Below are 57,671 nucleotides of genomic sequence, written 5' to 3'. Positions count from 1 at the left end.
TGATAAACAACGAATGATCGATGAGTCAGAACAAATCCTGAAAAGCCAGAATGTCACAATAGGTTCTTGTAGGAAGAAGGTCGGGACACTATCGGGAGGGCAACAGCAGTCGATAGCCATCGCGCGAGCCATTGGCTGTAAAGCCAGGGTCATTATTATGGATGAGCCAACGGCCAGTCTGGGAGTGAAACAGGCCGCACGCTTGATTGAGCTGATTAAGCGCCTTCGCGATTCGGGGGTTTCTATCATATATATCAGCCATATAATGCAGCATGTGTTCGCTGTTTCCGATCGCATCATGGTGCTTAAGACAGGGGAGAAAGTAGGCGAATTCAAAACAAGGGAAACCACTATAAATGAGGTTGTCAGGAGGATGATTGTTGGAAAGGAAGAGAATAGACTTATTCGGGAGGGAAACGGATACGAACTCGATCATCAATCATTGTAGGAGGATGGGGAGAGTTTATGATAAAGTTTGGACTGCATGTTTTTACATGGACGAGTCGGATGGATAATCAGGCTCTGGATTACCTGCCTAAACTGAAAGAAATGGGCTACGATGGTATAGAAATTCCTCTTGTTGCGGATCATCTTGAGTTTCTCGACCCCGTTTATGTGCAGGATAAACTCGCCGAAACTCAAATGGAGTGTGTTACAGGGACTGGATTTACAGCTGACATGAGTATAATTTCGGATAATCCGGGCATACGCGAAAAAGGTATGGCTCATATGAAACGGTGTATAGATTTAACCGCAGATGTAGGGGCACAGCTTATTACTGGAGCATTATACGCCCCAATTGGTCTCCGTCCCCAGGGGGGAAGAACCCCTACACAGTGGGAGCGAAGTGTTACCAATTTGCGTGAAATAGCACGCTATGCGGCCGAGAAAGGTGTTATATTGGGTTTGGAACCGCTTAATAGATATGAGGTATTCTTCTTGAACACTGCGGCGGATGCTGTCGCCCTGGCAAAAGCTATCGGAGAACCCAATGTAAAAGTCCACCTGGATACCTATCACATGAACATAGAGGAGAAAGATATTTACCGCACCGTGGTTGAGACAGGCGAATTCCTCGGCCATGTTCATTGTTCTGAAAATGACCGCGGGACACCTGGAACTGGCCACGTGGATTGGGATGGACTCATACGAGGTCTGTTGGAAGTGAATTACGACGGATGGATTGTTATCGAATCGTTTTTTGAACCCATCCCCGCGATTTCTGATCTCACACCCATCTGGAGGAAACTGGCACCGAGCGCTGATGTGCTTGCTAGAGAGGGGTTAGAGTTCATAAAGAAGAAACTTTCGCAGCTATAGTCTGAGGCCGATTAATTAGAGGGAGAAAGAAAAAAGGGAGGAGAGGATCTCCTTGTCTGCAGAAACTACTTTCTTGTTTTCAACCAATTTGACCCCATTCTCCAGACGCTTGGATCGGTTTGTGCCGGGCGGATATGTGGACCAAGTGGACCTGAGAGAAGCTATTGCAACGGCCGGGGAAATAGAGGGATTGGCCGGGTTAGAATTCCTTTATCCCGCTCAGTTCGAGAGTACGGATGAAGTCAAAGAATTAATGAATGCTGCCGGGTTAAGGACATCTTGTGTACAGGTAGATGTGTTCACAGACCGCTCTTGGAAATACGGTGCATTGGCTTCAGCAGATGATCGTATTAGGAAAAGGGCTATTGAAGTGTCCCAGAAGAGTATGGATATTGCTGCTGAACTCGGTGCCGGCCGGATTCTGCTCTGGTTAGGGCATGATGGATATGATTACGTATTCCAAACAGATTATAGGAGGGCGTGGGACAACCTGATAAACTCCCTGAAGGAGATTTCAGATTATCGTCCAGATATTCGAGTAAGCATTGAATACAAGTTAAGGGAACCGAGAACGCATAGCCACCTTGGAAACATGGGAACCTGTCTCGTTGCCATCAGTGAAGTAGGAAATCCCAATCTTGGGGTCATAATCGATACAGGACACTCGCTGATGGCTTATGAAAATCTGGCCGAGATGGCACTCCTGGCAATGAGGCGAAACGCACTGCATGGATTTCACCTGAACGACTGCTTCCGTTTCGCAGACGACGACCTCATTCTCGGAACGGTACATACTTGGGAATTCGTGGAGCTGTTTTACTGGATGCTTAGAACGTCATTTGACGACTGGTGGACGCTTGATACTTACCCCTACCGCGAAGACGGTGTCCAGGTCATTGAGCAGAGCCTGAAAATGTTCGGGACTCTAATGGGGTTAGCCCAAAGGCTGCTTGAAAAGGAAATTGACCTGCTTCAGTTCAAGAACGACGTGCCAGCCGTTATTGAACTGATACGTGATCTGGGATTGAAATCGTAGGTTGAAAATGCAATTGATCTCCGGTGAGTCAGTATTTGTCATCTTCGTCGGTTCGCTTATCGTCCCAGCCCACAATATTTGGGCGGATGCTGGTCTCAAGCTGGCTCAAAAGAAGTACCCGAATCTGGTCCAGGTCGCAGATCGTTATCCGGTATCCGAAGATCAGAACTTGGCTCGACAGACTGCCTTAGAAATACTTACCGCTCACCCGGATATTAAAGGATTCCTATGTTTCGGGAGCCAGGGTGCGCCAGGGGCAGCCCAGGCGGTTCGTGAGAAAGGTCTGCAAGATAAGGTAGCCGTTATTGGAACCACCTCTCCGAAGCAAGCTGCTCAATACCTCGAGGATGGTTCCATGGATTATAGTATCCTCTGGGATCCGGGTGAGGCCGGGTATGTTATGACTTACCTGGCTAAGATGGTTCTCGATGGGAAGGCCAACAAAATTGTTGATGGCGTAGAGATTCCGAAAATCGGGAAGGCCAAGGTCGTGGGGCATAATGTCCTGTTTGACAGACCCTTGATCGTGACCAAGGATAACGCTAAAGATTATGATTTTTAAGTAGACCCTCATGCCGCGCTGCGGCGCCGCAGAAAGTGAAAATATTCCTGGAAGCAATTGGGTTATTTTTAGGTTGGCCTTCAAGTTAGTTCATTTAGTGTGTGGTTTTCCATACCCTGGAGATACCCTGGAGTATGGAAAACCACACGATTTTAAAAAATACCCTCATGTTTCGCTAAGAAATGAGAGATGGTTTGAGGCAATGGCTGACTTTTTGCGCTTAACTGGTATCCATAAGAGCTTTGGCGGTGTTCAGGCCCTAAAAGGCATCGATTTTTCCATTGGAAAAAGCGAAATCCACTGCCTAGCTGGGGAAAACGGCTCAGGTAAATCCACACTCATAAAGATTATTTCCGGCAATCTACAACCCGATATGAATAGATTACTTAAACAAACCGAGTTTTATCTTGCATTGGTTATTATCATCTTAGGTATGGTAATAACCATCTTTAACCCTCGTTTCCTTGGCGCGGAGAATATCTTCGATTTGATGAAGAGTTTTTCGGTCGTTGGTATCATGGCGGTCGGGGTGCTCTTTGTGCTCATCCTGGGTGGTACTCCCGATGTTTCTTTTACTGCTATAGCCCAAGTCGTTGAGTATGTAGTCGTAATTATGACCCTCAAAATAGTCGGTCAGGAGCTGAACGTCATTGCCGCGGTCTTCCTTGGGGGAGCGAGCGTCTTCGGCGGTAGCGGAACCGTTATTGGGACTTTCCTAGGGATTATGCTTCTCGCTATTGTAAATAATGGCCTGACTCTTCTGGGGATCTCGTCTTATACGATATAGGTTCACAACAGAGCCCCTGTATTCCTTTCCCGAGGTGGATGGAATGCAGGGGCTACAATTAAAGGCCCGCGAGCCCGGGTGTTGCAGAAAAACTTGGTATTGAGCCGGGCAGCTTCCTGCCACAGGTGGGACAATATGCTTTTTTGTCATTCTCGGGCCCTACCTCAGCGAGAACAGCCCCTCCGATATCTAAGACAATTTTAGTGATTGCGGAGATAGCCTCCTCCATCAAGCCCTCTACTGAATCAACATTCAGCTCGCTATTCTTTCTCTTGGTATCAGCCTGTTCAACGAACTTCCTTAAAATACCTTCGATATTCTTTGCGTTTTGTTATACAATAGTATCGGTATACATAGTCTAAGATTCCTCCCTTCTAACTAAAGGTTTTCAAAGGAATCTTAGACTATTTTTTGTCCCTTTTCAAAGGTAACTCCTATACTCCCAGGAAGACCATGCCTCTTATGCCTTGCCCTTCTTCACTTGAACTTTATGCGCCCAACACATATAGCTGTAACATCGGGTACCCAGGCCAAATATCCACGGTAAGCTCTTCATCCCGGTTGTTATACGAATACGAGGCCCGTTGCATATATCTTCAAGACCTACATTTCGCACCCTTACCCCTGATGTTTCTTGTTTTTCCCCGGAATCATTTTTTATCTCTTCACTCACGCTGATACGGGCTCGGACGGACGACTACGTATATGTCCTGAGTAAAACCTGCAAGCCTTAGTATCCTTTCCAGCGGCTCTTCGTTCGGGATCTCTTGAATTACCCGGTACTCCCGATCTCCCTCCTTGGCACATAATACCTGATACGGAGCCAGGAGCTCCAGTATCCGGTTCCCGGTGGGTGCCGTAGTCTTCACTCCCCCAGCTACCACTATGTGACTACCCTCAGTTTCTAAGGCCTTCCGTACCCTTCGTTGCAATATCCGGTGTATCAAGAGCGCCATGAGTAGAACATATGCCAGCGCCTCTATCCTGCTCTCCTTCTTCAGATAAATCGCATCAAGATATGTCGGGTCCTTCAGGAACTTGAACGACGTCTCTACCCCTATCTGCTCCTTATACTCCCGTAACACATCGGGAGGCTCCATCAGCAAATCATTCGTTATCAGCACAAAGCAGTTATTGCGTTCCCTTGCCCGCTTTACCGCAGACTCGCTGAGTGCCCCGATGACTGGCCGAATCCTATAGACCGTTTCCAGTTCCACAACTTCGTCTTTCTTGGGCCGTCCCTTTTTGGCACGCTTCTTCGGCCGGGTTTCTTCGATAACTTCAGCTGACATTGGGTAGAAGTCATTAGCATGCTTGGCCAGAAACTCTTCTAAAGCCACACTGGCATCTGGTTTACACGCAAACTCCTTCGCCTGTATCTCTTTGGCTGCTGTGGTTAGATCCTTATGGAGCTCTTCAATGCGTCTATCCAGGGCTTTGACCTTTCTCTTGTCTAATGCTGTTGAATAGACTACTACAAAGTTGTAAAGGCGCCCATAGAGCTCCCTCGTGAATGCTTGAACCTTGTATGACGCCGCCTTTCTGTAAGCCGCTCCATCCCTTGCGCTACACAGCTTTCCAACCTCAATCCATTCGTTCTTCTCCCACGCCAGTTCCTTAAGCTCGCCTTCGAGGGTAAAGGTCGCAGGGAATCGCGATACCACAAGAAGCCTCTGCTTGGCGATCTCCTCCAGGTTATCTTTTGTCACCACACTTGAGTCAGCCACGTAAATTACCTTGGTAAGGTCAACCTTGTCCAAGTGGGCGGCCATCGTCTTGATGAAGTCGTTGTTCCATGTCTTGTCGTCCACATTCCCACTTAGAGGCTCGCCGATTACAGGGATACCATCCTGGGTTACTCCAAGCCCCACCTTGAGCTGGAGAAGGTCTGGACGGTGATCTTTGCTATGTCCCCTGAGAAGGCGGATAAAGGGGCTAGAGTCCTCTTCTTCCTCATCGTGCTGGTATTCGCCATAGACCGAGATGGAGGTTGTGTCGGCGTGAATCCGGTTCAGCACGATGTCCTCTATTGCAAGAGCGGTTAGCATGATTGTTGAGGTAACCTTCTTGGGGTTAGCTTCAACAAGCATATCCAAAGCCCTGGCAAGACAATCATCATTTAGGTCTTCACAAGTTACGCCCTGGCCCAGGAGGTTCTCCGTATCCTGGAACTTGAAGAACCGTTCAACGTTGTAGAGTGGCGTTTTGCCGGCAAGGATGTTTATCACAAGAGCCTTAATACGTATAGATGGAGGCAGCTTACACTGAGTCTCGTCCCAGGCAAGGACAGAATCCAGAGTCTTACTGATCCCAAGGGCATCGAACAATGCCGAGATAAGAGGAGCGGGCCCAGCGTGAAATATCTTCAAGGATGGAACCATAGGAAACACCCCCGCCTCCATTGTACATAAAAGCAGGGGAAAGTACAAGTAAATATATACCAAATAACCCTATAAGTGTATAATTGTCACTAAAATGTTTCATCTTTACATGCGACCTCAAAAAATATCACCGCGCGCCCATGAGGGGTGCGAAATGTACGTCAAGAAAGAACGCGGTGATGTTTTTGTTCAATTATTTATCTACCAGAGGAGGGGTGGCCCTTCCTTCTTCCCGGGCCCCTTCTACTCCTTCTTACAACATTATACGGACGCTACTCTATTGAGCTAGTTCCACCTGAATATTCCCCTCTAGACTGGCGGTAGCAGCTATTTCGATGCGGCCGGCAGGTATAAGGTTTCCTTTCACCTTACCGGCAACGAGAATGTTCCTGGCCTGAATCTGAGCCAAGACCCGCCCGCTTTCGCCGATCATGACATCTCCCTCGGTTGAGATTTCCCCCTCTACCTGGCCGTCAATCCGCAGGGTGCCACGGGACACAATCTTGCCCCGGAAATGTGTTTCCGGAGCAATCAAAATGTCGATTCTGTCGGCCGGAGTCGTTTTTTCTTTGCCACGCATACCACTTAAACCCCTTCCTCTACCAAACTCTACGGTAGCACCTCAAGCGGATCAACCAGCTTTCCGTTTACTGAAACCATAAAATGCAGGTGGGGACCCGTACTCCTACCGGTGGAACCTACTCTGGCAATAGCGTCGCCTTTTTTGACCCTTTGGCCCTTCTTAACCAGAATGGAAGAAGCGTGGGAGTATTGGGTCCGGTAACCGTACCCATGATCGAGGATTACGGTACGGCCGTAACCGGCAAGCCAGCCAGTAAATATAATCCGGCCACTACCTGCCGCAACGATTGGGGTACTCATGTTGGCGGCAATATCCAGCCCATCATGAAACTCTTTTCCTCCGCCAAAAGGCGACTTACGATAGCCAAACCTGGAAGTGATGATACCCCGTACAGGCCACCTCGTGGGAAGGGCTGCCAGATATTGGCGGCGGGAAATAACGACCGTTTTCAACCTTTCCAGATTGGCCACCTGTTGTTCCAGCAATGAATTCAACCCGTCAAAGTCCGTGGCAACCTCTCGCAATACTTTTGACCATTCATCTACGCTAGAATCAAGGGCTCTGGCTGAACTCGGGGCCTCTTCCCCCTGGGGATTTCGCGGTGGACTATCCACCGCGCCGGGAATACCGCCGGGGATGTCACCGCCCCCTACCGAACCCGCTCCCTCATCTAGAAAGCTTGTGCCTTTTCTAGGTGGAAGGTCCACCAATTCTCGCACTTGCCTGTCCAGTTCCTCCAGAGCCTGTATTTTATCCAGAATAATCTCCGCTTCTTGTTTGAGCCGCATGATCTCCTGTTGTTGCCGCCGATTGCCAGCTTTGAGTTTTTCATAGTTTTTAGCCTTAGGGCGTAGTTGCAGGTTGGAAACGAACAAATGTGTACTTACAGCCAGTATGGCAATCGCAGTCCCCACCGCCATTTTCAAAACCCAGCCGGGAATTCTTAAATTGGTCACCCTACCGTAATAATTAGGGATAATGAGCAGTGTCAAGTGTACCTTATGCTTAGGTCTGCCTTTTTTCATTTAGTCATCGCCTAGACCCCTAAAATGCAGTTGCTGTGTTCAATTTCGAAGTTATTGCTAATAACTCTAAGCGTAAGTTCGAGTGTAAGTTCGAAGACTATCGCCACTTTTTCAGGACTTACGGTGCTTGCGGCGCGCCGTCCCCGGAGCGCAACACCGTAAGTCGTGGAACGTGCTGGTAAACTGGCGCAAATCAAGGAACCTACACTCAGTAACTAATGTAAAAGTGGGGCTGTCTGCAATTGGGAAGCGGCCTCTGCTCGTCTACCTGCAAAGCGCGTGTCTTCTCTGGCAGCGGTATTGCTTCTTGAATATCGTCGTTCTGCCCGTGCTGCCCGTTGGGTCCGGGCGCATCATCTAACAGTTCACTGTTGGAGTCCGCCGAGTTTTCGTAAAGGTTCCCATCGTCAGTCTCCCTGACATCGCCAGTTGGAGTGGTATTGCCCGGATACTCCTCCCCCTCTGCATAGCTTGCTTTCTCGCTTTCGCTCCCGCCCCTGTTAATCAGCGCACCTCCATCTTTAACGGACAGGTACTTGCAGTTTAGTCTGTCGTAATACAGCTGCCCGGAAGAATGAATCACCAGGGTTTCGGCCTCCACGTCGCCCTGTACCACGCCGGCAATCTCAAGGTTCTTGGCCTCGATTTTGCCGTAAAAACGGCCGGAAGGATTAATCAGCACGCTATTTCCCTTACGAATCATGCCGTTAACGACACCGTTGATTTCAATTAAACCGTGATTTTCGCACGAGGTTCCTGCATTGAAAATGTTGGTCAATAAATTCGCTACCCTCATCAAGGAATCACCCTAAGAATCTTGTTCGGCCTGAGCCTGAGCCTGAGCTTGAGCTTGAGCCCAGGCTTGAGCTTGAGCTTCTTCGCCGGTGCCCGGGGATTTCCACAACCGGTTGCCCCAAGCTAGATAGCCGCGGCAGTTGGCGGTGATGGGGTCGGCGGCCAGTTTTGCTTGTGACAGATGCGGCAGCAGGTAAGAACTAACGGCCTGCCCGCCGCCGCCGGTTAGAATCAGATTATCGAAATCGGGACACCTCCACTGGGAGTTAATCTCCACCAGAATATTTGTAGCCAGCTTCTCGAAGGCATTCGCGACAATATCGGTAATGTCAAGCGTTTGCCCCGAAACATTAATTTTGCGCTTAATGATAGCGCCGTCAAGGGCGTAACTCTCTTTTTCCAACCCATATTCCGTAGCCAGATTTGAGCCGACATCGCTATAGGCTGTGGCCAAACCTACCGACAGCGATTTGCTTTTTTCCGATATGTATTCGCCGTCTTCTATTGCGACCAGATCGGTCGTCCGGAAGCCAATGTCAATGATCCCGGTCAGGCCCTCCAGGGGAACCGCTGCCTCTTCTCCTTCCAGGTTGAGAAATTGAGACCAGTAAGTTCCCAGTGGCTGGGGCACTATTTCTACCTCGGAAACATAAACCCTGGTATCCTGGATTTCCCCTCCGCGAAGCGTCTTGATAGTCCTCTCGCCCCTAACCCGCGTTTGGAGATCCTTGGCCAAATGTATTCTCTCCACCGGAAGGCCTGTCACTACCTTAAATTCATTAGTGCGATTGTGACAGAACAAACTCAAGGCGCTGTAAAAGAGAATTTCAAAATCCTCTCCCGTGGCGCGCGTGTAGGAAAGGTCGCGGTAAACAAACTTCGAGTGTCTTATGGCGGCTTTGCCGACGAAATACAACTTTTGCCCCATTCCGATTTTTAGATCATCGAGCGTATGGCTAGTTCTTGTACTAAACGTGGGCTTGTTATGGCCTTCACCCACCACGCTGGGGAAAGAATAGCCGGACTCTCCATCAGTAGCTTTTACAAAGCCATAACCTACATCCAAACCGACTAATTTTGTCATACCTTAACCTCCCAATCCTAATAGGACTTACAAGCTTGTACAGTGGGACCGATGCGTTGTCTTCTCCTGACGCACACAGGATCCTGAAGTGACATGGATCTACACCACTCAGTATTGATTATAACAACTTCAAATTAACCTCTTTTAAACAGACTTAAACTTTCACTAACGTTTTTCTCAAATTTCCGTAATTTTGGAAGACCTGTATATCCCTGGTCCAGAAGGCCCTCCTTCGTGTGCTTTGTCACTAGCGAACCGGGGAAAGAGGAGATGTCTCTTTTAAGGAGAATATGATTATAAAAACACAATCATAAAAGCATAATCGGGCAGGGAATGCTCATGGCTGGAGAAAAGATTTTAGTGGTTGACGATGAAGCTGTGGTAAGGAAGGTGGTTGAGCATCACCTGGTGCGAGAGGGTTTTCAGGTGATCGCCGCCGGGGACGGTGGCAGCGTCTTTGAGCTGGTCCGTGCCCATGAGCCGGACTTGATTATCCTGGACATACTTTTGCCTGACCTTGACGGCATCGAGGTTTGCCGTGAAATACGTAAGGGAAATAACGTCCCGATTATATTTCTAACATCCAAGAGAGACTCTTCAGATATCGTGCTGGGCCTGGGCGTCGGTGGAGACGACTACATAGTCAAACCCTTCAACCCAAAAGAATTGATTGCCCGGGTAAAGGCGAACTTGCGCCGGGGTCTCCTGCAACACATAGTCTGTCAACCCCCAGGGCAAAAAGAAGTACTTGCTTATCCCGGCCTGGAAATAGATCTCTCCAGCCGCACGGTTTCAGTAGGCGGCTCGCCGGTCGCCCTTACTAATAAAGAGTTCGAGCTTCTCGCCCTGCTGGCGCAAAACCCCAACCGGGTATTTTCTTATCACCAGTTGCTAGAATCGGTATGGCAGTTTAAGTACAATGCTGACTACCGGACGGTAATGGTTCACGTTAACAGGCTCCGTAAGAAAATAGAGCTGGATCCCTCCAAACCCCGTTATATCATCACCGTAAGGGGGATAGGATACAAGTTTCACCATCAGTAAATCAATGGAGCCATTGTTTAGCGTCCTCAAGAAAGGCTAACATCTCTTCCTCAAGCCGCCCGTACTTTGCCTCGATTACCATCATGAGCTCTTCTGCCGCATCCAGCTCGCCGGCCGAGGCCGTGCTCTCCAATTCTTGGCATAAGCCTGCAAAACCGGTGATGCCCAACAAGTAACCGCTTGATTTCATCCCGTGGGCCTGCAGGCGCAAAGTTGCGGCATCCTTCTGTTTGAGAGCCTCCCGGAGTGAGGCCAGCTTTGCGGGCATATCCCGCAAAAAGGTTTCTATTAGATCAATAAGAAAATCCCCATCCCCTCCTATCATTTCCCCGAATTCGTTACGCCTGGTGGCATCAACAAATGTTGATATGAAGGAATCCACCACCCGGCTTTCCATCCTTTTAATGCACCGCGCGCCTTCTTCCATAGTCACACCGGAATCAGGCAACCAGTGTGCCAGCACCTTTTGCAGATCCTCCATCCTGATCGGTTTGCTGAGGAAATCATCCATCCCGGCGCTTAAACACTTTTCCCCTTCCCCTGACATGACGCCGGCTGTCGTCGCAATTATGGGGGTTCTTCGCCCCTTGGTAGCCTCCAGGCTACGGATTGCCCTGGCCGCTTCGTAACCGTCCATCACGGGCATCTGGCAATCCATGAAGACAAGGGTATAAGTAGCCCGGGAATAAGCCTCCACCCCCTCCCTGCCGTTGCAGGCGATTTCGGCGGACAGGCCCAGCTTCTTCAATTGGGAGACGATTAATTTCTGATTAATGACATTATCCTCCACCACCAGGACGGTGCCAGATTTGTCTTTCCCTTGTAGTCGCATTGAAGCCACGTCAGCGGTAATATACCTGTCAACAGGTTCAACTTCTGCACTGCCCCGCTGGAAGGGTATGGTAAACCAGAAAGTGGACCCCCGCCCTGCGGCGCTTTCAAAGCCGATTTGCCCGTGCATCAGTTCCACCAGACGCTTGCAGATGGCGAGGCCCAGGCCGGTGCCACCGTGCCTGCGGGTCGTCGCAAGATCGACCTGGTAGAAGGGTTGGAACAAAAACTGCTGAGCCTGTGAGGGTATGCCTATGCCGGTGTCCTGCACCTCAAAACGAACGGTCACATGATCCGGTTCCTCTCTTTCCAGGAAAGCCCGGAGCGTTACTTCACCCTGTTCAGTAAACTTGACGGCATTGCTCATTAAGTTCAAGAGCACCTGGCTCAGGCGCATCGGGTCGCCGCGGAGTAGGGCGGGTATTTCAGGTGCGAGATAAGATCGTAGAACAATCCCCTTGCTGCGCGCTTTGGGCGCCACGGCGGCCAGGACGTTTTTCCCCACCGCCGGGAGGCAGAAGTTTGCGGATTCTAATTTGAACTTGCCTTCTTCAATCTTGCTGAAGTCGAGGATATCATTAATAACCGTCAACAATAGTTCGGAGGACTCCCGGATGACGGATGCGTATTCCCGCTGTTCTTGATCGAGGGGTGTTTGAAGCAGGAGTTCGGTCATGCCGATGACGCCGTGCATGGGGGTACGTATTTCGTGGCTCATGATCGCCAAGAAGTCGCTTTTGGCGCGGTTGGCCGCATCAGCGGCATCTCTTGCCCTCGTGAGCTGCTCATTGATTTGTTTCAGTTCCCTGGTTCTTTCAGCCACTGTTTGTTCCAGCATCTGGTTCCACCTGGACAACCGGTCCCGGGATTGTTCCAGGTCCGCATACAAACGGGCGTTTTCGATAGAAATGGCCATCTGGGACGACAACAGCCTCAAGATTTCCACCCGCTCCGGTGTAAAGGCGCCTGTGGACAGGCTGTTTTCCAGGTAGAGGACGCCAACCGTTTTCCCCTTTCCAACAATCGGCAGGCAAAGAACCGAAGACGTGAGCCTGCTGGCCACATAAGGGTCATCCACAAACATACCCGTTTCGGCCGCGTTGTCGAGAACTACAGTTTCGCCGGTCCTGGCCACGTAATTGACCACCGAGCGCGGTAAAAGGTCGCACTCTTCCAGGGGGACGGACTGCGGGACTTCGATGTTTATTTCATTTGGGCCGGTTTCTACTCGAGCTTCTATGTACAAGTGTTCGCCTTTCGGGAGGAGCAGGGCCCCCCGGCTGGCGCCGGCGTCTTGCATAACCGTTTCCATCATCTTTTTCAACAAGTCTTCCAGAATGATTTCCCCGGACAGAAGCTGGGCGGCCCGGAAAATGGCTTCCATGTCCACCATTTGTGACAGGTCGGGGCTTATCAAAGCGGGCGGTGCTTCCGAACCGGAGACCGCTGCCCGGCCCTCTTCTTCTCCTGCCAGCCAGGGGTATTGGGATCGAAGCTGCTCCGTTTTTATCTGTGCGCCCCAGGTGCGATAGCCCTCATAGGCATCTCGTATGTATTTCTGGGCCAAGTCGGTTAATCCCCTGGAAAAGTAGAATTTGGCTGCGCACTCGCTGGCAATGGCGGCATTCTGGATAAAGCGGTGGGTTCTCGCCGACCAGATAGCCTGATCATAGAGCAGGGCAGCCTTTTCGTTTTGCCGGCGTATGCGGGCCATCTCCGCTGCGATCAACAAGTGTTTGTGCTCGAAATTGGCCGGGCAGCGCCGGGCCCACTGCTTCATTTGACGGTGTTTTTTCAGCAGTAACAGCCAGAACGCCGTTTTTTTCCTGATCGAGAAGGTGTGATACGCTGCTGTAATAGTCAGGCAATAATAGAATACATGATCGGCAAGATAGACTTCGCCAAAGTACAGCCTTGTCAACCGTTCGGCCTCCTTTAACAGGGGCAGGGCCCGGTCATAATTACCCAGGAGGTAGTAAACCTGGTTCTTGCAAAGGTAGTAGTCAAAGAGTTCTTTTTCCCTGATTTGGTAACCTGTATCTCCCCGAATGAATCCTTCTTCATCGAAAGTATCGTCACTGAAACTATCCGGTCCCCGGGTCAAACCCTGCAGGTTAAGGACCAGTTGTCGGTATATAGTCAGGAAGCAGGGGAAATAGGGGTCTTTTACCTTCGACGCGAACTGGAAATACTCCCGGATTTGCTCCGCCAGTTCCTGCAGCGGCACGCCCCGGAAGTGCTTTGAAACAAGCAAAAAGGTCATGGCATATCCAGCATAGGTGAAATCGCGGAGAACCAGGCTGCCCTCCTTTGCCCTTTCCAGGTACGATTCGCCCTGCTGGGTGTGTTCCAGCCAGGGGAGGAAAAATGTCCCGTATAAAAAGTTGATGATATATTTCTCGTCCGGCGTCCCGTACCGCTCCGCCAGGGCCAGGGCTATCTTTCCCAGGGGAACCCCGGTTTGAAAGTCCTTCAGGCGGATAATACTCACCATGGCCAGGGTCATATAACCGGAGGCGGAATGGGCAAAATGGCCGTACCGTAAAGAAAGTTCACAGATTTTCAGGGCAATGGCAAATAATAGGTCCTCGTTATTGTTATAGGCGCACGGGGAGATGGCGACCAGTAGGTTCAAAACCGCCTGAACTTCCTCACCGCGCGCCGGCGGCAGTTCCGCTATCCGGTCAATCCCTATCTTTTTTATCAGCCTCTTGACCTTGATCAACTCCCGGACAATGTAAAGCGTGGAGGGTTTTGCCGGTAGATCATGTCCAAGTTCCCGCAGCCCCTGTAACCCCACGTTGATAGCCCTGGTATCAAAGTCGTTCTTGGTAGCGAACAAAATGGCGACTAAATGCAGTTGCGTTCTATCCAACTTACTCCGGGCTTTTTTCAACAGCTCCTGGTAGAGTTCCTCTGCTTCAGCATAATAGCCGCAGAGGTACCGGCATTCCAGATGCTCAAGGTGCAGTTGAAACGTCAAAGGATAGTGGGTTTCCCAGCACTTCTCTTCTAGCAGGCCCAGTCCTGTCTCGAGGTACTTTAGTGCGGTAGCGAAAGCTGAAGCCTGCTTGGCCCTTTTCCCCGCCAGGAGATTCAGTTCTGCGCCGCGGATTCTTTCATTGTTTTTGATTAGTAATTCTATCCCCAGGTTTAAGTGGTTAACTGCCGTAAAGAAAGCTGGCGGGTCGAACTCTTGCTTTATTCCCGGGGATCCCTCCCCTCCCCCCAGCATTAAACAGCCCAGGCGATAGTGGATAGCCTTTTTTTCTTCACCGGGGGTTAAGAGATATGCCGCCTGGTGAACCCGGTCGTGAACGAAACTGTAAACTTGCCCATCGACTTTCTGGATTAACCCTTCCCTAATGCAATCACTCAAACGCTCTTCGATAATGGTGGCGGGTTGACCGGAAACTTGTGCTAGCAACGGTGTGTCAAACGTATTCCCGATACAGGCGGCGAATCGCAGGAGGTTTTTGCTCTCGTCGGGCAGCAGCGTAATTTTCCCCACCAGAAAACTGACTATGTCGCCGGCAATTTCAGTTTGTTCTATTTGACGCAGGTCCCACTGCCAGCCACCGCCGCCGGGCCTGGGTAAAATTAACTCTTTTTTGTACATGACTTGGAGCAATTCTCTTACAAAAAGCGGATTACCCCCGGTCTTTTGATAAACGAACCCGGCGAGTGGCCTTGCTTCTTCCCCGCTGCAGCAAAGACTGGCTGCAACAAACTCCTCTACTTCGCAGGGGTCGAGGGGGGACAAGCTGATTGTCCTGAACCTGTTCGCCTCCCGTTCCATTGCCTGGATAGTTTCCCTTAAAATATGACCTGACGGCACTTCTTCCTCCCGGTAGGTGCCTATCAGCAAAAGGTGGCGGACCTCGTGTTCCAGGAAAATTGATTCCAGAATCTTTAAAGACCCGGGGTCGGCCCAGTGCAAGTCGTCGAGGAAAAGCACCAAAGGCGCATCTTTTTGGGCGAACAACTGGAGCAACTGAGAAAGGGCATAGAAGAGGCGCTCCCTGGCCTCCACGCTTGAAATGGCCTCCACTTTTGGCTGCTCGCCCACCAGCCGCTCGACGTACGGCATTAATGCCGTGACCAGGTAAACATTGGCGCCCAGTTGCGCGAGAATTCTCTCTTGCCAGGCGGTTACTTCTTCCTGGCTTCGGCTCATGAGCCACTGAAATAACTTCTCAAAGGCTTCAATTATAGGCCCATAGGGAGCCTTACTCTTGAGAGACTGGAACTTCCCGCTGATGAAAAATCCCTGCTTTTTTTGAACCTGCTTGCTAAACTGTTGGATCAGCCTTGTCTTGCCGATCCCCGCTTGACCTGCAACAAAAACGATTTCAGCCGGGCCGCGGCCAACCCTTTCCAAGGCCGCCTGCAGGAGTCGCAGCTCCCGTTCTCTGCCGTAAAACTCGGCTGAAAGATGAAATGCGGCGGGAACGTCGTGTTGACCGATCTTAAAAGGGGTGATGCTTTTCTGCTGTTCCCATTCCTCAAGGCATCGCCATAAATCCCTTTTTATACCTTCAGCGCTTTGATACCTGTTGTCCGGGTCCCTGGCCAGGCATTTCATCACGATGTCGGAAAGAACCGCCGGGATTTGCTTGTCCACCTGGTGGGGAGGTCTAATATTCCCGGCCACCAAGTTATGGAACCATTCCAATCTGTTTTTGCCCCCCACAGGCAGCCGGCCCGTCAACATTTCATAAAAGATTACACCTAAGGAAAACAGGTCTGCCCGCAGGTCTACCGGCCGGTTCAAACGGCCGGTCTGTTCCGGTGCAAGATAGAATAGGGCCTTGGGATCAGTATCCGGTTTCGTTGCGCGGCTAGAGTCTACCAAATACACCTTATCGTCCCGCCGGCTGATTAACAAGATATCCGGGTTCAGGTTACCGAGGATGACGCCTTCCCGGTGCAACCGGGAAAGAATTGCCGCTAATTGCACAGCAAGGCGCAAAAATACCCCCGGCGACATTTCTTGCAGCTGGAGATACTGTCGGAACGGCACAGCGTTTGCAGCGCCTACCTCCGAAAGACAATTACCGTTGTCCGGACATGTTTCTTCAAAGACCACTTTATCATCATCCAACGTTTCAAACTCCCCGCTTAAGCTGAAGCAGCTTACAATCTTATTTATTTTATAGCATCGTTACTAGGTATGCGCAAGTGCAAACAGAAAAAAAGCCTCGCCTTTTGATACAACGCAGACCGACCGTTCGTTTTCCTAATTCGCGATCTCCGTTCAGGAAGCATCTTGTTCATGGGCAGGCTGGCTGACCCGCGTGGTTATATGTTGACATTCTCCCCGGAATAAATTCAGGGGAGAATGTCAATTTCTATGTCCCCGCCTGCCTACTCTTGCTTTCCTATCGGGCGGTAGTTTGCTCATCGCAAGTTTCGTCGCCTCGCTGGTACTTCTTCTTGCGATACCAAATCTCCTCAACCCTTTGCTTGCATATGTTTTGCAGACCTTAAATGGCTTGCCTGGAAGCTCGGCCATTACCTTGTTTAAGTACTCGGCGATCTCCTGGCAACTCATACCCTCATCCCAATAGAGTGAACGGAAAATCTCTTTAAGGGACTGCCCCATTTTCTTCTCCAGGGCAGCTATCTTGGATTTATACTTTCCGGGGCGGTTCCATTTGCGTAAGCCTTTTCTGACCTCCTCCCTCATAGTGGCGATTCCTTTTTGTCTTAACTGTTTGAAGTCTATCCGTTCATGCTTAATAGCTGTTCGTATTGCTTGACTCTGCGTCCGCGTTGGTATGCAGAACCTCTTCATGAGTCTATAGATCCATGTGCGGGAACAACCCAACCGCGCTGCCACAAGCTCCTGGCTCAATTCTTCGTCCCAGTATAGCCGCCAAATAAGTTGAGCGAGCTCTTCGGGTGCCATATCCCACTTAAGCATATTCATAGCCATCAACCCTTCACTTCACATGTAACTTGGCAGTCTAAACGCTACTGAAAGAGCCTTGCTATCCTTTCCGTGAGAGACTCGATGCCCTTGACCGGGTTGGGAACCGTCATCCCGATGGCCTGGAGGAGGCTGATCGTAAACCCGAGAAGCACAAGAACAATAAATAGCGCAAGTTCTCCCCATTGCCTCTCTCGAATAATATCAGGCGCCTCATAGGCAACGATTGCGATAAACGAGATAACGAGCAATACAACTGACACAGGCGGTCCCTCCCGAGCTACCTCTTGATCCTCGTGCTCCTTATTACCAGGCCTGATCGTCTCAATTTAGCCTTGACTTCCACCTGGACATCCACACGGGGGAATTCTTCATCCCACCGATCTTTGAGTTCAGCCCATTTTTCAGGGTTTCTCCGGTTCAGTTCGGCACCGAAGCCGAATATATCGGAGTTGAGCTCTTGCGCTTTGGCCACAGCAGCCATAATCTCATTCTTGATCACAGCAGCCATCCTTCGTTCCATACTGGCCCACACTTCTGGGGACTCGAGCGGATCGAGGAACCCCTGTATATCGCCTACATTAGCTTCAGCCTCAACCCTTACGGTGACCGAAACCCTGCCGTCCTTGATTTCGGGTTTGAACCCGCCTTTTGCCCTCAGGATCTCAAGCCCTATGAACCTGTCCTCTTCACCGGGCTTTTTGATCACAATGATACCGCTCCTCACTTTACCCATGACCCAGTTGAACCCTCTGGTCTCCGGCTTGTTGAGCCAGCCCACCAGCTTGTCGTCTTTGAAGACCGCAGCCCCGGTTATTCTGGCTGACGCGCCTATTTTCTCCCTCTTTAACTCCCCTCTAATATCGAATTTTTGTGGCCTGGGGACGATCTCCGCGCGGGTGGCAATTGGATCTATTCCCTCTTCCTCGAGCTTTTGGAGGAAATCTATCAACATGCTTTCGCCAATTGTGGATAACCCCATCCGGCTACCTTGAATTATGCCCATGGCTGCTTCTGCAGGCATTCTTTCTAGCTCAAACTCGGTCTCCAAAAGATCCGACGCCCTGGCGCCCTTCGCCACCACTATCCACGCCCGCCAGCGCGGTTCGCCATCACGCACAAAAACATCCAGAACATCCTGAACGCCTTTTCGAGCAAGTTCCTCGCCTATCAGAATAAACCGGTTATGTCCCCAACACAGCCGCCGTGGCGATTGGGAGAGGAAATTCCGCACCGCTTCAAACACTGTATATCCCGTGCTGCTTACGACCCAGAAGGGCTTCTCTTGCATAGCTCCTCCTCCCCCTCCTGCTTGTCCCCCGACTCCTATAGCAAAGGGCTTTGCTACCTGAACCGTTAGCTGAACCTTACCTTCCTCTCTAGCTTGGTCAATACCAACTGCCAGGACAAAGCCAAGGGTCTCGATTTCTCTACGGTTCCAGCATCCGGTCATAGTGGTCATTATCACTATGAGCAGGATAATAGCACCCACTCTGAGAACTTGTCCTGTTGGCATCGGGTTCACCTCCTCATATGAGGCGGGAGCTTGCTTCGCACAAGAGCGGCCAGGTATAAAATAGCCATTGTGCCCAGTGTGATAACGAGGGAATAGATTCCCCAATTCCTAAATTCAAAGAAGCGATGTATATCTACAAAGTTTTCAAAGAATAAGATACCGAACGCAACGACTATTGCCCCCAGTGGATACACGAGCGGCTGGTATCGAGAGATGCCAAACAGTTGCGCCAATCCTACAGCGCTTGCCCATAAGAACAGTGCGAGCTTGATCCCGGTGCTCAGCGTCCATGCCCCCATTGTGATGGCCTCGATCCTCTCCAGGAAATTGGCGATGCTTATCATCCTGCCCAGGCTGTAAGCCGGCAGCGCCAGCCCCGATACCGTTGTCCCGAAGACCGCCACCAAAGCTACTGTAAACCATGTCATCAACAACCCGCTGATCAAGATCGCATATACAGAGAATCGCGTTGCATCCTTTGGCTTGTTAAGGTAGGGCAACACCATGCCCAGGACGATAAACTGCATGAAAAAGGAGGCAGCTGTTCCCGCTGGCTCTAGAAGCGGGCGAAAGCCCCGAGATAGAACCGGGGCCAGGTTCTTGAAATTCATTTCATCATAGGGGAGGATGAACATAAGTATCAAGAAAAAGAGGACGATCCACATGCTATGCTCGCCCATCCGGCCGACCACCTCGAGGCCACATCTGGCAGCGTTGGCCGCCAGGAGCACCATCACAACCATAAAGACCAGTATCGGCGTTTCTGGCATTATGGCTATGGTGTAGGCCTCTCCGAGCGCTCTTGCTACATTAGAAGTGATGCTTATCCAGTACGCTACCAAGATAAACCCCAAAAGCTTTCCGAAATACTTGCCCAGAAGCGCCTCGCTGCATTCAATGATTGTCTTATCGGGGAACTTCAAGCCTAAATACACCATTAATAACACTAAAGGTATTGATACGAGCATCCCGAGCAAACTAGCAATCCAGGCGTCCTGCGGAACCTGGATTCCTGTTATCATGGGAAATATGATAGTAATTACCGCTATCCGACTTAACACCAGCATTGCTGTAAGTTGCCTCGCTGATATCTTCCCGCCTTCGATTTTGCGTGGCGCACTCATTTGCCGCCCTCCTTACCTTCCAAGTGATGAACCTCTTTCTCCTCGCGAGAGGGTGGCTTCGGCCTGAGGCCAGGGGCTTGTCTTGTTGGCTCTTTCTTGCCAACGAACTTGGGCCGGGTATTAAGAGCCCACCATGGGGCTCGTAACAAGGCGTCCTTGAGATCTGAAAATACCACCGGAGCTAAGGGTTCTAAGTACGGCACTCCAAATGATCGCAAAGTGATCTGATGAATCAACAAGGCAAGCATCCCGGCCTCTACACCGAACAGCCCTAATGATCCCGCCAGAACTAACAGTAAGAAGCGCAGGAGACGCACACCGATAGCGAGGCTAAACACCGGGTTGGCGAACGAAGCGATCCCCGTGAACGCCACAACCATCACCATCGCCGGGGATGCCAGGCCTGCACGCATCGCCGCCTCCCCGAGCACCAGGCCACCTATTATGCTGACAGCCGGACCGACTAGCCTGGGCAAACGGACTCCGGCTTCACGCAAGACCTCAAAAATCAACTCCATTATCATCGCCTCGACCACAGCTGGAAACGGTATACCTTCCCTTTGAGCTGCGATGCTCAATATGAGAGGAGTGGGTAGCAGCTCTTGGTGGAAGGTCGTTACAGCTACGTATAGCGACGGTAGGGTCAAGGAAATAAAGAACGATGCTATCCTTAGGAGTCTTATTGCAGACCCGATAAAATATCGCTCGTAATAGTCCTCAGGGGCAGTGATGAACATGGTAAACGTGGCCGGGACGATAAGGGCGAATGGAGTGCCATCTGTAAGAAGCGCGATCCTACCTTCTAATAGGGCTCCTGTTACTCTATCAGGCCGCTCAGTGCGCAGGATTGTCGGGAAAGGAGAAAACGGCGCATCTTCAATAAATTCCTCGAGATGGCCGCTTTCCTGGATGCTGTCGACGTCGATCTTCCTGAGCCGATTTCTGACCTCCTTCACGATCTTGTCATCGGCCACTCCTGAAATATATACGATAGCAACGCTTGTCTTGCTTATGCGCCCGATCTTTAGCTCCTCGATCCAAAGTCTGGAATCCTTGATTCTACGGCGCAAGAGGCTGGTATTTGTGCGCAGCGACTCAACAAACCCTTCTTTCGAACCTCTAATAGTGGACTCGGTGGTTGGCTCCTCTACGCCCCTATGCTCCCAAGCGCGTGTATCGCAAGCTAATCCCCTCGTGATGCCATCGACCAAAATTCCGCAATCCCCGCAGGTGACATGGTTGATGAATTCATCGAGCGAATCGACTTCCCTGACGCCGCTAGCGGAAAGAATGCGGTCCTTGAGATCCACGTACGCCTGTTTTGGGTTGCCCCATTTGTTATTTATGTCGGTGACTTGCTCGATTATCGCCTCCGAGACCAGTCGCTTATCGCAAAGGCCATCTATGTGAACGACAAGCGCCGAAATCTTCCCTTGATCACCGATCTCTAGATACCGTAATACCAGATCGGGGCTATTTCCGAATGCAGCTTTGATCCTCTCATGGTTGACCTGTAGCTTGGAGGATATCCGTCCCTTAGCCGGGCTTGACCGAGCTTGCCCCGAGTCCCGCCTGCGCTGCCTTCGTCGGAAGAGAAGCCGCCATAGTTTCTCAAGCACGCCCATCCCATCCTTCAGGAATTGTTATATCTTATCAATCATCTTGTGTCAGCATAATTTGGTATTCCTCACTAATTTTCTCTCAAACGGACCATTTTATACCTGATTTCGGCGCTTGTAACCATAACTAATATCTCACTGCACCGTTTGGAGGAGTGTATTTGACGACAGCGACTGCATATCTTGACATGGGTAATGACCCTCAACCGGCTTGTGTCATCAGCCTCGGACCATGCCATGCCTGGCTGGGTTAACCGCACGACCATTCAGGATCTTCTCGGGGCTGGATTTGTGGCCACGCGTCAAGCAGAACGGAATGAGTGGCTGGACGAATTCGAATCTGATGGATGGCGGGAGGTGGTCCGGAAGCCATCTCCCAACAATCCTGCTCAGAAGGAAACAAAGAAGGCAGTTAAGAAGGCAGTTGCACAGAGTCTGGATGGTGGGTATCTATTACGGACAGACCACAAAGTGGTGCTACCGACCACTGATGGGCGGACTCTACGCATTCGCATGGTCCATGTCACAAGCTTCTCTCCTGGGGATCGCCATGGTGCCTCTGTCGCTTTTCTGCGCGCTCGCAAGGTTCGTCCCTGGGTTGCCTGGTAGCTTGGGGGTATCTGGCTTACTCCGAAAGTGTGGAAGCAAGGGGGCTGAGATACCCTCGGCCCCCGCTTTCATTATTGCGGCCCAACTGTGAATGCCCATTCCTCGGAAGCTGATATAGATACCGCATCAGGCTGCCATGTATCCCAATTCGGGTTATCTGGAATATCAGGCGTTGTTGCCGCTGCCATGACATACCAGGTGTATTGTACCCCCGACGTTAAAGGCTGAGCCTGACTTCCGATTGTATGATTCGAGTCGCCATAAGTTACTGAAGTTTCGCCTCTCGTATACCCCGCCCACATCGAATTATGAGCTGCATCCATTACCTCAATGAGGTAGCCTTCTGCACCAGGTACGCTTCCCCAGCTAAAGGTCGGGGTAGATGACGTTGAGTTCCCGTCCGCCGGGCTTACGAGCGCAACCCCACGAAGCGGTGATAGGGGCGTTCTCTGCACCGAAGCGCTCTTGGGACCCTCGCCGGAACGGTTATAGCCCGATACCTTGTATTCCACCTTTTGACCAGGGGACAGCTTTGGAGAACTATCTGGCCAGGGGCTTCGATTGTTTGGAACATCGCCGATGCATACGCCGTCCCGGTAGACCTTGAAGCCAAGTACATTCGGGCTACCATAATTCCAGTCCAAAGAGCATATTATTATTGAATCAGAACCGGCGGGTGTACCCTTGGTACCAATCCTCGACTTGATGCCTGAGACATCGAAGATACCCAAACGCTTTTGGGACTTCATCCCTCGCACCATGGGGCCGAAGGGAGTAGGAGTACTAAATACAGAATAGTGAGCAGTCACCATCATAGCTGTCAGGTTTGTGGGAGCTGTGGGCAGATCCCCGCCCTCAGTTGGGTTGTTGACATTTACGGTAATAGACCTGAACGCTGCATTATGATTATTGTCTAAAGCCATAACAGTCAAGGTATGCTCTCCGTTGTGCCATCCGATTCCGTAAGAATCTGGATTTGGCGGGGTGATAGTGTCCCACGTCCAAGTGAGGGATGACGCTATGGTACTTCCATCGAAACCCCAGCCCTGTATCGGTTCCTGATTTTCATCCATGAACAAAGCAACCCCAAAGATGCCGCTTGCATCATTGGCGGTTATTGAAATATCGGCACTCCCTGAGACCGTTGATGGACAGTTGATAGATACGGTCGGGGCGATGGTTTCAGGAGGAGCGGTTTGTCCCGGTTTCACCATCCTGAGCGCAAGTTCTTTGGTTTTACTAGCTTCCACAGTCACACCATAGACTTTAACAGACGGCCACCCAATTTTCTGGATTGCAAGGTCATAGGTTCCTGGGCTTATGTTGCTGAGGTTAAACTTGCCTACATTTGTTGTCTGCGCGACCTTGTTGGTCCCCACTAGTGTAACTGTTGCACCGGCAACTCCCGGGGAAGAACCCATAAACGTCAGTTCAATCCTCAGAGGTGTGCTTGTGTCGACCTCTGAGACATAGCCTGTTACGGTTCCTTTCGGGCTTGCACCACCACCTCCTCCACCTCCAAAACAACCTGATAGCCCAAGGACTATGAGCAAGAGTCCGAGACATGGGAATGCTATACGCTTCGTCACAATGAAAGAAGGACTATTCATCTTCTTCCCCTCCTCGTAAGTCTAAATTTAATAAATGGGATCGACTTGTTATTTATTTTTATTTCCTGGCGCTCTGGCGGCATAACCACCTCCTCGATGTGGCACGAATTCTCGTTACCCCATGAAACGTAACAATAGCATAATACCGACCTAAAAAATATCAAAACCGGCCCCGCCACCTTATTATTAGTGGCAAGCGGCCGGTCTCGCTGCTCCCTCGCATGGTCCCAAGCGACCGGATAGAGGACCATGTTCATCGGTTCCGCGCCATCTATCGGTTTGTATCAAATATTCTGACTGAGACCGTATCGCCAAGTTTGAACGCTTCCGGCTCCAAAACGACGTCGCGGATTTTCACCCTATAATTAGGCTTAACCGGTAACTGTATTCCTTTGATCGGAATCTCGGAAAACTGGATCCCGTTGTTTTAGATCCCGTTGTCGGTGAGGATGCGATGCTGACAATACTGATGATATAGCCTAGTATGAGTGAAAGGGCTAAGGGCTAGACAATACCAATATGACGCCTCTCCATGGTGTCAACAACCATTTATTTCTTAATCTAACTGCCTTAGAAATGGCTTTTTGGGATTTCTCCACGGTCGACCTCTTACCCCTATGATAAGAAAATGGTGAATAGAGGGTCTCCTTCTGACGTAATTATTAGACACCATACTGAACATTCCTGCATTATATAAAGGCAAGATTATTGAATTTCACGGAGAGAATCTGGGGGAACTAAATGATTCGGCAAGGGAACGAGCGTTGAAATACGCTATTGATTATATCCCACGGGTGTGATTTGAATATTGATTTTTATCGCCCGGCCTCTTTAGGCTGGGCTTTTTGTTTTCTTGCCAATAATTTTGAGTATCGGAGTAGGAATACGACCGGGATATAGACCTTTGGGTGACGGGGCAGCAGAAGTTAGCGGGGATGAGCTGGTCAAAAGATGGTGCTAATGCCTTCTGTGTACTTACGGCCCTGGGGTATAAAACGGCGAATGGCATAGGTATTGGTGCGGTCAGGTAGCGGCTTAGCTGACAGACCCATCCCTGGGGTTATGCGCGGCAAGAAAATTTTTCAGCGAAAGAAGGAAAATCCATTAGAGGGTAGAAATATATAAATAACAAATGTGATCGATCACGTTATGGTTAACATCAAAGCAAAATCAACATTGTTGTCGATATCACCTTGTTATCTCGCATAATTTTTATGTTTCTCCTTTAGACGATTAATTATGGTGGCACATGCATATTCGTATGCGTGGCGTTTATAGTGGGATGGGAATGGAGCTAAGGGATGAGACCTCTTAAATACTTCAATATGGGGAGGTCTAATCCCGAGATTTTCCGGAGTAATGTAGGCATTTTACATGGGGAGGAAATACAACGTGTCTAAGGAAATTAAAGTGGCTATAGTCGGTGTTGGCAATTGTGCAAGCTCGTTTATCCAGGGTTTAGAGTATTATCGTCAGGTCGATCCCGAAGGTACGGTTGGACTAATGCACCCGGTAATCGGTGGGTACAAGGTATCTGATATAGTACCGGTTGCGGCTTTCGATATCGCTAGGAATAAAGTAGGGAAAGATTTAGCTGAAGCGATATTTTCCGCGCCAAATTGTGCTTACGTCTATCCAGACGTGAAGGTAAGGCCTACAAACGTAAAGGTTATGATGGGTCCCGTGCTCGACGGTGCCCCCGATCACCTCAGGGAGTTTTATGAAGTATCCGATGAGAAGCCGTGTGATGTAGCGAAGGTATTGCGGGATAGCGGAGCCGAGATTTTGCTGAATTTCCTGCCCACCGGCTCGGCAGAGGCAGCCAGGTTCTATGCTGATATCGCTATCAAGGAGGTGGGCTTGGGGTATATGAATGGAATGCCTGAATTAATAGTTTGCAGCAAAGAATACCAGGAAGCAGCGGTAAAGAAGAACGTCCCCCTGATAGGTGACGATGTTAAAAGCCAACTTGGCGGAACAATCATTCATAGGGCTCTTATCAAACTTTTCCAAGATCGAGGAATAAAGATAAAGAAATCTTACCAGTTGAATTATGCTGGCAATACTGATTTTGCCAACCTAGTTAAACGTGGGAAGAGTAAAGAACTGACAAAGACAGAGGCCCTTACGTCGCTGATTCCATACGAAGCTGAAATATCTGCAGGTTTTGCCTATGTGCCGCTGATGAAGGATCGCAAGACAACGAAATTCTACTTTATCGCGTCGAACTTCGGAGACGCTCCCCTGCGTTTTGAAGCTACACTTGAGGTTGAAGATAGTCCAAACTTCGGCGGGACCATAGCCGACGCCATTCGGTGTTTGAAATTGGCTCTCGATAGGGGAATAGGAGGGGTACTAACTTCTGCATCGGCATATCTGACCAAGCATCCTCCAATGCAGGTAGTAGACGTAGAGGCGCTCGAGATGCTGAACGAGTTCATAGAGGGCAAGAGAGAGAGGTAGGGGAAGGCCTTGGTTCCGGATCTTGTCACAGTCGGGCATATAGTCAAGGAGATGATTCAGTACCCTGATAGGACTATAGGCCCTGTATTGGGAAGCCCGGTTGCCTATTCCTCTGTGGTGGCGGCAACTCTGGGGGCGAAGGTGGGCGTAGTCACCCTTATAGGTTCGGATATGCCCCGAGAACTCCTCAAACCATTTATAGATGCGGGCGTCGATACCAGGGGGATTGTTAATAGAGGAGCGGATACCACGACTAGCATTTTAACGTACTTTCAGTCTGGCGATAAACAGATAACGTATCCTAAGAGAGCTCCAGCAATAGTTTTCGAAGACATACCGGAATCGTATCGGGCAGCTAGATTCTTTTACGTGTGCACGATGGATTGGGACGTGCCGGTTGAGACAATAAAGGAGCTCAGAAAGTTGGGAGCGACCCTTGCCGTAGACCTCGGGGGTTACGGGGGGGCCCACTCCAGCAAGCATCCGACGGAAGAAGAAAAGAGGCACCCGGATAAGTTAAGGGAATTCATAGGCCTATTCGACATAATACGCGCAAGCATCGAGGATTGTCGCCACCTGCTTGGAACCGGGCCCGAGTATGCTGTGGATGTCGCTAAGCTCTTCGTGGAGTGGGGGGCGAAGGTGGGTGTAATAACTCTCGGGGAGAGGGGCTCAGTAGGGGCTGAGAAGGATAGAATCTACCAGGTCCCGGCCTTAAGCGGGAAGGTGGTAGATACGACAGGAGCCGGGGACTCGTTCTCAGCCGGTTTCTTGGTCGAGTACATGAAATCCGGTGATGTGGAAAGATCTATGAGATTTGCCTCAGCCGTGGCGTTGCATGTATGTGAGGGCACTGGCGGAGTGAGAGCGGATCGGATGCCGAAATTGAAGGATATTGAATCTAGGTTAAAGTTAAAGGAATTGACGTGAGAAACCTTGCGAGGGAGGTACTGTTTTTGAGCAGAAAATACGGCTTTGCAGTTTTGGGATGCGGAAGCATAGCTGAGCTGGCCCATTTCCCTTCCATACAAAGGACACCGGGTGCCGAGCTTGTAGCGGTATGCGATGTGAATCCGGATACAGCAAAGAGCGCGGCGGATAGATGGGGTGCAAAATACTGGTTCACCGATTATCACGAGATGTATGAGAAGGCTGAGGGCCTCGATGCGGTGATCATAGCAACGCCTAACAACGTCCATAGAAACCAGGCTGTTGCAGCAGCTAAGGCGGGGCTTCATGTTGTAGTCGAGAAGCCCATGGCTATAACGAACAGGGAAGCCTGGGATATAGTAAATGCTTGCAGGGAAAACAAGGTTAAGCTCATGGTTGGGTGTGACCGGCGGTTCTGGACGCAGAATCAATGGGCTAAGCAACTTATCGATCAGGGGGTTATCGGGAAGGTTTTGATGGCGCGTTCTTCTCTGCATGAGCACTGGTATCTCTATCAGAACAACGTGGCAAAGACCGATTTTCGTCTGAACTGTGAAGTCGCAGGAGGGGCAGCTCTTCCCGATACAGGAGCCCACGCTATAGACCTCTTGACCTGGCTTGTTGGTAGCAAGGTTAAAAGGGTAACAGGAGTTGCCAAGCGGCTTGCTATGCCAGACTCCTACACTCTATGTGATGACACAGTTTGGGTCTTAATGGAATTCGAAAATGGTTCGTATGGATGCGTCAGCTGCAATAGGTTTTCGCCAGTTAGTTCCCAGGTTACGGAGCTTTATGGAGTTGAGGGTACTATTTATACATCAAGTGACGGAACAAATCCGTTCCAGAGCGTTCCGATGGCTGTCTTTACTAACAAGGATTACAACTTTGAGGACCTGCCCGAGATAATCAAGAACTACAGATGGCCGCAGTTATTCTGGGTGGAGGATGTGATCAATAGACCGGTGCAAAAACGGTGGGTTCCGATTGTGCCCCCAAGATACCCCAATAACTACGAGAATATGACAAGGCACTTTATGAATTGTTTGATTAACGATGAGGAGCCTTTGGTTTCCGGAGAGGATGGGGCTCGGGCTATAGAGGTTATGTGTGCAGTATATAAATCGATGGAGACCGGGGCTTGGGTGGATTTGCCTCTCAAAGAAGAAATAATACCGCCACACTACAAGGTGTTGCCGAGCGAGGATTAGGTATGTTGCCCGGGATATTATTAATGAGAGAGTGAGATTTATATGGCGAGGGTATTGGTAAAATGAAAATACTTAGCTCCCAGCCTAGGAGGAGGCGATAGGTGGTAGGTTTTGTAGAAAAATTTGGTAATTTAGGCTGGGTTTTGGGAGAAACAAAGGAGGTGATGGCGAGGATAGTTATGCTAGCTAGTTGGAATAGGACGATAACTAGATTTAGTAGGGGGAAGTCGGTAGAAGTTCTTAGGCGAAATGGTGAAGATGATCTAGTAACAGGGAAGTATCAAGGGTTATGTATGCTTGATATGCATGAGGATTTCCCGAATAGCTTCTATGAATGAGGAGGGTTTGCCATGAAAAAGCTGTCAATACTTCTTAGTGGACTATTGGTTTTGCTGTTGCTGATATCCGGTCTCGCGGTTGTACAGGCGGCGCCCAAGGTGACCATAACCTTGTGGCACTGCCATGGGCCCTGGTTCAATCCCATAGTCACGGAGGTAATTAAGCAATATGAAGCCACGCATCCTGGTGTAAAAGTTGTTAGCGAATATGTTCCGTGGGACGCCGCAGTGCAGAGAATACTGACTGCTGCCGCAGCGGGAAAATTACCAGACGTGATGTACGCCAATCCGCAGTGGGTACCTCCTCTAATCGCGAAAGGCGTGTTTCGAGAGATCGACCGTAGTATCCTTAGCGACGATCTCGATCAGAATCCCCCCGGATTTAATGAGATATTCTATGACCAGCAGGATAGACAGATGCTTGTACCTATGTTCGGCGGGGGTGACATGATCTACTACCGAACCGATTTTGCCAAGGAGGCCGGTATAGACAAATTCCCCACTACCTGGGACGGATTGATCGAGTGGGGTAAGAAGACAACAAAGTATGATAGCAGTGGTAGGATCATCCGAGAAGGATACCGTATGCGGTTCCCGACCCCATCAGGATCGGACATGCATTGGGTACGGATGCAGTTTCGTCAGCTTCTCTTGGCTCAAGGTGCGGATATAACCGACAAGAGCGGGAAGCGTGCCACCTTTGGAGGACCGGAGGGGCTAAAGGCCTTACAGTTCATGCATGATCTGATTTGGAAGTACAAGATCAGCTTGCCTCTTTCCAAACAAGCTGTTCCGCCTGCAGGTTCACAGCCACTGCTTCAGAATACGTGTGCGGCGGATTTCTGCGGGCCATGGCTCCCGACGGTAATCCTTCCCGCTTTGCAGCAAGATCCGAGCTTCAAGGATAAATGGAATTGTTCTTATCTGACTCCGAAGCCGATTGGGGGTCGCGATGTGTGTGTAGTCGGCGGTGACGGTTGGGGTGTATCCAGGACCTGTAAATATCCTAAAGAGGCCTTCGAGTTTGTGAAGGTCTTGGTCAGCAAGGATACCCAGATCAAGTTCTTCCTCTCTGGTGGTCACCCGGTGAGCCGTAATGACGCTATGTTGTCTGACACCGTTCGGAAATTCGTTGCAGAGAAAATGACCTCCGCAGTTAACTTATTAGATCTGTGGCAGAATGATAAGATACGGCGAGTCTCCAAGCCAGAGATGGTTCATCCAAATAATCGAGAAATCGACAAGGCGCTCGTGGATCGCTTTGTCCCAGCTCTTGAGGACCCCCATGCAGATTTGAAGGCCGTCCTGAAAGCAGCCGTGGAGGATGTTAACAGGATTATCAGTCAGTAAGAAGAAAGTTGGTTTGTAGGCCATTGCAGGCTGGCACCTGAGTGCAGGGAATAGGAATTTCCTGAGGGGGTGCCAGCCCCTCCTAATCTTCACTATCCACATTGACTATTCATACAACCTAATCTATCGCATTAAGGAGTGGGCACCATGAAGTTTCCTCGGGCGAAAGGGGAACGACGGCGAAAGCTTACATTAAAGGGAGCAGAGCGGAGAGCTGCTTTGATCTTTTTGCTGCCGTATATTATAGGGTTTTCTGCTTTTATTCTTATACCTTTTACAGTTTCGTTCATCCTTATTTTCATGGAGTACGACGTCTTCAGTCCGCCACGTTTTATAGGGATGGCCAATTTAACGCGTATGGTATATGACCCAAACTTTTGGCATACTTGGCGGGTGACGGGGATCTACGCGGTCATTGGGATAGTCTACACACAGCTCCTGGGCTTAGCTGTCGCATTGATCCTATATAACGTCAAAAGGGTAACTCGTTTATGGCGAGCAATTTATTATCTACCTGCTATGCTCGCTGGAACCGCTGCAACCATGGTACAGGGTGCGGTATGGGCAAAGGATGGAATGGTCAATGCAGTTCTTAGAAGAATCGGTATTCAGGGTCCGGCTTGGCTTCAAGACGCGCATTGGGCTTTACCTGCTTTGATTTTGATGGGATATTGGACAATAGGCAATATGGTGCTTATTTTCTTGGCGGGCCGATCCAATGTACCTCGGGAGTTATATGAGGTCGCTCAGATTGACGGGGCGGGTGCGTGGCAAACTTTTAGGAAAATAACTCTGCCCATGATGACTCCGGTTATTCTTTTTAATTTGATTTTGGGAGTTATTGGAGCTTTACAGTCTTTTACGCAAGTCTATATCTTGACCCAAGGCGGCCCGGCTGGGGCCACCCGACTCGTGGTCCTATACTTGTATTATCAAGCCTTTGAATACTTTCGGCTAGGTTATGCATCATCTCTGGCTTGGAGTCTGCTCGCAGTTACGATGATTTTGAGCCTTCTTCTTCTCATGACTTCAAACCGTTGGGTTTATTATGAGACCGGTGGGAAGGGTTGGTAGGTCTTCGCGCCTTGTTGAAGGTAGAGATTTAAGCGCGGCGGAGGAGTAAGACGATATTGTCTTTTGGCGGGCTCTGGTTGTTCCTCACTGTCGAAATTGGATATGATTTAATTTGACATCTCAATGAAGGTGGTGGGTTATCCAGATGGAGAGGACAATAATTACAGAAAAAACAAGGACTAACACTGGCGAGGGGCGAGAGCCCTCAATACGAAGGAGAAGCCTAGCGCAGGAAGTGTGCCTGCAAATCGTACTCGCGCTTGGCGGTGTGGCTATAGTTGCTCCCTTTCTATATATGCTATCTACTTCATTGAAAACACAAGGACAGTGGGTTATTGCTCCTATGGCATGGATACCGAATCCCATAACCGTGGAGAACTATATCAACGCCTTCCGGGCTGTAAATGTCTTTCTGCTGGCCAAAAACAGCCTGATTATTGTTGTTTTCTCGTTAGTTGGACAAGTGCTGAGTTGTGCAGCAGTAGCCTACCCCTTGGCTCGCCTGCGATTTCCGGGTAGACAGTTTGTTTTTGTGCTAGTTATTGCCACGTTGATGCTTCCGCCACAGGTTCTGCTGATCCCACAATACTTAATCTTTAATAGGCTGGGCTGGGTTGATACTTTTCGTCCGTTTATCGTACCCAGTTATTTCGGCCTCAATGCGTTTTTTGTATTTCTCCTGAGGCAGTTTTTCCGCACCATTCCAAGAGAGCTAGATGAAGCTGTCCTCTTGGATGGTGGAAGCTACTTCACCATATTTTGGCGGGTTGTCTTGCCATTGGCTAAACCAGCTTTAGTCACAGTTGCCATCTTTCATGTAGCGGGAACGTATAACGACTTCTTCGGACCCTTGGTTTATTTGCACTCATGGGAAAAATACACGATGACAATAGGCATTGTTCTCCTTGGGGCGTTGATTAATCCTAATCTACCGGCCGTTCCGATTCAGACAGCAGGAGCCGTTCTTATGATAGTTCCCTTGGTTGTATTCTATTTTTTGGTACAAGAGCAGTTTACCAGGGGAATACAGCTCAGTGGTATGTTAAAGGGATGAGAGGCCGTGAGGGGTTCTAGAAGCCCACTCTAGAAAGGGGAGTGTTAACATGTTATGGAGATGGGTATCCAGGATCGTATATAGGCCCTGTCTACTGGTGTTGGCTTTGGGAGTCTTGGTAGCCTTTGTTGACTGGACATTGCAGGCTGCAGCCTTAGCATACCCATCCGAGACAACGTCGGCCCCGGAACATCCCTATGTGATATTGGCCTATGACGGTAGCGGTGACTTCGGCCCCGATACCCCGGGAACCAAGACCTCTGGGTGGCAGGAAGCACTCGATTATGCCGTGCTGACGGGGAGCGATCTCTACGTCAAGGGTGGCTATGGCGGGGGGGCGGTATACCACATTCAGGACACCATCCACTTTCCACCTGCTCAGGACTTCCGGGTTGACGGGGGCGTATACGTCCTCAACTGGATAGGGCCGGCTGATAAAGACCTTCTGGTCATCGATTCGAGTATGAATTGCGAGTATCACCTTGGTATCCTGGTCTATGGCGGGCTAGGCGCGGCTATGAGGATCAGGCCCGAGAAGCCGGTACCTATCGACAACTTTCCGATCTTCGTGGAGACAGAGATTCATTGCCAGGGCATGGCCGATCCGCATCCCTTCACGCCCGGCGAACGCCAGGGCGGGACGGGCCTGATCTTTGACGGTACGGCAGCTCCTATTGTACACAATACTTTCCGCTTTTTCGGCAACCTGAACTTCAAGACCGTTATGGAGACCATTGGTACTTTCGCCAATAACAATCTGGAAGTTCTTCACCTCCATACGAACGCTGATAAGAGCACGCTCCTGAAACTGGGTGAGCAGAGCGTCAGGAATACCCTTTGGTTAGCCATTGGCGTGGACCAGGGGGCAAGTGATGTGACTGGCATCGAGATTTCGGGCAAGAATAATGTAATCCAACTTCTGCCGCGGCCGAGCAACAAACCTTTCGCTGCTGGACGCATGCTTATCTTCGATGAATCTGCCGAAGGGAATCAGATCCATATCATTCCTGAAGACTCTTCTTTTGACCTAGACCAGAACGTGACAGATAAGGCAAGGACCCCGACGAATCAAGTCACGTGGGCGGGTAAGCCGGCAAATATTAGAGAAGTTACGACCAGCGCTGGGCAGTTCATCTACACCCAACGTCTCTATTCCGCCACGGTACGCGTGGTTGGCGGCACTGTTTCCAGCGTGAAATTGCTCCGCTCTGGTCGGATGGTAGACTACTCGGTTGCCCCAGGCGTTGACATTCTCATGTCACCCGGGGATCAACTCCAGATTGAAAGCACGACAGCACCAACAATCCAAATCATTCCCCTTAAATAGCCGTCGTCAGGGGGGAGTCCAACGACGTAGGGGGATTTAAATGAATTAAATTTCACTCTGAGATCTTACGGGAGCGAACAGGTTTTTCTCTAGCCGTGATGTATACATCTCCAGGTATGGTTGGACCCTCAACGGTGGTGTGGAAGTGCTTTAGTGAACGGGAATATTGGAGAAGAGCTAAAATAAGATCTTATGCGGTTTTGGGGGTCCTGCTCCTCAAGGTAAACCAATTTAGGACGAAGCTTATGAAATTGTTCGATACCTTGACAAAAATCTCAATAACGATAAATAGGGGAAATAACAATAGCCTCATATGGGTCTATTTATCCGGCATTCTATCCAATATATTTAGTCCCGTGTCAGGCGGTGTGGCCTTTACCGGCTTTGTAAGGAAACTTGGAGCTAGCGATTCTATATATGGATTTCTAACGGCTTTACCTGCTATCGCTGCTATCTTCATGTTTATTGGGGCGTGGGCTCTTAGATGCTCGGGTAGCCGGAGAAAAGTCTTTCTTAGATTTTTCTTTCCAAGCAGGTTCTTATGGGTCGTCGTAGCTTTTCTGGCGTTCGAAGTTAGCACTTTAGGTGCATCCCTAACCCTTATTATGTTATGTGCACTGGTGTTTTTTGCATCATGCTTGGGGTCGGCAGGACAGGTCTGTTATCTTTCGTGGGTAACCGACTTGATCCCGACCGAGATTAGAGGGAGGTTTTTCGCCAGTCGAGTAAGATCTGCAACGATTGCAGGTAGTATAACCGCCTTAGCGGTAGGATACTACCTTGACAGGCACTCGGGTTTTTCAAATTTCGGATTGGTCTTTGGAGTAGCATCCTTATTTGGAATAGCAGATATAGCCTGTTATCTAAAAGTGAATGAGCCCGTATTTCGGGAGCCTGCTGGAATCATAAAAGGTATCTCGGGTATACTTGTTCCCTTTGGAGATCAGGATTTTCGTCAGCTATTAGTATTTTGGTCATTTACATCGTTCGCTTTTGGAATCGTGGCCCCGTTTTGCCCTGTGTATGCTCTCGAGGAATTAAGGCTCAAGTATTCATATGTCTATTTTCTTTTGCAGATCATTCCATCAGTAAGTTCTATAGTGCTTCTTGGGTTGGTAGGTCGTTGGATTGATAACTTCGGTAGCAAACGGGTGATCAATTGGTTGATGAAGGCTTCCATCAGTATGCCTATCTTCTGGGTGTTAAGTTCGAGGTCTAACCCGTTTCCCGTGGTAGCGGCAAATCTGCTTGGCGGGGCGGTCGGTGCGGGTATGGATTTGGCTCAAATGAATTTGCTGATGAAGACTGTCCCTAGCGACAGTCATAGTTCTTACTTTGCAACATACGGGGTGGTGGTCGCATTAGCTAATGCCGTGGCATTCGTGGTTGGAGGGGTTATTGCCGAGGCTGTTCAGCCCCTTATAAGGGGCATTATAATCTCAAGCAATGGTGCCCCTTTAACTCAGTATCATGTTCTATTCATTCTTTCGACTCTACTAAGGGTAATATCACTAACGGTTTTCGTTCCAAGACTTTGGGAGGGTGATAGGGCTACAGTTTCTTGGAGCATAGGGTAATCAGTTCAGATTAGACCCCCATGCGCTGGCGCGGCGCCACAGAGAATGAAAATGTCTCTGGAAGCAGTTGGGTCATTTTCGGGGTAGGTAATTATTGCGGAGTATAATTTATCGACTAAATCTAATAGACAGGAGTTGAATGTATAATGAGTAACAGAGTAGAATATTGCGCCAGAAAGAACGACACTAGTTCGCTTTTCCCAATGGATTTGCCCGCGCAGGAGTGGGTAGAGTTTTTTGCAGAAGGATTCTCAAGACCAGTAAGTGGGGTGATCTACCGAAGGGATAGTCACGTGGTAAGCGGTATGCCGCTGGGGGCTATCGATACTGGATGCATTGACCTTGAAACCAGTGGACTTTTCGGCTATAGCACGATTTTCAATTCTCACATCCCCCGAGGCGGACCAATTAACCTGCCCTTCTTAGGGATGAGCGTGGGTGGACAAACCTGGGTATTCACTACCAAACAGACCAAAACATATCATGATACGGCTATTAATCTCAATACCCTCGAACCGGCGCCCAGCCCCTGGGGGAAGCCGGGCTACGCCCCTCCAGATCTTGACCTAGTGGGGGTTCAAACCGTCAAGGATATTCATTACTGGGGGCATTACCCTGTAGCGGATTTAGAATATGAGATGGATGCGCCGATAAGTGTTGGTCTCCGGGCATGGGCACCCTTTATCCCGGGGGATATCGAGGCGTCACTGCTCCCAGGTGCTGTATTTGAAGTGCAGCTTCGTAACACCAGTGATGTAGCCCAGCAGGGTGCCATTGTGTTTTCGTTCCCGGGACCGGACGAGGTTGAAGCGGGAACCACGCAATTTGAACGGAAAGAGGTTACTGGCCAGTTCAGCGGGGTGACTGTAACCACAAAACAGTCCAGCTATGCCCTGGGGGTAGTCGGTGAAGAGAAGCTGCGGATTGGAGGGGCTTTAGGGAATGACGGGGCTGCCTGGGCCAAGATCGCTAGCGCCTTGCCGACTGCCGCTGCGGATCACCCAGGTGCTTCTGTGGCTGTGGACTTTGCGTTGTCTCCTGGTGAGACCAGGGTAGTACGTTTCATCCTGGCTTGGTACAGTCCCAAGTGGAAGGGCAGCGGAACTCTAGGACCCGTGGCCCTCCCGGCCATAGAGCGGGAGAAGGATCGGTACGCGGCTTCGGCCAATTACTACACGCATATGTATGCTACTCGGTACAAGGGTGCACTGGAAGCAGCCGAGATCCTAGCTAAAGACCATGGGGATCTATTGAAGCGGATCCTGGCCTGGCAGGAGGCGGTCTACACTGCATCCGAACTCCCCGGGTGGCTACGGGACTCCCTGGTTAACATTCTCCACTTGATTACCGAAGATGGCCTATGGGCTGTGGCCGAATTCCCCATAGGGGATTGGTGTCGGCCGGAGGATGGGCTTTACGGTATGATCGAGTGCCCTCGTGGTTGCCCCCAGATTGAGTGCATACCTTGTAGTTTTTACGGCAACATCCCATTGGTCTATTTCTTCCCTGAATTGGCACTATCTACTCTGCGCGGGTACAAGGCATATCAGTTTTCAGATGGGGCAGCGCCGTGGATCTTTGGTGGTTGTACGGGCAGAACAGGACCTATAGAAATGGTTTACCCTACGGCGGGGTATCAAACAACGCTTAATGGTCCATGTTATGTGGATATGGTTGACCGTCTCTGGCTACGGACCGGCGATGAAAAAATAGTCCGGGAGTTCTATCCCTCCGTTAAGAAGAACACCATATTCACCATGAATCTGCGTCCCGAATACGAGATGGGAGATCAAGTCATAAGCATGCCCAGCGGAAATGTGGGTTCGGAGTGGTTTGAGGCGCCAGAACCGGAGTGGAGTGGGATGGTGGCTCATGTTGGAGGAATCCATCTCGCAAACCTGAGAATGGCGGAGCGGATGGCCGAGGCCGTGGGTGATAAGGAATTTGCAGCTCAGTGCCGCCAGTGGTTAGGAGAAGGTAGCAAATCTATGGAGAACAAGATGTGGGCCGGAGAATACTACCTGAATTATTATGAGCCGGAAACTGATCGTAAGGCTGATTTGATATTTGGCTACCAATTAGATGGAGAGTGGATGGCAAGATTTCACGGCCTTTCAGGTGTGTTTCGACCTGACAGGGTGAAAACCACGCTGGCTACCATCAAACGGGCGAATATAGCCCTAACTCGGCATGGAGCGGTTAATTATGCCAATTCGGACGGTAGCGTCACCTCTGTCAAGGGTTACGGTCCTTACAGCATGTTCCCGCCAGAGGTATTGATGCTGGCCATGACTTACATGTATAACGGTGAAAAGGAGTTTGGGTTGGAGCTGGCGCGTCGTTGCTGGCATAATATAGTTTGCAAACAGGGTCTGACCTGGGACCAGCCCAACATCTTTAGGGGAGATGCCGACACCGGTGAACGAGTTTTCGGTGCGGACTATTATCAGAACATGATACTTTGGAGCCTACCTGCGGCAATGGAAGGCAAGGATCTGCGAGGACCGGTTGACACTGGAGGCTTAGTAGATCGGGTTATTAATGCTGGGAAAAGGAGTAGTTAGGAGGTTCATTGATTGCATAAAGGGAGAGGCAAAAAATTCACTCCACTTTGATGGCGGAATCGGTTGACAAGTCGCCATATAGGTCCAACTTTAGCCCAAAAGCGGGGCCTCACTTGGTTGGTTGAGGCCCTGTTTATGCAATAGGCTCAAAGGAAAGCAGACAAGGCCGCACTTCAAAGAAATAAGTGGGGGTGGCAATAACTATGGGAGATCTGCAGGAAATAGAAATTAGTTCTTTTATTACACCACGAGAAAAGATTGTATTTGGTCAGGGAGCCTTGCAGGTTCTTGGGGAACTCTCGGGAGATAAGGCTGTTGTTGTTACGGACCATAATATGGAATTACTTGGTTTAGTAGACAAGGTGGTTGGTATACTGAAAAAAGGCGGTTATTCAGTTTCGATCTATAAAGGTGTAGAGCCCGACCCAAGCCTGGAGACTGTTGCAAGGTTAAAAGATTTTGTACTAAATATTTCCCCAGATCTTATAGTCGCCCTTGGCGGGGGATCAGTAATTGATGCCGCCAAGGCTGGTAGGACCTGGAGTGCATATCCGGAACTGGATTTTGACACTTTAAGAGCTCAACCTGCTTTACCCCGACTGAAGAATACTTCCCGTCTTGTTGCCATACCATCCACCAGCGGAACAGGTTCCGAGGTAACACCTTACGCAGTAGTTACTGACCGTCGTAAGATTCCCCATCGGAAAATTGGTATGGGGTACCCTGAGCAGATTCCTGACGTGGCCATTCTTGACCCCACGATTCCAGCCACTATGCCACCGAAGATCACGGCAAACACAGGTTTTGATGCGTTTAGCCACGCTTTGGAGGCCTATACAACGAAGCTTGCAACTGACTATACAGATGCAGTTGCTCTGTACGCTATTTATCTCCTCTTTCGATACCTACTTCGCGCTTATAGAGACGGCGCTGATTTAGAAGCCAGGGCCAAGGTGCATAACGCATCTTGCTTAGCGGGCATTGCACTAGCCAACGCTGGGGCAGGCATCATGCACAGTCTAGGTCACATATTGAGTGCTCAATACGGGGTCCCCCACGGTGCTACGTTGAGTATTTTCATGCCAGTGTGCATGGAGTTTAACATTCCAGCTCTTTCCCATCGCTATGCTGACGTAGCTCGGATTTTGGGGATCGAGGGTGTAACCGAGCAAGAAAGTGTTCAAAAGCTGATTGATAAGGTTAGGGAGCTTCAAGTCGCTCTCAACTTGCCTCAGAGTATAGTTGCCGCCGGGGTGCCTCGAGAGCATTTCTTGAAGTTTCTTGAAACCTATGTGGAACATGCGTATGAAGATGGTGGAACTCATATGAATGGGCGGGAAGCTACGAAAGCTGATCTGAAAGATCTTTTCATTAGAGCATTAGGATAGGAGGGATATCATTATGGATTTAGGGTTAAGAGGAAAGAATGCTTTGATAACCGGCGGCGGGCGAGGCATAGGAAAGGCAATCGCCATGGCCCTAGCCCGAGAGGGGGTAAATATTGCCATAGCGAGCCGCAACCCTGAACACGAAACCGTCCAGGAGATTGAGGGATGTGGAATAAAGGCATATCGGCTTTGTGTTGATGTTAGCACTGAGTCACAAGTTGTCAACATGGTAAGGGAGGCTATAGGAATATTCGGCCATCTCGACTTTTACGTAAATAACTCAGCTAACTTTTGGCATGAGTCCGTGACTAAAATCACTACTGAGAATTGGAGGAAGACATTAGACACAAACCTATCTTCATGTATATGGGCATGCAGAGAAGTATCTAAACATTTGATAGAGAGACGTCAAGGTAGTATCTTGATCGTTTCATCTACAATTCAGTTTCATCCGGCATACCAGGAGAGTTCTTACAGAATTACGAAGGTGGGCCTCAAAGCGTATGCTGAGAACTTGGCGATCGAATTGGCGCCATTCGGTATCAGGGTAAACGTATTATCTCCCGGCATAATGTACACAAAGATGTCCTCGCAGAACTTGGATATTGTCATGAACGACCCTGTTCTTAAAGAGTCGCTTTTGTCGAGTATTCCTATTGGACGCTTGGGTCAGCCTGACGAATGTGGGGCGGCAGCCGCCTTATTATTATCAGATAAGGTGAGTTCCTATACTACCGGGGCTGATATTGTCATTGATGGTGGCTACAGGCTGAGGCCCCAAACCATTACACATACCACAAAAGAAGCTATAGAGCGATTGAACTTATAAGTTTCATCTATATCCACTATTATATATCGATGTGGGAGCAATGAGAGCAAAGATTTAGAGAAACGAATGCCAGGGGGAGTATTTGATGTTAATGCCTGAAAAGATGAAGGCCGCTGTTTATAGTAAGCCCGGGCTTATTGATCTGGTTGAAAACCCTGTACCGCAAGTTGATGAAAGAAAGGTTCTTATTAAGGTATTTCAAAGTGGAATTTGCGGTGGCGACCTTAAACGGTTTAAGGGGGAATTCCCTCCCCCCAAATATACTGATGGCCACGAGTTCAGTGGAGTGGTGGCGCAGGTTGGCTCCAGTGTAGATGGGGTTCAAGAGGGTGAAAGAGTAATTGTCAAAGCGTTTCGTCATTGTGGGAATTGCCGGTTTTGTCGTTGTGGGTTATATCAATTGTGTGAACAGTGGGAGTTTTTGTCTAACGTCTGCCATGGTGGATACGGAGAGTATGCCTTGGTCGATGCTGGATTAATTTTCCCCCTTTCCAGCAATCTTTCTTTTGAAGAAGGTGCACTGGTCGAACCGCTTGCCGTCGCTTGCCATGCTCTCCGTCGGGCTGCCATTGATTATCCCGAAGATATTCTTATTATCGGTGGAGGAACAATTGGCTTGTTTTCGATTGCAGTAGCTTATGCCTTGGGATTAAGACCCTCCTGTATGGTGAAGTATCTTCATCAGGCAGAAGTAGCGCAAGCGTTCGGTATAAAAAAGATCTATTTGTTAAGTCAGGACGAACCTCCTAGGAACCAATTCTCAGTGGTAATTGAGACTACTGCGTCAGAAAGGGCCTTAAATCAAGCCTTGATTTCAGTACGAAAAGGGGGGAAGATAATACTGGTTGGGAGTTACAGTAATTCCGTGCCTGTAAGGTTGGATCAGCTTATAGACAGGGAATTGGAGATTATGGGTTCTCTTTGTTACGGACAGGGTGGTATTTATTCCGACTACGAAATGGCAACCCGCCTTATTGAAGATCATATGGTAGATTTTACTAGAGTTATTACCCATCGTTTCAGTCTCGCTGAGATTAACAGGGCATTTCAAGTAGCCGCTGATAAACATTCAGGTGCCATCAAGGTACATCTTATATTTAATACATAAAGAAGTGAATGCTATTATGTTTATTAGGCTTGTGAGGGACCTGTTTATCATTGTGCTTTTGCGAAACCTAAGATTAATTTGCGAATGGAGGGAGGAATAAATATATTTGTTTTAATTTCTTTTCCCCTTACTGAAGATACGCCAACACCAGGTGGGCGAAAACCACTTCATTTTGTCAATGATGAGTCATTAAAAAATGGGGATGTGGCGAATTCATTTTACTATACATCCTGGAATCATGCGGGGACCCATGTGGACGCTCCAGGTCACATGATACCAAATGGCAAATCAATAACCGACCTTGATATTAATTATTTTATTTTTGATCGTCCATATATAAAGGACATACCAAAAGCTGATGCCAAATTAATTACCATTGAGGATTTAATGGCTTCTGAAAGAGAAATGGCAGAATGCGACATATTACTTATCCGGACCGGGTTTACAAAGTACCGACTAGCCGACCCGGTTCGTTACCGAGACCGAAACCCCGGCCTATCGCTTGATGCAGCCAGGTACTTGGCGTCAAACCGTTTCCCAAAGTTACGAGCGGTCGGTATTGACTCAATATCCTTTGCTTCTTCAGCTTACATGGAGGAAGGTATAGAGTCCCACAAGGTATTATTTCGGAAAGAGGGACCCAAAGCTGTTTTGCTTATTGAGGACTTAAACCTCAGTTTAGATTTGGGACTTTTAAAGACTATAAAAAGAGTATATGTAGTTCCCTTTTTAGTTGTTGGGCTTGATAGCTCCCCATGTACAGTCCTGGCGGAAGGCGATTAAAGGGTTTAATTCTACGAATGTCTTTTTGATAATTTCAAAGTGTGTAGAGAGCGATTCCTGAAATATCTATGGTGGTATTGGAGGATGAACTAGTTGCGATTCAAAGTAATATTTACCGAAAGTTATTTGACTGAAGAAGGTAGGCACTACTTGGAATCCAATAACTGCGAGGTAGGCGTCAAATCCTTGAGGTGGGAACCTGAGGAGGAATTGATCGATGCCTTGCGGGATGCGGATGCCGTTATCGCTGGAGGGGAAAAATATTCGGAACGCGTACTTATGGCGGCAAAAAAGCTTAAGGTCATAGCACGTTTGGGTACCGGGACCGATGCGATAGACTTAGCTGCTGCTACCTTAGCTGGCATAACTATTACAAATACCCCTGGAGCTAATAGTCCCGCCGTGGCCGAAATGACGTTGGGATTGATGTTGTCGCTTTGTAGACAGATTCCTCAGCTCGACTCAAGCATGAAAAAAGGGATATGGAAACAGCCGGTAGCAACCGAACTTTCTAGTAGTACGGTCGGAATAGTAGGAATGGGATGCATAGGACATGAAGTTATCAAGAGGCTGAAGCCTTTCGGTTCCAGGATTGTCGTCTTCGACGTAGTGAGGGACTCAGATTTTGCCGAGAAGTGGGGTGTAGAATATGTTTCGCTTGAACATCTCATGGAAATCTCGGATATAGTAAGTATCCATGTGCCGCTGAGAGATGACACTCGGGGACTCATAAACGCCGACTTATTGAGGCGTATGAAACCTACAGCTTATCTAGTGAATACCAGTAGAGGGCCGGTTGTTGAGAGGGAAGCTCTTATGCATGCTTTAGAGAAGAAGCTGATAGCAGGCGCCGCATTAGATGTACATTGGAGGGAACCTTGTGAACCTAATGATCCTTTAGTGATAATGGAAAATGTGATAGCTACGCCCCATGTAGGGTACAACACCAGGGAGGCCCAGGCCCGTATGGTGAAAGCTGCGGCGGAAGATGTGGTGGCGGTACTTAACGGACGACCACCCAGGTTCCCAGTGAACGTTAAGTGAGGATTTAAAAATCTTCGGTGGAAGAAGGAAAATCTAACGGTAGCGTAGAAATATGAAAATGATAAACATGATCGATCACGTTACGGTTAACATTATTACTTTCGGGAAGCCATGATGAAAATAAGGCCTGATCCGCTGCAGAGCAAATCTTCACTTTAGCTAGTAACAAGATAGGGATTCCCTCTCACTTCGATAGTTCCATAGTCAGCCGGGACCAGATAGATGAAATATGGGCTGATTGTTCGGATCGCAGCGACATGCTAAACAATCCTAAACCGTTTTCGCGTAGGGACGCAGAGGAATGGCTTTACAAGGTACTCCTCTAGGTGCGACATATATTACGAGTTTAGAGTAATGGGGTCAGGGTCCCACCGATGAACTCAGATTAGAATCAGCAGGAGGAGGAGAGAAGTGTCAACCTTAACAGTTAACGTAGAACGGCTCACGGATTTCTGTATCAAGATGCTAGAAAGGGCAGGCCTTGGTTCCGAAGATGCTCGTATTGCGTCCAAGGTCTTGGTCGCAGCAGATATGAGAGGCGTAAGTTCTCACGGGACAGTTGCCCTTCGGACCTATGTCAAGCAGATCAGAGGTGGTGGGATGAACCCCAAGGCGAATATTGAAATCGTTCGTGAGGGCCCTGCTTGGGCCATCGTAGATGGGAATGCCGGGATGGGGGTCGTAACAGCATACAAGGCTACGAAGATCGCCATAGAAAAAGCAAAGAAGTGTGGCATCGGGATCGTAGGTGTAAGAAATGGGATGCACTTCGGTGCGGCAGCATACTATGCCATGATGATGGCCGAGGAAGATATGATAGGCCTAGCGATGAGCAATGTAGATATAAATATGACCGTAACCGGTGCAGCTGGCAGGGTAATAGGGAATAACCCATTTGCCTATGCGGCTCCCGCGGGAGAGGAAAAGCCGATAGTCCTGGACATAGCTATGAGTGTAGCGGCGGGAGGCAAGATAAATGTCGCCAGGGAAGAAGGTAAGAGTATCCCTGAAGGCTGGTTAGTTGACGCAGCGGGTAATCCTACTACGGACCCCTGGGAGTTTCTCAGAGGTGGTGCACTCGTCCCGTTTGCAGGTCACAAAGGCTACGGTTTAGCCCTGATGGTAGAGATCTTAGCAGGCGTCATGACCGGTGCGGCAGTGACCAAAGATATAGGTTGTTGGGTAAGAGACTTCGAGCATCCTTGCAACGAAGGCTTCACATTTATAGCAATTGATGTAGGTGCCCTTATGCCTATCCACGATTACAAGGCCCGCATGGATGCCCTGATAAGACAGATCAGGAATTCCCCTAAAGCTGAAGGAGTGGAGAGGATATATCTACCTGGAGAGATGGAGCATGAAAGGGAGGAAAAGGCGAAGGTTCATGGAATTGTTCTAGGCGAAGCGACCCTAAGTAGTCTTAAAGGATTGGCAATGGATCTCGGATTAGAAGATGAACTCATTTGGGGTTGAGGAGGTAAATAGGTGAATATAGAACAGATTAGACAGGCCCTCGCTTCAGGAGGGTTGGTGATAGGTAGCGAGGTCAATGAGATGAGGTCGCCTGCGATTGCAGAGATCTATGCGGCAGCAGGATTTGATTACATAATGATTGACCAGGAGCATACGGCGATAGATTTGAGTGAGGTTGCGGGGATTATCAGGGTCGCTAGACTTAGTGGTATCGCTCCCTTCGTCAGGGTGCCTGAAATAGACTATAATGTCATATGCCGTCCCCTCGATCAAGGAGCTCAGGGTATTGTAGTCCCGAGGGTAACAAGCAGAGACCAGGTGCTTGAGGTCCTCGACATGATAAGGTATCACCCGAAGGGGCGAAGAGGTCTGGCGGTTGGAGGTCCGTCGGTAGGATACCGCGATATCAATGCACAGGAGTTCGTTGATCGCGCCAATAACTCAATAATGTTAGTAGTCCAGATTGAAAGCGAAGCTGCAGTGAGAGACATAGACAGCATTATCTCTGTTCCCGGAGTGGATGTAGCCTTTGTTGGGCCCGTCGATCTCTCTTTGTCGGTCGGTCGGCCATGTGAGTTTACCGACGAGAAGGTAGTTTCGTTGATTCAGGAAGTGGTGGACAAATGCAGAGAGCATAGGGTCGTCTCGGGCATAGCCCTCTTTGATTTAGACCTTATTGCCAAGTGGATAAGCGCAGGAATGAGATTCTTCTGGGTGGGCAACGAGGTTGTGATGATTTTGAGCCAGGGTCGGCAAATCGTCCAGGGATTGAGAGAGTTTTTCTGCCGGCAATGTTATAATACACCTTGTTATCACCAGCGCGCGACCGTGAGTGCAGACGGTAGTGACCAACAAGCGAATAGCTAGCGGTCCGAAAATAGTAGCCAAGTACTATACGATACAAGGAGTAGAGGAGTAGAGGCTTATGGATACAGGATTGAGAGGGAAAACGGCTTTGATCACGGGCGGCGCTAGCGGGATCGGATTCGGCATTTCTATGGCATTGGCCCAGGAGGGAGTGAACCTGGCGGTGGCGAGCCGTAAACCGGACCCCGCAGCGCTGGACGAATTACGTGCACTGGGTGTCAAGGTGGTAGCCATCTCGACTGATGTGAGCCAAGAGGACCAGGTAAATGAGATGGTTAGGACAGCTATCTCTTCGTTGGGGCATCTCGATATGTATATCAACAACGCGGCATGGAGTTGGCACGAGCCCATTACCAAACTAACCACAGAATCTTGGATGAAAACAATCAATACCAATCTCTCAGCGTGTGTTTGGGCCTGCCGGGAGGTCTCCCGGCACATGATTGAAAGGAGGCAGGGCAGTATTCTCATCATCGGCTCGACCGCTATGCTTAATCCGCTTTATCAAGAGACTTCCTACCGGGTATCCAAGACCGGCCTTAAGGTCTTTGCGGAAGTGCTGGCAATCGAACTTGCGCCTTATGGTATTCGAGTTAATACCCTCATACCGGGATATTTCCCCACCCGACTTGTGGCGGGAATGACAGATCAAGTTCGGGAGACTTTGATTAGCCAGATTCCCTTAAGACGTCCAGGAAGGATCGAGGATGTTGGGGCACAGGCAGTCGTCCTTCTTTCGGACAAACTCAGCGGCTATACTACAGGAGCTCATATAGTCATCGATGGTGGCCTTCATCTTCGCCCCTTGCCCTTCTATACTGACCAGGAGCTTTTGGCGCTGAATGCTTTCGGACAATAGTCCAGATCGGCTTATATCAAGATGGAGAGCTGGCGATACAACTAACTCCCCAGGAGAAGTGATTGATGATGACCGTAGTTGATGTACATGTCCATGTATTCGAAAGAATAGCAGGTATAAAGGATGGAGCCCCCATAACTTCGACTGAGCACGGCAGGGTAAAAATAGGGAATCGAGTTGTCCAATTTCTGCCTCCATCCTTTGAGAAAAGTAATAGCACGGTAGAGACGTTAATTGCTCACATGGATTGGTGTGGAGTGGACAAAGCCCTTTTAGTGCCAAATGTCCTTTACGGGTACCATAATGAGTATGTTCGCCAGGCATGTGACTTATATGGGGATAGGTTGAGGGCCATAGCACTGGTGGATGTTCTAAAAGGAGCCGAGGCAAGAGAGGATCTAATAAAGTTAGTAACATACTCGGGTTTTCGCGGACTCAAGATAGAGACCGAAAGCGCTTTCCAATGTCAGCCAGGTGAGGCATTGGACAGCCCTAACCTTGAACCCATTTGGTCATGCTGTAATGATCTTGAGTTGCCAGTGATGATTCATCTGTCTCGTCCTCAGGATAGAAGATCGTTGAAAAACCTCGTCATGAGATACCGTCGGATTCGATTTATAATTTGTCATTTGGGCAATCCGCCGTATGATGACTGGGTTGATATAGTGGAACTCGCTCTCCGTAAAAACGTTTGGATGGAGTTATCTGCCATGCCTGCAGCCTTTCCTGAAGATGAATATCCCTATGTTAGGGCTTGCGAATACATAATGGAGGCGTACAGAAGGTTGGGGCCTGAGAAGCTCATGTGGGGTTCGGATTACCCTGGAATACTTGCGAAGTGCACGTACCAACAGAGTCTCGAAATGTTTAGAAAAGGGTGTTTCTCCATACCGGAGGCACACAAGGATCTCATATTAGGGCAGAACGCCCTAAACATGTTTTGGTCATAGTCATAGCTTAGGCTATATTTAGCTTCTTTCGCAATTTTTCTTAATAGGTTTGCAGGAACCCTCAACATTTCGTCTAATTTAAGAAGCAAAGATTTAATCGATAACGTGATGGTTAATATCGATAAACTATATAGGTATGACGTTATCTAATCGATCATCTATATAACATTTGACCTGTCCATATTTCTCATTGGTCGTGGAGGGGAGTTATCTAGTGGCACTGAACTGGAAAGTTAAACGGCCTACCATGAAAGACATCGCCCGTAGAGCGAAGGTATCGGTCAATACAGTATCCAGGGCACTTGCTGATAAGCCCGAGATAAAAGAGGAGACTAGAACTAGGATTAAGGCAATAGCGGAGCGGCTGGGATACACCCGAAACATCTTAGCTTCTAATCTTCGACAAAACTCTACGAAAACAGTTGGTGTGATAGTATCTGATAATGCTAACCCATATTTTGCTCGAGTTATAAAGGGAATTGAAGATGTTCTGAGAGACAGGGGCTACCAAATGATTCTTTGTAATACTGAAGAAGATCCTAAACTCGAGAAGGATGCTGTAAAGGTTCTTTTAGAAAAGCGGGTAGACGGCCTCCTCATCGTGCCGGTTGAGAAGGAAGCAGATCATATTAGGGATTTACTCCATATGAAGGTTCCCGTTGTGTTTTTGTGTCGGAAGCTAGAAGGGATTAATGCAAACTACGTTGTGAACGATGACGTCCTGGGCGGTTATCTAGCTGCTAGGCATATAATAGATAAATACAAAGAGCGCCCCATCTTCTTCCTCTGTGGTCCCATGTCTATATGCAATGCACGAGACCGTCTTGCAGGATATAGGAAAGCGTTGGAAGAGGGTGGGATATACTTGGATGAATCACATATAGCCTTCGAAAACATAAATCTTGAAGCCGGCTACAAGAATATGACAAACATCCTTCAAAGTGTTTCTCCGCCTATATCAGTTCTATGCTTTAGCGATTATGTAGCAATGGGTGCGATACGCGCAATAAAGGAAGCAGGCCTTGTCATCCCGAGTGATGTTGCAATTGTAGGTTATGACGATATCGAATTTGCGAGTTGTCTTCCGACCTCTCTAACAACCATCGATCATCCGCGTTACTCAATTGGGCGACAGGGTGCGGAAATACTTGTAGAGATAATTGAGGGTAACCGGTCTCCTGATGAATTCGTGGATATAATCCTCAAGCCGGCGTTAATAGTTCGCGAATCTTCATAAGACGTGGTTCACTTCAGACCTACATTTTGCACCCATCCCTCTCGGGGGTATGAGGAGCGCGAAATGTCGGTTGGATAGACCCCCCATGCCGCTATAGAGTACCAAAGAGAATGAAAATGGGACCGAATAACCATATAACCATGCGTTGGAGGTGTGAGTATATCATGAATAAGGTGCTTGTAACTGGTGGAACGGGATTTATTGGCCGTGAAGTGGTACGGCAGTTAATAGAAATTGGGAAAGAAGTAACGGCGTTGGGGCGCACTATCCCAGACGAAAAAGTTTCTTTCATTCAAGCAGACTTCACTGACAGAGAAGCTTTGGAACGGGCTTTAGCGGGTAGATTTTTTGATTGTATCATGCATATTGCTTCTTTACCTGGCGATACGGGTGACCCTCTGCAAATGGTTCGCGTAAATATAAATGGGTGTCAGAATATGCTAGAATATGCCCGTAATGCTAAGGTGGATAGGTTTGTCTTGACAAGCAGCATCTCAGCTTATGAATGGTATCCAGCTACTAAATTTACCCCCCCTGACTACATGCCAGTGGATGAGAATCATCCTTGTCGGCCCAAGGACATGTATTCGACTACTAAGTATATGCAGGAATTGTTGGCGATGACCTACTACAAGCAATATGCCGTGCCAGTAACCATATTACGAGTGACGGCCGTAATTGGTTCGCGTGGACGGGGAGGGGGGCGTAGCTGGCGTGAATTTGCTCAACAGTTAGCGGAAGGGAAGCTAGTTCAGATCCCGCATTTCTCACCAGATGAACTGTGTCATTATGTTGATATTCGGGACGTTGCGCGAATGCATATCGCCGTTGCGGAGCATCCCAAGGCGGTTGGGGAAGCTTTTAATTGCTGTGGCCCCGGGCCAACCAGGGGGTTCGAATTTGCCGAAATTGTCAAGAGCATGGTACCTGGTATCGAAGTAGAATATGGTTATCCATGGAGCATGGCGCAAGGAGGAGAGATCGCCTTCGATATGTCAAAAGCTGAGAGGTTGATCGGCTTTAAACCTTGCTTTACTCTAGCTGATTCCATCAGAAGCATTAAGGAGTGGATTGAATCTGGTGATTTGGAAAAGGAGAAAATCTCTCAACAAGAAATTTACGGGGCTGGAGTGGGAAAAGAAGAGAAAGTATGAAATTTGGGAGGTATATTTATGGTCATCGCTATGCATGGATTAACAACGATGCATTGCAATATCAGGACCGACATCCGAATTGCTAGGGAAGCCGGATACGAGGCTTTAGAAATCGTTACCTCGAAGCTCTTGCGTTACCTAGATTGCGGATTCAGCGCCAAGGATCTATTACCGGTGTTCGAGAAATACTCTATTCAACCCATCTGTCTTAATGCACTGAAACATGTTGAACGTGTAGACCCGGGGGAGCGTGAAGAGCTTCTTGCCGAGGCTAGGCGTCTCTGCGAGGTTGCTGAGGTTCTAAAATGCCCAACAATTCAACTGGTTCCTTTTTGCGGCCTCCAGGGGAGATCCTGGTCTGAGGTGCTTAAACTGACCGCAAGAAATATTGCCGACATTGCAGATATTGGGAAACAAAATGGAGTAAGATTCCAGTTGGAACCGATCGCATGGTCGCCTATTCATTCCCTCTCCCAAAGCCTTCAGGTAATCCAGGAGGCTGGTCGGGACAATGTGGGCATGGTGATAGACTTCTGGCACCTGTGGGCAGGAGAAGAGACGACTCCGGATGAGGTTGCGAAATTGGACAGCTCGCTTATATATGGTGTTCACTTCTGTGATGGGATTCAGCATTTGGAAGGGACAGAGTGGGTGGAAGAAGAACTAAGAGGATTTCTCCCGGGTGAAGGGAAGATTCCGTTAAAAGAATGGGTGGCTGCCGTCCGGGCCACGGGATTTGACGGGGTATATTCATCTGAGTTGTTAAGTCCCAAACATTGGGAATATGATCTCTTAGAGATTGCTCGTGAAACTAAGGCACGGATGGAATATTATCTCAACTTATAATCTGGAATTGAGATCGAGTAGCGTCCGTATAATGGTGTAACGGTGTAACAAGGAGTAGAAGGGGCTTCGGGAGAAGGAAGGCCCCCCTTGTGTCAGATGAAGTTTTATTAAGGCTCTTGTTCAACCCTTGTGCCCGGTCGAAAGGCCGGGTATCTCATTACTATTTAGCCATCCTGCACGAGCAACCGGTATATCTCAAGGGCAGGGGACTCTCTTGTATCGTCAACATCTCTCTTATACGCCACGCCCAGGATGAGTATCCTTGCCCCGTTTATGCTCTTCCGGTGCCTATTTAAGGAATGGCTGATCTTTGCCACAACATGCCTGGGCATGTTGCTGTTGATATCGCTTGCGAGCTCGATGAACCTATCATAGAAATCCAGGGATCTCGCTCTCCAAAAGAGGTACATGGATCGAAACGATCTAACGCTCCGCCTCCACCGCCTTGGTGTTCAAGGCCTGTCTCACCTGTCTTGTGCCCCAGCTGGTGTTGGTCGAGGTCAGGATGGCCTGGTAGATCTGCCACGAGAATACAAACGCGTTCAAGAAGACAAATACAAAGGCGTACGGCCAGAGCCCATCCCGCCTGTGAATTCTGTAATATAACCCATAGAGCGCCCCAAGGATCGCGAGCCCGCCGAGATAGCCCCACCTGGAAGCGGCGCTCAAGACGAGCGAGCGCACAAGCACAAGCGGTGAGCAGAACGTAAATAAGACCGAGAGGTAGTATGGTATCGATGCCCCGGGGTTTCGCCTCCACATATGAGTCACCGCAATGAGGCTCTCTCGAAACCAGGATTTTTTCCACCTCAGTTGTTGTTTGAAATACCCACGCCATGTCTCGGGAACTATGGTTTTCACCCTCGCCTCTGACACATACAAGAGGGAATACCCCTCCCTCAACAAGAGGTTTGTCAGGCTCCGGTCATCTCCGAAGGTGCACTTCCTCCCGAGGAAGGTTTGATTCTGCCATTCATTCAGGACCCCCAGCACTGCGTTGCGGCGGTAGGCCGAATAGCAGCCTGAGCAGCAGGTGACACTATTGAAGACGCTCTCGGATGCCTTCATGATCCGGAAAGAGATAAAATACCTGACGGCCTGCATCCTCGTGAGAAGGTTGCGGTCTTTGTTTAGAACATCGGCATGCCCTACAACTGCGGCCACATTGGAGTCCACGAAGGGCTGGACGAGTGCCTTTAGGGAGCCCGGCTCGACGACGCTATCAGAATCTATGAATACGATTATCTCTGACTGGGACCGGCGTATACCTTCCACCATTCCGGCGCGCTTGCCGCGGTTGGCTGTCCAATTCACCGCTTTCACCTGAGGGAATATATCCATGGCGCGAGCGATCTCCCGCCAGGTTCCATCCCTCGAACCATCATTAATAACGATGATCTCAAGGCGATCCTCCGGGTAATCCAGGCTGCAGCAGGCCTCGATCGTCCCGAAAATGGCCTTTTCTTCATTCATCGTGGGAATTACAATTGTTACAGAGGGGCAGAAATCACAGGAGACCTCCGCTTTTTGTTCTTTTTGTTCCGTCCTTCGCCTGAGGTGCCCAGGATGCCCGGAATGGTAAGGGTGATAGGGATGGTAGAAGAGTAGGCAGAGGATCCTGGAGAGCAAATAGGACGTGGTTAGCAGGCTGTAGGACTCAAATACAGGATCGTTGCGTAAAAAGTTGAGCTGGTGAAGCTTGAGCCTTACCAGCGCAGCCACGATCACGATCCAGAGGATGAGAACCACGAGATCAAGAAGCTTTCGTCCAAATTCCGATGGATACATTCCTTTCACCACCCGTCGCCCGAGGGGAGAGGATGTTCGAGATATTCGACGCGGCAAGTTGGCCTCCTCCCACTAGGGGGCCTAAAAAAGAAATATTTTGAAGCTCAGGAAAGAGCAGTAATTTTTAATGTTGGTTTAATCTTTACATGCTATAATTATATAATTATAGGTCATAGATGCCTGATCATAGGGGTTTGGAGAGCCTATCGAGTTTATGGAGCTTAGCTCATTTTCCGCATTAGGAACGCGACCTAGTTCACAATAACCCTTATATGCTGCCTAGCATGGGGGTCCCCAGCGTGGGGGCTTCCCGGCGCGAGAGTTAAAGTGTTCAGGATGCCCAAAGTGTTCAGGAGGCCGGCAATGCTTGTCTTATTAGTTGAGGATGAGGTGAAACTTGCATCTGTTATCAAGAAGGGGCTCGAGAACGAGGGCTTCACCGTCGATGCCGTATATGATGGGGCGGCTGCGTATGAACGTGCATCATGCTCCGAGTACGACGTTATCATCCTCGATCTAATGCTGCCGGAGATGGATGGACTGACAGTGTGCCAGAGACTCAGGGAGGAGGGCAACCGGACCCCAATTCTGATGTTGACTGCCAAGGATGAGGTGACCGACAAGGTGATGGGCCTGAATGCAGGCGCTGACGATTACCTTACCAAGCCTTTCTCTTTTGATGAGCTCATTGCACGCCTGCGGGCGCTCCTCCGCAGGGGGAGGGATTTGAAGCCCGAGAATTTAGTTGTGGCGGACCTGGTCCTGGATACCTCCACGCATGAGGCCGTGCGCGGGGGTAAAAGGATTCAGCTTTCGGGGACGGAATACCGCATACTGGAGTATCTCATGCGCCACCCCAACCAGGTGGTAACCCGGGGGGGCATCGAGGAGCACGTCTGGGGGTATGATTTCGTCCCAAATTCCAATCTGGTAGATGTGTATATCCGTTATTTAAGAAGGAAGATCGATGAGGGTTTTGAGCGCAGGCTCCTGGAGACGGTCCGCGGCGAGGGCTACCGGCTTTCCGCGGGTCCGTCTTCGACTACAGGCACAGGCGCGGATTAGTTTAGTAGAGCCGGTGGATGGGGTGGCCCAGGGCTGGGCAGGAGGACGGGTAGAGGGCTGGGCAGAAGGCAGAAGAGAGAAGAGAGAAGGGAGAAGGGTGGGTAGGGGGTAGATGGGCCGGGTGGACAGATTTGGTATAGGCACAAGGCTAGGCGCAAGGCTAAACACAGGGCTAAGCATAAGGCCGGCAACAAAGAAGCTGGTGGCGAAGCTCAGAAGCATACGCGTCCGTCTTACAGGCTGGTACGTCTTTCTGCTCGCGGCCATCCTCATTGGCTTCAGCATCCTTGTGTATATTTCCATGGAAAGGAGTCTTTGCAGCGACCTTGACGCGACTTTGCAGGCAAAGGCTGCCCAGGTCGAAGCGGCCGTCAAGATCGTCCCGGGCGGGCTCGCGATCATGGAGGATGTCATAAATCACCCCGGAAATCTGGGTGGCCTGGAGAATCGGAATGCGCCCCCTGCATCGGTGAGCATTCCCTTCGTTGTCCTGGATACGGCCGGGGATCTCAAGATATCCTCGGGGTTCTCGAGCAGGGTCCTGCCCGTTGGGCCAGATGTTGTCGGCCCTGCCATCCATGGGAATACCCTCTTTGGCACAGTGAAGATCGAGGACAGGGAGAGCCTTCGCTTTCTTAGCGCGCCTCTCGAGGTGAATGGCAGGCGGGTCGGCGTGGTGGTCGTCGGACGTTCCCTCTATTCCCTGGAATCGACCCTGGCGCGCCTGCGCCTCATACTTGCCTCTCTCATACTGTCGGCCCTGGTCTTCGCCGGGATAAGCGGCTACCTCATGGCGTGGCGAGCCCTCGCGCCAATCGACACGATTACGCGGACTGCGCGCAAGATTACCGCTGAGGACCTGAGCCTCAGGCTGAATCTGCAGGGCGTCAGCGTCGACGATGAGCTCGGGCGCCTGGCCCGCACATTTGACGAGATGCTGAGCCGCCTGGACGAACAGTTCCAGAGGGAGCGACAGTTCACGGCCGATGTATCGCATGAGCTCCGCACGCCTCTCACAGTGATAAGAAGCACTTCGGATGTGGCGCTGAGGGACCCCGGGCCCACCATGGACGGGTATCGCATGGCCCTGTCGAGCATACGGGATGAGGCCATGAGGCTCTCTCGTATCGTGGATGACCTCTTGTTCTTTGCGCGGGCGGATTTCCGGCAGGTCCGGCTGAATCTCGAGCCAGTCGACATTGACGGTTTCATGGGCGAGGTGTTCGATTATGGGGTCAGGCTCGCCGCGTCAAAGGGGATAGCCCTGGAAGCCCCGGAGGCTTTGAGAGCATGGGAATCCTGGAAACCCCGGGAACCTTGGGAATCCTGGGAACCCGGGGCTGTGGTGGTGGAGGGGGACAGGTCCCAGCTCATGCGGATGTTCATAAACCTCATCGATAATGCAGTAAAATATACACCTCCGGGCGGGAAGGTGAGCATTGAGACATACATCGAGACATATGCCGAAGGCGACTTCGCCTGCGTTGTGGTTAGGGATACAGGGCCGGGGATTCCCCCCGAGGAGCTGCCGAAGATATTCGACCGGTTCTACAGGGTAGACAGGTCGCGAGCGCGCGCTGATTCCGGCTGCAGGGGCGCCGAGGCGACGGGCGGGACCGGGCTGGGCCTATCCATAGCGAAGACCATTGCCGAACTCCACGGTGGCAATATCACTGTAGAGAGCGAGCCCGGCAGGGGCAGCGCCTTCAAGGTGACCCTGCCGCTATTCAAGGAAACCGGGTGCCGGGGTTGGAGCGGGGGCAAGGGCGGGTCCCATCTACGCCCTCCAGAATTCCCTGGCATGGCTGGCATCCCTCCTTCGCCTTATGTGCTCCCTGACCTCAAGTAGGGCCGTATATGTAGGGAGGACGTAGAGGGTCTCGCCTGGTGCCAGGTTCCTGAGGCCGAGTTCGAGCGCTTTATCGAGGTCAGGCTCGATGTATATCTTCTCCTGATCTATTCCTGCATACTTTAGGCGAAGGGCCATATCCTCGGCCCTCGTGCCCGAGGCGACTATGCTCCGGACAAATGAAGGATTCCTTGAGAGCCGCTCCATGTCTACATCCCAGATCCATGAAATATCCCTGCCGTCTGCAAAGTTGTCGTTCAGGCAGACCATGAGGGTTTTGCTGGGGGCCCGCGGCGCCCCGAGCGCCCCCTGAGTCTCCTGAGTCCCCTGTATCCCCGGCGCCTCCAGCCTCCTTCGCACCCCCGGTATTTCCGATGCTTCCGATACTATTGTCCGGATCACCTCACTGAACCCCACCGGGTTCTTTACAAGGGCGAGAAGGACATTTCTGTCCCCGACCGGTATGGTCTCCATCCTCCCGAAAGCGCTGGATGACCTCGCGATCCCTTCTTCTATGATCCTCCTGGGAATATCGAGCAGGAGACAGCAGGCGACGGCTGCAAGGCAATTGTAGACGTTATAGAGGCCTGGAAGCCCGAGCGATGCCCTGACAGGGTCGTGTTCCAGGTCGTGTTCGAACCCCACGGTGAAGGTAAATCCATGAGCCCCTTGGGCCACCACGTTCAAAGCCAGAAAATCGGGTGCAGGGCGTGAAGAGAGGCACCTCGGGCATCGATACTTGCCGAGGTGGCCATATGTGATAAGGGAATATTCATAGTATGCCCCGCAGTTTGGACAGCTCCGGGCGTCGTGGGACAGATTCATATCCGGGACACGGCCCGCCTGGGCGTGACCCGGGGCGTGACCGCAAGCCAGGTCCAGAGCCAGATCGAGGCCCTCGATCCCGTAAAACATGGTCTTGCACCTGCTCCTGGAGGCAAGGCTTGCGACCAGGGGGTCGTCGGCGTTTAAGAGGAGGAGGCTTCCTGCAGGGGCATCCTCGATGGCCGCGCGGATGAGCCCGAGGGTCGTATCCACCTCCCCGTAGCGATCCAGCTGGTCTCTGAAGCAGTTGGTCACCAGGATGATTCTTGGTCTTATGGCGGCCACCACATGCCTTAGATTTGCCTCGTCCACTTCGAATACAGCAGCATCTGCGGAAAGCCTCCCCCAGATATCGCACCTTTCGATGAGGGCTGAGATGATCCCACTCACCATATTTGCGCCCGACCTGTTCCATACGATACGTAATCCGTTATGCTGCAGGACCTCGGCTACCATCCTGGCTGTGGTCGTCTTCCCATTGGACCCTGTGATGATAATAGAAGTCAGGGCCGGGCCCGCCTTCTCGAGAAGCCGGACCAGTATGTGCGGCTCTATGCGGCGCGCCAGGGAACCCGGGAGGGATGAGCCACCTCCTCGCTTAAGGAGCCGGCTTGCAAAGGCGCATATCTTTCCGACGATTATCGCGAGCCATAACCGCATGTTAGAGGACTCCCTTGCTGTGACATGCTATCATGCTATTATGATATATATCCTGATCCATGATGTCCTAATCTATGATGCATATCATTGTATGCCTGCATACCATTGTATATTTTGCGTGCCATACTATATGCAATGAAAGATTTGCTATACATTCAATATATTTACACCGGTACGCCGGTGACCGGTACCCCGGCATCGCCGCGCATATGTATGACCGCATGGCGTGACCGGACGGCATAGCCGCACGGAATGGCCGCATAGCCTGTCCGCGCGCCACGTTCGCATGCATGCGTGCACGATATCCACTATTTGCTCCAATTTAGCAGAGGTAGATTAAAGTAGCATTAAAGCCAGAAAGGCTAGAGCCGCTTGTGAAAGGCTCGTAAAGCGTTCATAGGACCCTCGTAGAGCGCTCATAAGGCACCTATAAGGCGTCCAAAAGCCGCCTACGCTGCCTGCAGCTATTCTCGCAGGGGCTGGATTTATATGTTTCCTATAGTATGGCCAGGTGGAATGACTATTGCGGGCGATTAGTCTTAAGAAGGTAGTGGAGATGCTGAGATGCTGAGGGATCCTGAGGGATCGTGAGGGATTCTGAGGGCCAGGGAGACCCGGTGGGCCGCAGGATCATAGACAGCCATAAGGCTGTAGAGTCAACAATCCCTCGATGCGGTTATTATCAGACTGGCGCAGCCTTCTAATGTAATCTCCATCAATATCTTCCCTATCTTTCCATATGCCGGCGGTGGAGGTTATTACATCATCACTTGCTTCCCTCTTTTCGACTAGTGACTTTCTCCGTACCTCCAGTATGAGACTGTTTTTGCCCACCGCTCTCATTAATAGGGTATCGCCAGTATGGATTTTTAATTGGCGCCGGACTTTCGAAGGTAGAGTTATCTGTCCTTTAGAGGAAATACGCGCTTCCATATATCCACCCCCTCGTATAATTTAGCTGAGATCACAATAGACTCCAAGAAATATACCTGTGAATAAATAGTCGTCGCCGGGGCTGTGGGTATGTGGTCAACGCGTAGCGTTGTCCAAGCATCTGTGGACCCTGTGGGTAACCCCGAAGGGGTTATCCATAAGTCCACAGATGCGCCATATCCACAGCCCAGGACTTGAAGTTTTGGGGCTTTCCTGAGACAATGGCCTTAGGTTGGCAGGGGCAGGTCTGGCCACCCCCTGAGGCATAGC

48 protein-coding genes, 1 pseudogene and 1 riboswitch (1 of these 50 running past the window's edge) are annotated in these 57,671 nt (G+C 50.0%); of the genes and pseudogenes, 32 read left to right on the top strand and 17 right to left on the bottom strand.

The genetic code is table 11. The annotated features are described in order from the left end of the window. From HPY71_12660 to HPY71_12640, 5 genes and pseudogenes are all read left to right on the top strand, one after another. Positions 1–448, top strand: the 3' portion of a protein-coding gene (locus HPY71_12660) for a sugar ABC transporter ATP-binding protein (protein ID NPV54348.1). The gene continues 401 nt to the left of window position 1, outside the view; only the last 448 of its 849 coding nucleotides appear in the window; the start codon falls outside the window, past its left edge; the stop codon is at positions 446–448. Positions 449–465: 17 nt separating this feature from the next. Further along, a complete protein-coding gene (locus tag HPY71_12655; GenBank protein NPV54347.1) occupies positions 466–1,320 on the top strand; it encodes a sugar phosphate isomerase/epimerase in 855 nt (284 codons plus the stop codon). 145 nt (positions 1,321–1,465) lie between these two features. After that, a complete protein-coding gene (locus HPY71_12650; GenBank protein NPV54346.1) occupies positions 1,466–2,356 on the top strand; it encodes a TIM barrel protein in 891 nt (296 codons plus the stop codon). Between the two features lie 7 nt (positions 2,357–2,363). After that, a complete protein-coding gene (locus tag HPY71_12645; GenBank protein ID NPV54345.1) occupies positions 2,364–2,918 on the top strand; it encodes a substrate-binding domain-containing protein in 555 nt (184 codons plus the stop codon). Between the two features lie 202 nt (positions 2,919–3,120). Further along, a pseudogene (locus HPY71_12640) lies at positions 3,121–3,276 on the top strand (ATP-binding cassette domain-containing protein). Between the two features lie 487 nt (positions 3,277–3,763). Here the strand turns inward: HPY71_12640 and HPY71_12635 are convergent. From HPY71_12635 to HPY71_12610, 6 genes are all read right to left on the bottom strand, one after another. Then, positions 3,764–3,934 carry a hypothetical protein gene (locus tag HPY71_12635; GenBank protein NPV54344.1) on the bottom strand — a complete coding sequence of 57 codons (171 nt, stop codon included), beginning with the start codon at positions 3,932–3,934 and terminating at the stop codon, positions 3,764–3,766. A gap of 436 nt (positions 3,935–4,370) precedes the next feature. Beyond that, on the bottom strand, positions 4,371–6,086 hold the full coding sequence (locus HPY71_12630) for an IS1634 family transposase (GenBank protein NPV54343.1): 1,716 nt from the start codon (positions 6,084–6,086) through the stop codon (positions 4,371–4,373). Between the two features lie 277 nt (positions 6,087–6,363). Continuing rightward, the gene (locus tag HPY71_12625) at positions 6,364–6,666 is read right to left on the bottom strand and encodes a polymer-forming cytoskeletal protein (protein ID NPV54342.1); all 303 of its coding nucleotides are present in this window, start codon (positions 6,664–6,666) and stop codon (positions 6,364–6,366) included. Between the two features lie 29 nt (positions 6,667–6,695). Next, positions 6,696–7,457, bottom strand: a complete 762-nt coding sequence (locus HPY71_12620; GenBank protein ID NPV54341.1) for a M23 family metallopeptidase — start codon at positions 7,455–7,457, stop codon at positions 6,696–6,698. 445 nt (positions 7,458–7,902) lie between these two features. Further along, entirely contained in the window at positions 7,903–8,490 is a 588-nt protein-coding gene (locus HPY71_12615; GenBank protein ID NPV54340.1) for a polymer-forming cytoskeletal protein, read from the bottom strand. 12 nt (positions 8,491–8,502) lie between these two features. Then, a complete protein-coding gene (locus tag HPY71_12610) occupies positions 8,503–9,573 on the bottom strand; it encodes a ParM/StbA family protein (protein NPV54339.1) in 1,071 nt (356 codons plus the stop codon). A gap of 339 nt (positions 9,574–9,912) precedes the next feature. Here HPY71_12610 and HPY71_12605 point away from each other — a divergent pair, with 339 nt between their 5' ends. Continuing rightward, on the top strand, positions 9,913–10,617 hold the full coding sequence (locus HPY71_12605) for a response regulator transcription factor (GenBank protein NPV54338.1): 705 nt from the start codon (positions 9,913–9,915) through the stop codon (positions 10,615–10,617). A gap of 1 nt (position 10,618) precedes the next feature. Here the strand turns inward: HPY71_12605 and HPY71_12600 are convergent, their stop codons facing one another. Beyond that, positions 10,619–16,552 carry an AAA family ATPase gene (locus HPY71_12600; protein NPV54337.1) on the bottom strand — a complete coding sequence of 1,978 codons (5,934 nt, stop codon included), beginning with the start codon at positions 16,550–16,552 and terminating at the stop codon, positions 10,619–10,621. Positions 16,553–16,690: 138 nt separating this feature from the next. On the opposite strand from HPY71_12600, the gene HPY71_12595 reads away from it, so the two are divergent. Then, positions 16,691–16,777 carry a hypothetical protein gene (locus HPY71_12595; protein ID NPV54336.1) on the top strand — a complete coding sequence of 29 codons (87 nt, stop codon included), beginning with the start codon at positions 16,691–16,693 and terminating at the stop codon, positions 16,775–16,777. A gap of 15 nt (positions 16,778–16,792) precedes the next feature. Here the strand turns inward: HPY71_12595 and HPY71_12590 are convergent, their stop codons facing one another. Genes HPY71_12590 through HPY71_12570 form a run of 5 tightly spaced genes read right to left on the bottom strand, consistent with a single transcriptional unit; the run spans position 16,793 to position 21,645 of the window. Further along, on the bottom strand, positions 16,793–17,380 hold the full coding sequence (locus tag HPY71_12590) for a hypothetical protein (protein NPV54335.1): 588 nt from the start codon (positions 17,378–17,380) through the stop codon (positions 16,793–16,795). Between the two features lie 44 nt (positions 17,381–17,424). Continuing rightward, positions 17,425–17,643 (bottom strand): hypothetical protein, encoded by a 219-nt coding sequence (locus tag HPY71_12585; GenBank protein NPV54334.1) that lies wholly within the window; start codon positions 17,641–17,643, stop codon positions 17,425–17,427. A gap of 17 nt (positions 17,644–17,660) precedes the next feature. Further along, positions 17,661–18,896: a Ger(x)C family spore germination protein gene (locus tag HPY71_12580; protein NPV54333.1), complete on the bottom strand. Its 1,236-nt coding sequence runs from the start codon at positions 18,894–18,896 to the stop codon at positions 17,661–17,663. A gap of 5 nt (positions 18,897–18,901) precedes the next feature. Continuing rightward, positions 18,902–20,020, bottom strand: coding sequence for an endospore germination permease (locus HPY71_12575; GenBank protein NPV54332.1), 1,119 nt, complete (start codon positions 20,018–20,020; stop codon positions 18,902–18,904). Beyond that, positions 20,017–21,645: a spore germination protein gene (locus HPY71_12570; protein ID NPV54331.1), complete on the bottom strand. Its 1,629-nt coding sequence runs from the start codon at positions 21,643–21,645 to the stop codon at positions 20,017–20,019. Before HPY71_12570 ends, HPY71_12575 begins: the two co-directional genes overlap by 4 nt. A 207-nt stretch (positions 21,646–21,852) precedes the next feature. Between HPY71_12570 and HPY71_12565 the strand changes: the two genes are divergently transcribed. After that, positions 21,853–22,248 carry a hypothetical protein gene (locus HPY71_12565; GenBank protein NPV54330.1) on the top strand — a complete coding sequence of 132 codons (396 nt, stop codon included), beginning with the start codon at positions 21,853–21,855 and terminating at the stop codon, positions 22,246–22,248. A 71-nt stretch (positions 22,249–22,319) separates the two neighbouring features. Here the strand turns inward: HPY71_12565 and HPY71_12560 are convergent, their stop codons facing one another. Beyond that, positions 22,320–23,837, bottom strand: coding sequence for a carboxypeptidase regulatory-like domain-containing protein (locus tag HPY71_12560; GenBank protein ID NPV54329.1), 1,518 nt, complete (start codon positions 23,835–23,837; stop codon positions 22,320–22,322). Positions 23,838–24,047: 210 nt separating this feature from the next. After that, positions 24,048–24,129, bottom strand: a riboswitch (cyclic di-GMP riboswitch). A gap of 1,121 nt (positions 24,130–25,250) precedes the next feature. Here HPY71_12560 and HPY71_12555 point away from each other — a divergent pair. From HPY71_12555 to HPY71_12450, 22 genes are all read left to right on the top strand, one after another. Beyond that, entirely contained in the window at positions 25,251–26,321 is a 1,071-nt protein-coding gene (locus HPY71_12555; protein ID NPV54328.1) for an inositol-3-phosphate synthase, read from the top strand. 9 nt (positions 26,322–26,330) lie between these two features. Continuing rightward, entirely contained in the window at positions 26,331–27,251 is a 921-nt protein-coding gene (locus tag HPY71_12550) for a carbohydrate kinase family protein (protein ID NPV54327.1), read from the top strand. Continuing rightward, the gene (locus HPY71_12545) at positions 27,248–28,459 is read left to right on the top strand and encodes a Gfo/Idh/MocA family oxidoreductase (GenBank protein ID NPV54326.1); all 1,212 of its coding nucleotides are present in this window, start codon (positions 27,248–27,250) and stop codon (positions 28,457–28,459) included. Before HPY71_12550 ends, HPY71_12545 begins: the two co-directional genes overlap by 4 nt. A 101-nt stretch (positions 28,460–28,560) precedes the next feature. Further along, positions 28,561–28,797, top strand: a complete 237-nt coding sequence (locus HPY71_12540; GenBank protein ID NPV54325.1) for a hypothetical protein — start codon at positions 28,561–28,563, stop codon at positions 28,795–28,797. Positions 28,798–28,809: 12 nt separating this feature from the next. Beyond that, positions 28,810–30,147: an extracellular solute-binding protein gene (locus HPY71_12535; GenBank protein NPV54324.1), complete on the top strand. Its 1,338-nt coding sequence runs from the start codon at positions 28,810–28,812 to the stop codon at positions 30,145–30,147. Positions 30,148–30,294: 147 nt separating this feature from the next. Next, complete coding sequence (locus tag HPY71_12530) at positions 30,295–31,221, top strand: sugar ABC transporter permease (protein ID NPV54323.1); 927 nt, start codon at positions 30,295–30,297, stop codon at positions 31,219–31,221. A gap of 145 nt (positions 31,222–31,366) precedes the next feature. After that, positions 31,367–32,275: a carbohydrate ABC transporter permease gene (locus HPY71_12525; GenBank protein NPV54322.1), complete on the top strand. Its 909-nt coding sequence runs from the start codon at positions 31,367–31,369 to the stop codon at positions 32,273–32,275. A gap of 49 nt (positions 32,276–32,324) precedes the next feature. Next, the gene (locus HPY71_12520) at positions 32,325–33,602 is read left to right on the top strand and encodes a hypothetical protein (protein NPV54321.1); all 1,278 of its coding nucleotides are present in this window, start codon (positions 32,325–32,327) and stop codon (positions 33,600–33,602) included. Between the two features lie 245 nt (positions 33,603–33,847). Beyond that, a complete protein-coding gene (locus HPY71_12515) occupies positions 33,848–35,179 on the top strand; it encodes an MFS transporter (GenBank protein NPV54320.1) in 1,332 nt (443 codons plus the stop codon). 146 nt (positions 35,180–35,325) lie between these two features. Continuing rightward, entirely contained in the window at positions 35,326–37,743 is a 2,418-nt protein-coding gene (locus tag HPY71_12510) for a hypothetical protein (protein NPV54319.1), read from the top strand. A gap of 203 nt (positions 37,744–37,946) precedes the next feature. Further along, entirely contained in the window at positions 37,947–39,131 is a 1,185-nt protein-coding gene (locus tag HPY71_12505) for an iron-containing alcohol dehydrogenase (GenBank protein ID NPV54318.1), read from the top strand. 13 nt (positions 39,132–39,144) lie between these two features. Next, the gene (locus HPY71_12500; protein NPV54317.1) at positions 39,145–39,960 is read left to right on the top strand and encodes an SDR family oxidoreductase; all 816 of its coding nucleotides are present in this window, start codon (positions 39,145–39,147) and stop codon (positions 39,958–39,960) included. An 85-nt stretch (positions 39,961–40,045) separates the two neighbouring features. Next, positions 40,046–41,068 carry an alcohol dehydrogenase catalytic domain-containing protein gene (locus HPY71_12495; protein ID NPV54316.1) on the top strand — a complete coding sequence of 341 codons (1,023 nt, stop codon included), beginning with the start codon at positions 40,046–40,048 and terminating at the stop codon, positions 41,066–41,068. An 84-nt stretch (positions 41,069–41,152) separates the two neighbouring features. After that, positions 41,153–41,851, top strand: coding sequence for a cyclase family protein (locus HPY71_12490; protein NPV54315.1), 699 nt, complete (start codon positions 41,153–41,155; stop codon positions 41,849–41,851). A gap of 93 nt (positions 41,852–41,944) precedes the next feature. After that, complete coding sequence (locus HPY71_12485) at positions 41,945–42,895, top strand: phosphoglycerate dehydrogenase (protein ID NPV54314.1); 951 nt, start codon at positions 41,945–41,947, stop codon at positions 42,893–42,895. 411 nt (positions 42,896–43,306) lie between these two features. Continuing rightward, entirely contained in the window at positions 43,307–44,368 is a 1,062-nt protein-coding gene (locus HPY71_12480; GenBank protein ID NPV54313.1) for an Ldh family oxidoreductase, read from the top strand. Positions 44,369–44,380: 12 nt separating this feature from the next. Next, positions 44,381–45,235, top strand: a complete 855-nt coding sequence (locus tag HPY71_12475) for a hypothetical protein (GenBank protein ID NPV54312.1) — start codon at positions 44,381–44,383, stop codon at positions 45,233–45,235. A gap of 58 nt (positions 45,236–45,293) precedes the next feature. Next, entirely contained in the window at positions 45,294–46,094 is an 801-nt protein-coding gene (locus HPY71_12470; protein NPV54311.1) for an SDR family oxidoreductase, read from the top strand. A 65-nt stretch (positions 46,095–46,159) separates the two neighbouring features. Further along, the gene (locus HPY71_12465; GenBank protein NPV54310.1) at positions 46,160–47,044 is read left to right on the top strand and encodes an amidohydrolase; all 885 of its coding nucleotides are present in this window, start codon (positions 46,160–46,162) and stop codon (positions 47,042–47,044) included. Between the two features lie 214 nt (positions 47,045–47,258). Further along, positions 47,259–48,281: a LacI family DNA-binding transcriptional regulator gene (locus HPY71_12460; protein ID NPV54309.1), complete on the top strand. Its 1,023-nt coding sequence runs from the start codon at positions 47,259–47,261 to the stop codon at positions 48,279–48,281. Between the two features lie 164 nt (positions 48,282–48,445). Then, positions 48,446–49,435, top strand: a complete 990-nt coding sequence (locus HPY71_12455; protein ID NPV54308.1) for an NAD(P)-dependent oxidoreductase — start codon at positions 48,446–48,448, stop codon at positions 49,433–49,435. A gap of 18 nt (positions 49,436–49,453) precedes the next feature. Then, positions 49,454–50,281: a sugar phosphate isomerase/epimerase gene (locus tag HPY71_12450; GenBank protein ID NPV54307.1), complete on the top strand. Its 828-nt coding sequence runs from the start codon at positions 49,454–49,456 to the stop codon at positions 50,279–50,281. A gap of 164 nt (positions 50,282–50,445) precedes the next feature. Here HPY71_12450 and HPY71_12445 read toward each other — a convergent pair whose 3' ends face one another. Continuing rightward, entirely contained in the window at positions 50,446–50,691 is a 246-nt protein-coding gene (locus HPY71_12445) for a hypothetical protein (GenBank protein NPV54306.1), read from the bottom strand. 13 nt (positions 50,692–50,704) lie between these two features. After that, complete coding sequence (locus tag HPY71_12440; GenBank protein ID NPV54305.1) at positions 50,705–52,069, bottom strand: glycosyltransferase; 1,365 nt, start codon at positions 52,067–52,069, stop codon at positions 50,705–50,707. Positions 52,070–52,432: 363 nt separating this feature from the next. Between HPY71_12440 and HPY71_12435 the strand changes: the two genes are divergently transcribed. Together HPY71_12435 and HPY71_12430 are read left to right on the top strand one after the other, a co-directional pair. Then, the gene (locus HPY71_12435) at positions 52,433–53,134 is read left to right on the top strand and encodes a response regulator transcription factor (protein ID NPV54304.1); all 702 of its coding nucleotides are present in this window, start codon (positions 52,433–52,435) and stop codon (positions 53,132–53,134) included. A 121-nt stretch (positions 53,135–53,255) separates the two neighbouring features. Continuing rightward, on the top strand, positions 53,256–54,983 hold the full coding sequence (locus HPY71_12430) for a HAMP domain-containing protein (protein NPV54303.1): 1,728 nt from the start codon (positions 53,256–53,258) through the stop codon (positions 54,981–54,983). Here HPY71_12430 and HPY71_12425 read toward each other — a convergent pair. Both HPY71_12425 and HPY71_12420 read right to left on the bottom strand, forming a co-directional pair. Beyond that, positions 54,912–56,468: a Mur ligase family protein gene (locus tag HPY71_12425; GenBank protein ID NPV54302.1), complete on the bottom strand. Its 1,557-nt coding sequence runs from the start codon at positions 56,466–56,468 to the stop codon at positions 54,912–54,914. The two genes, HPY71_12430 and HPY71_12425, sit on opposite strands and share 72 nt — an antisense overlap. Positions 56,469–57,098: 630 nt before the next feature. After that, positions 57,099–57,401: an AbrB/MazE/SpoVT family DNA-binding domain-containing protein gene (locus HPY71_12420; GenBank protein NPV54301.1), complete on the bottom strand. Its 303-nt coding sequence runs from the start codon at positions 57,399–57,401 to the stop codon at positions 57,099–57,101. Between the last annotated feature and the right edge of the window lie 270 nt (positions 57,402–57,671).

The sequence above is a fragment of the Bacillota bacterium genome (assembly GCA_013178125.1).
Lineage (GTDB): Bacteria > Bacillota > SHA-98 > Ch115 > JABLXJ01 > JABLXL01.
The sequence above is the reverse complement of the archived record's forward strand: the minus strand, read 5'-3'. Positions and strand labels throughout refer to the sequence as shown.

Bases quoted from the DNA above. Each gene is read 5' to 3' on its own strand.
- HPY71_12635 (NPV54344.1), bottom strand. From the start codon at position 3,934: ATGGAGGAGGCTATCTCCGCAATCACTAAAATTGTCTTAGATATCGGA.
- HPY71_12455 (NPV54308.1), top strand. From the start codon at position 48,446: ATGAATAAGGTGCTTGTAACTGGTGGAACGGGATTTATTGGCCGTGAA.
- HPY71_12590 (NPV54335.1), bottom strand. From the start codon at position 17,380: ATGAATATGCTTAAGTGGGATATGGCACCCGAAGAGCTCGCTCAACTT.
- HPY71_12535 (NPV54324.1), top strand. From the start codon at position 28,810: ATGAAAAAGCTGTCAATACTTCTTAGTGGACTATTGGTTTTGCTGTTG.
- HPY71_12465 (NPV54310.1), top strand. From the start codon at position 46,160: ATGATGACCGTAGTTGATGTACATGTCCATGTATTCGAAAGAATAGCA.
- HPY71_12500 (NPV54317.1), top strand. From the start codon at position 39,145: ATGGATTTAGGGTTAAGAGGAAAGAATGCTTTGATAACCGGCGGCGGG.
- HPY71_12425 (NPV54302.1), bottom strand. From the start codon at position 56,468: ATGCGGTTATGGCTCGCGATAATCGTCGGAAAGATATGCGCCTTTGCA.
- HPY71_12440 (NPV54305.1), bottom strand. From the start codon at position 52,069: ATGTATCCATCGGAATTTGGACGAAAGCTTCTTGATCTCGTGGTTCTC.
- HPY71_12470 (NPV54311.1), top strand. From the start codon at position 45,294: ATGGATACAGGATTGAGAGGGAAAACGGCTTTGATCACGGGCGGCGCT.
- HPY71_12610 (NPV54339.1), bottom strand. From the start codon at position 9,573: ATGACAAAATTAGTCGGTTTGGATGTAGGTTATGGCTTTGTAAAAGCT.
- HPY71_12510 (NPV54319.1), top strand. From the start codon at position 35,326: ATGAGTAACAGAGTAGAATATTGCGCCAGAAAGAACGACACTAGTTCG.
- HPY71_12450 (NPV54307.1), top strand. From the start codon at position 49,454: ATGGTCATCGCTATGCATGGATTAACAACGATGCATTGCAATATCAGG.
- HPY71_12645 (NPV54345.1), top strand. From the start codon at position 2,364: ATGCAATTGATCTCCGGTGAGTCAGTATTTGTCATCTTCGTCGGTTCG.
- HPY71_12445 (NPV54306.1), bottom strand. From the start codon at position 50,691: ATGTACCTCTTTTGGAGAGCGAGATCCCTGGATTTCTATGATAGGTTC.
- HPY71_12605 (NPV54338.1), top strand. From the start codon at position 9,913: ATGGCTGGAGAAAAGATTTTAGTGGTTGACGATGAAGCTGTGGTAAGG.
- HPY71_12630 (NPV54343.1), bottom strand. From the start codon at position 6,086: ATGGTTCCATCCTTGAAGATATTTCACGCTGGGCCCGCTCCTCTTATC.
- HPY71_12495 (NPV54316.1), top strand. From the start codon at position 40,046: ATGTTAATGCCTGAAAAGATGAAGGCCGCTGTTTATAGTAAGCCCGGG.
- HPY71_12515 (NPV54320.1), top strand. From the start codon at position 33,848: ATGAAATTGTTCGATACCTTGACAAAAATCTCAATAACGATAAATAGG.
- HPY71_12575 (NPV54332.1), bottom strand. From the start codon at position 20,020: ATGAGTGCGCCACGCAAAATCGAAGGCGGGAAGATATCAGCGAGGCAA.
- HPY71_12655 (NPV54347.1), top strand. From the start codon at position 466: ATGATAAAGTTTGGACTGCATGTTTTTACATGGACGAGTCGGATGGAT.
- HPY71_12620 (NPV54341.1), bottom strand. From the start codon at position 7,457: ATGCGGCTCAAACAAGAAGCGGAGATTATTCTGGATAAAATACAGGCT.
- HPY71_12625 (NPV54342.1), bottom strand. From the start codon at position 6,666: ATGCGTGGCAAAGAAAAAACGACTCCGGCCGACAGAATCGACATTTTG.
- HPY71_12520 (NPV54321.1), top strand. From the start codon at position 32,325: ATGTTATGGAGATGGGTATCCAGGATCGTATATAGGCCCTGTCTACTG.
- HPY71_12525 (NPV54322.1), top strand. From the start codon at position 31,367: ATGGAGAGGACAATAATTACAGAAAAAACAAGGACTAACACTGGCGAG.
- HPY71_12505 (NPV54318.1), top strand. From the start codon at position 37,947: ATGGGAGATCTGCAGGAAATAGAAATTAGTTCTTTTATTACACCACGA.
- HPY71_12435 (NPV54304.1), top strand. From the start codon at position 52,433: ATGCTTGTCTTATTAGTTGAGGATGAGGTGAAACTTGCATCTGTTATC.
- HPY71_12530 (NPV54323.1), top strand. From the start codon at position 30,295: ATGAAGTTTCCTCGGGCGAAAGGGGAACGACGGCGAAAGCTTACATTA.
- HPY71_12420 (NPV54301.1), bottom strand. From the start codon at position 57,401: ATGGAAGCGCGTATTTCCTCTAAAGGACAGATAACTCTACCTTCGAAA.
- HPY71_12570 (NPV54331.1), bottom strand. From the start codon at position 21,645: ATGGGCGTGCTTGAGAAACTATGGCGGCTTCTCTTCCGACGAAGGCAG.
- HPY71_12490 (NPV54315.1), top strand. From the start codon at position 41,153: ATGGAGGGAGGAATAAATATATTTGTTTTAATTTCTTTTCCCCTTACT.
- HPY71_12580 (NPV54333.1), bottom strand. From the start codon at position 18,896: ATGCCAACAGGACAAGTTCTCAGAGTGGGTGCTATTATCCTGCTCATA.
- HPY71_12615 (NPV54340.1), bottom strand. From the start codon at position 8,490: ATGAGGGTAGCGAATTTATTGACCAACATTTTCAATGCAGGAACCTCG.